The organism is Candidatus Blochmanniella pennsylvanica str. BPEN (assembly GCF_000011745.1).
GTDB classification, from domain to species: Bacteria; Pseudomonadota; Gammaproteobacteria; order Enterobacterales; family Enterobacteriaceae; genus Blochmanniella; species Blochmanniella pennsylvanica.
Window position 1 is genome coordinate 634,385 of the sequence record NC_007292.1, and the last position, 57,671, is coordinate 692,055.

The following is a 57,671-nucleotide window of genomic DNA, read 5'->3' on the forward strand; positions in this document are numbered from 1 at the left end:
AATAATGCTGGATCTGTAATTACATCCCAATATTGAGAAAGACTCATCTGAGATAATTGCATAACTAACGCACTTAAAGGTAATAATAGAATCAAACAAACAAACAATAAACTTCCGCCCAGTGCTATACCAAACCCAGGTAAGGTATGTTTAGATGAAGAAAATAACATCAACGATGTCCTATTGATAACAATTGATCTAATTCACCGCCACGTTTAAAGTGGGTATTCATAACAGTATTCCAATTACCAAATTGATCCTCTATTCTAAATAATTGACTCCCAGAAGATCCATTCGGATATATTTGAGCAATGTCAGTTGTATTGACGCGGTATCCAAACTTAGTAATAATCTTTTGTGCTGAAGGAAGGTATAGGTAATCTAAATAAGCTCGTGCTACATCTTTGGTTCCATTTCTAATGACGTTTTTATCTATCCAAGTCACTGGAAATTCTACCAAAACATTCGGAGTGGGTATAACAATTTCATAATTATTAAATCCATATTGACTTAAAACTAATTTTGCTTCAGATTCAAAATTAATTAGTACATCTCCTTGATTACGATCAACAAAAGTAGAGGTAGCAGCGCGTCCTCCAGTATCAAATACCTTTACATTTTTTAAAAATTTTTGCATCCAAATTCGAGTTTGCTCTATATCTCCGTCGCTATTTTTTAAAAAACAATTCCAAGCCGATAAATAAGTATAACGTCCATTACCAGATGTTTTAGGATTAGGAAATATTATTTTCAACCCTTCATTCGTTAAATCATACCAATTATAAATTCCTTTTGGATTGCCTCGTCTCACCAAAAAAGCCATAGTTGAAAAAAATGGCGAACTATGATGTGGAAATCGATCTTGCCAATTTTTAGGAATTAAGCGTCCGCGATCACACAAAATTTGTACATCTATCACCTGATTATATGTCACCACATCCGCGCGAAGTCCCTGTAATATAGCCATAGCTTGTCTGGTAGATCCTGCATGAGATTGACGAATAATTAATTCATCTTCAGGATGAAGATCTTTCCAATATTCGATAAAATCAGAATTAATCTTTAAAAATAATTCTCTAGACACATCATAAGAACTATTTAATAAAATAGTTCCATGTATTGGAACACAAAAAACACAGTACAATAATACTGTCACTTTAATTATTTTTAAAACAGTATGCATAATAATCATATATATCCGAATACAAACATACCTACTCAAAATAGAGATTTTCCTTCCAGTTGATAGAACACATTATATAATACATGCATCATTAAGACATAAACTGCACGCAAATTTGTACTTGCACACAAGTTTTGTAACCAATTATTAATTGAATGAAATTTAAATCAAGCATATTTGATTAATTTTTTCTATACTTCTCTCTGTAAAAATACTACCATATTCAATATTATTATTTATAATAAAATATAGTAATATTATCTTTTTTCTAAACTATATAAAAGATCTTATATAAAGACATAAAGATAATTTAGAAAATGATTTCTACATATAAATATAGATATTTTCGTTAAATCGACTTAAAACCTAAAATAATTCTCAATATGATCGTATCAATAACTAAAATTTAAAAAATTAAAACAAATAATTCTGTTGTAATAAATTATTTATGTAACAAATGATTATCTTTGTGTATTAAGATTTTCGACTAATTTTATACAATTTAAGCGATGCTTATTATGGTTAATACTACAATAAAATTTGTGATGTACTATAATTGTGATCTAAACAAAATAGCCCGTTGCAAAAGAAAAATAAAAAATAATTATTTTAAATAAATTCAAATATTATTTTTTATTATTAATTAATTATGTACTACACAACATATAATTGTATTATGAAAAGATCATACAATATAAAAAATTAAACCGCTTATATAATCTTACATTCCATGACACATGAGATAATAACACTCACTCTTTAGAATCATTGCTTATGATGTATCATATGTAATATGATAGTTAATTACGTACTGTAATGTACTTGTGTTGCGCTCTACAAAATAAAACCTCACGAACTTAACGTTTAAAACGTTTCCGCAATCATAATAATCTTTGCAACTATATAATAAAATTACAATCCACATTAAATTATGATAATAATCTTTACTATTTTAATACAATCACCTGACATACAGATATACGCACATTAATTAATAGAATATTGATAGATATACAATATTTACATATCTCACGTTGAGATATGTAAATACAACTTATATAATATAAATATTATATAAACATGTTTTAATAAAAATAAAACATATAATAAATAATATTTATGATCATAAACATATTTTACTTTATGAATTTAAAATGATTATAAATATCATTAACATTACCCAATTATAATACGTAATACGGAGTCAGTAGTGAATCCATCAAGTAGTTTAAGAAAAATTTCTGTAATTGTAGAGAATATCAAAAATATTGACACCATTCGGTATTACTATCCACATAATAATACTATTGCTAATCCGCTTCTTATTCTAAAACCATTTTTTTTTAGTTCTCATTGCAAATTAATTGAATATACAATAATTTATACTATAAAAAAATATGATGTTACATTTATTAGTACAATTAACACAATAAATGAGTTAAAAGCTCATATCGACACTAAAATTTTAGACAATATTCCAAGATATGTCTTCATAAAAATGGATATAATATCTTCTTCTAATAAATATTTTAAAATAAAAAAATACCACAGATTTATCGCAATTTATAAAAATCAAAAGACAGATCCAGTTTATTTTATTATCAAAATCACTATCAATTGGAAAATCATAAAAAAAACAACAGAATTTCAAAAAAACAATATCCAAATTAATTTAACATTTTTACTGTCTTTATATCAAAGATGCGCATGTACCAAATTAAATCTATGTTTTATTTATCCATTTATAAATCTTATTTGCAACTGGTATAGTCAATATGTACTATTCAATATTTATAATTATTCTAACATCATACAAAAAATAAATAAAAGTTATTTTAACCATAATAAATATTACGAAAAAAATATTTCTATCAATACTAATTTATGTACAGATAACCCAATAATGGTTACAGATGAATATGATTGCTTAATAAATGTTAAGAAATTACTCAAGAAACACAATCAATTAATCTTGCATACACAACCTATCAAATTTGGTGTATTTTCTTTTTTAAATAAAAAATTTAATAAACCTATTTCTGTGTATAAATTTAACTATTAAAAAATAACAAAATAAGTATGGAAAAATTCACTAAACATATTCGATAATTCTCTATAAGAGAGAAGAATTTATAATCATTTAATTAAAACATTCAATATTAGGAAAATACTTTATGTTATCAGAAAAAATATTAGCTAATGCTATACGTATATTAAGCATAGATGCTATACAAAAAGCCAATTCTGGACATCCCGGCTGTCCCATGGGCATGGCGGATATTGCTGAAGTATTGTGGAGAGATTACTTAAATCACAACCCAAACAATCCCAATTGGATTAATAGAGACCGATTTGTTTTATCTAATGGACATGGATCAATGCTGCTATATAGCATACTACATTTAACTGGATACAAAATATCTATAGAAGATCTAAAAAATTTTAGACAATTAAATTCAACAACACCCGGACATCCAGAATATGGGCATACGGATGGAATTGAGGTTACAACAGGTCCGTTAGGGCAGGGTCTTGCTAACGCTGTAGGATTTGCAATTGCTGAACGAACACTAGCAGCTCAATTTAATCGCGCACAGTTTAATATCATCAATCATTATACTTATGCATTTCTAGGAGATGGATGCATGATGGAAGGTATTTCTCATGAAGCTTGCGCGCTAGCTGGGACTATGAAATTAAATAAATTGATTATATTTTACGATAATAATGGTATTTCTATAGACGGAAATGTACAAGAATGGTTCACAGATGATACTGCTATGCGTTTTGAATCTTATGGATGGCATGTAGTACGTAATGTAAATGGACATAATAGAAATTCTGTTAAAGCTGCAATTGATCAAGCTCAATCCACATTAGATAAACCATCATTGTTAATATGTAATACTATTATTGCTTTCGGAGCTCCAAATAAAAGCGGAACACATAGCGCTCACGGCGCTCCATTAGGAGCAGAAGAAGTGGCTGCTACTCGAAAAGCGCTTAATTGGAATGAACCTCCATTCGTCATACCAAAAGCAATATATAAATCATGGAATGCCACGATACCGGGACAAAAAAAAGAAGATAATTGGCAACAACTTTTTCACAAATACCAAGTTACCTATCCTAATTTAGCAAAGGAATTAATAAGAAGAATACAACGAAAACTACCCGAAGATTGGCATAAAAAAACACAAAAATTTATTGAAAATTTACAAATGCATTCTCAAAATATTGCTACACGTCAAGCTTCTCAAATTACAATTGAATTTTTTTCCAAAGAATTACCAGAGCTTTTTGGTGGATCATCAGACTTAACACCCAGCAATTTGACAACTTGGTCTCAATCTTCTTCTATTATGAAAAATCCTGCCGGAAATTATATTCATTACGGTGTACGTGAATTCGGGATGACTGCTATTGCCAATGGAATTGCTAATTATGGAGCTTTTTTACCTTATACTGCTACATTTTTAACATTTGTTGAATACGCACGCAACGCGGTTCGCATGGCGGCATTAATGAATAGTCATCATATTATGATTTATACTCATGATTCTATTGGATTAGGAGAAGATGGTCCAACTCATCAACCTATAGAACAATTATCAAGTTTACGTATGACTCCCAATTTAATAGTATGGCGTCCCTGTGATCAAGTAGAAACAGCAATTGCCTGGAAATCAGCAATTGAACACCATGGGCCAACCGCATTGATTTTATCTAGACAAAATCTCATGCAGCAAGAACGCACATCAACACAAATTAATAACATTAATCGCGGAGGATATATTCTTAAAGATTGTCAAAATATCCCTGAATTAATTATAATTGCTACTGGGTCAGAAATAATATTAGCAATACAAGCATATTACCGATTAACTGATGAAGGCTATAAAATACGAGTCATCTCGTTACCTTCTACTAATATATTTGATCAGCAAGATAAATCATATCGTGAATACGTATTACCAAGCACAATAATTAATAGAATAGCTATCGAAGCTAGTAGCACTGACTATTGGTATAAGTATGTTGGAATATATGGTGAAATCATTGGTATGAAGACATTCGGAAAATCAGCTCCATCACATCAATTATTTAAATTTTTTGACTTTACTGTGGACTACGTGATCAATAAATCATATAAATTACTCAAAAAATCCTAAAACAACAGATCACCAAAAATGTTTAATTTTTATAAAAAACATCTATATACAACTATATCAATAAATATCGGTATAGTTGTATATCTGAATTTTACATTGATTATATATATGATTTATTCGTGTGAATTATTAAATTCAAAATAATTTTATCAGAACTATTACCACGGGAAAATATAAAATGAATTATTCAGCGCTAATAACATTAGCTCAAAAATTAATTCAGCAACCTTCGGTTAGCCCAAACCATCATAGTTGTCATGAAATAATTGCAAATTATTTAGAAAAACTAAATTTTAATGTAGAGTTAATGCGCTTTGATAACACCCTTAATCTTTGGGCATTTCATAGTTGTAAAAAACAACAAAAACACACCACATTATTGTTTATTGGGCATACTGATGTGGTCGATCCTGGAGATCCTCAATTCTGGGATTACCCTCCGTTCTCAGGATTAGTACATAATAATATGTTACATGGGCGAGGCGCAATTGATATGAAGGGGGCATTAGCAGCTATGTTAGTAGCCACTGCCAATTTTATCGACCAATATCCTAATTATCAAGGACGGATTGCATTTCTTATCACTTCTGACGAAGAAGGCAGTGGTATCAACGGAACCACAAAAGTTGTAGAATCTCTAATTGCACGTAATGAACATATAAACTATTGCATAGTCGGAGAACCATCCAGTCAAGATCAACTAGGTGATGTTATAAAAAATGGTAGACGTGGATCACTTACTGGACAACTGACAATACACGGATCTCAAGGACATGTAGCCTATCCTCAATTCTCTAAAAATCCAATACATTTAATCATTCCAGCACTGTCAGATTTGCTAAACATTACATGGGATCGAGAAAAAAGTATATTATTTCCTCCTACTGCTATACAAATTACTAATATTTATTCTAATCATAAGAACAACAATGTTACACCCCATACAGTTATATTAAATTTTAATGTACGCTTTAATGATAAATGTTCTATTGACAATATTAAAAGATACATAAATGACATATTCACACGTCATACTTTACCTTATAATATCAATTGGAAACTTTCTGCAGAGCCTTATTTTAGTAAACCTGGACAATTAACTAACGTTGCAATCAATGCAATTAAATATTACCAAAAATTTGAACCTCGATTAGAAACTACAGGAGGTACTTCTGATGGACGTTTTATAGCTAAAATGGGAACAGAAGTCATAGAATTAGGAGCGCGTAACCATATGATTCATAAAGTTAACGAATACATTGATCTAATTGATTTAAAATTACTTAGCTCTATATATAAAAAAATTATAGAAGATTTAATACTAATACAATAAATGCATAATGTATTATTATAACAGTTCTGAAACTAAGATACATGTTTATTATATGGGGAGTAATTGAATACTGAATAATAAACATGTAGTTATTATTTTTAATACATATATTGAAAATAATCTCAACAAAAAAAGTATTACTGATTGCTTATATTAAAATTAATCTTCAATATTAATTAAACATGATTCATGTGACATATCTGTAGAAAAAATTAACGGAGGACATATGTATAGTTGTTTACCTACTTTTTGAGCAATATTATTATCTTCTCTGGTAACATCAGGAATAACATAATCATCATATGATATAGGTAATACACCATCTAAATCTTCCGGTATATTTAATTTCACCAAAGATGCCGCATCTAAATATGATAAATCACCATTAAGCTTACAACGTTCTTCCTTGTATATTCCGAAAGAACAAGCTGATAGCAATATTATACACAAAATCTCTAAAAAAGTTAACATTATAACCCTTATATAAATAATTATTTATAATTAGACTGATTATAAAATAACCCTGAATCTATTAAAGCTTGCTTTAGAACATCACGATGTACCTCAGATAAAACAGTCATAGGTAAACGCAAAACATAATGCGATATTAATCCTAATTCTTTACAAGCCCATTTCACTGGTATAGGATTAGAATCAATAAATAGCGCTTGGTGCACAGGCATCAAGCGCTGATTAATGTGTTGTGCGGTTGAAAAATCATTTTCATTTGCTAACTTACATAACTCAGCCATTTCCTTTGCAGCAATATTTGCTGTAACGGAAATTACCCCAACTCCTCCAAGTTTCATAAAATCTAATGCACTTAAGTCATCTCCGCTCAACAAAATAAAATCTTCATGAACCAACTGTTTTAATTGATTTACTCTATTTAAGTTTCCTGTCGCCTCTTTAATACCAACTATATTTTTTATTTTTGCTAAGCGAGAAACAGTAATCGGTAACATATCGCAACCAGTACGTATTGGAACGTTATACAATATCTGAGGTAAGTCTGTGCTTTCTGAAATAGCCTTAAAATGTTGAAATAATCCTTCTTGATTGGGACGATTATAATAAGGGGTTACGCTTAAACAAGCTGCTATATCGCTATCATTAAATTTATTAGTTAATGCAACCGCCTCTGCCGTTGAATTAGCACCAGTACCTGCTATAACGGGCAATCTACCATCGCTAAACTCTAAGGTTCGCATAACCACATCAACATGCTCTTCATGTGTAAGCCCAGACATCTCTCCAGTTGTACCAACGGAAACAATAGCTGACGTACCACTGACTACATGATGATCAACAAGTTTTTTTAAACTTATTCGATCTACAGTGCCCTTTAAATCCATTGGGGTAATTAATGCTACTATACTTCCCATAAACATGAACTATTGTCTCCAATAAACGGAATCTTGTAAAATATTGTTATTCAATAAAAACATTCAAATAAAATGGCTAAAAATATCAAATAAAAATATTAACCGTTCTTCATATATAACAAACAATAAGGTTATTTTTAATAATATTAAAATATATATTATTAATAAACATGCTTATCTTTTACTACCGTTTAATATTTTAAATTAATTAAAAATTATTTTCATTATATTTTTAATTATTAAGTAAATTATTCTTCGTTAATAATATTTTAAAATATTATAATTTAAAATTTTTTAAAAATAATTTTAATCGCTTTCGTATATTAAAGCCTAATTTTTTCCATGAACATACATAAACATAAAATTTTTTTATTAAATAATTTATGTATTTCTATACAGAGATTAAAAATAATATTAAAATTTAATCGTGAATTATTTAGTGTATATATAACTATTGATTATTAATGGAGCATATAATGGCATTATTGCAGCCTGGAGACACAGCACCTCAATTTAATTTACCTGATCAAAATGGTGTTTTAGTTAGTATCGATTCTCATATAGGAAGGAAAAAAATTCTTATTTATTTCTATCCTAAAGCTATGACACCAGGATGTACTATACAGGCATGTAAATTAAGAGACAATATGGATACATTCAGAAAATTAGGTATAGAGGTAATTGGAATTAGTAACGATAAATCAGAAAAACTTTTCAAATTCTCTGAAAAAGAAATGTTAAACTTTACTTTACTTTATGATGAAAACTGCCAAATTTCCAAGAAATTTGGAGTGTGGGGAGAAAAAAATTTTATGGGAAAAACATATAACGGCATACATCGTGTTAGTTTCATCATCGACCAAACTGGTACTATCGAACAAGTATTTAAATCTTTTAAACCTATTGATCATGATCGGATCGTATTACGTTATCTACATGATACACATGTATCACATAGATAACAGCGCATGTATATATATGCATGTATCTTTATATTATTATTATTATTAATTTTCGATGAAAAATCCGTAATATAAGATCTGTATAGCAAATACACTTAAAATAATTAAAAAATCCTTAATTATAAGAGATCATATATTATTTAGTTCCAAATGTTTTATCACCTGCATCTCCAAATCCCGGTATAATGTAACCGTTTTTATTAATTTTTTGATCTATAGAGGCTAAGTATAATTCAATATCTGGATGCTTTTCTTCCAAAGCTTTAATTCCTTCTGGGGCCGCTACTATCGACAAAACCTTTATATTATTACATCCAAATTTCTTTAATAAATCAATAGTAGCAATTATTGATCCGCCAGTAGCTAACATAGGATCTAACACCATAGCCATACGTTCATTAATATTAGAAACTAATTTATGAAAATACGGAATCGGCTCAAAAGTAATTTCATTACGATAAATCCCTATTATACTAATACGTGCACTTGGAAGATGCTCCAATACACCATTCATCATGCCTAATCCAGCGCGTAAAATTGGTACCACTGTTATTTTTTTTCCCTTAATACGCGCAATTTTCACCAATCCACACCACCCTTTAATAGTTACTATTTCCACTTCTAAATCATCGGTAGCTACATAAGTTAATAGACTACCTAATTCTGAAGACAATTCTCTAAAACGTTTCGTGCTAATATCACAAATACGCATTAGCCCTAATTTGTGACGTACTAATGGATGTTTAATTTCAACTATTTTCATATCAATTTTGTTCTCCATGAAAGCAAATACTTAAACCTAAGCAATTATACTTTCAAATATCAATTTAAATAATATCCCATATTTAGATAATAAATATGGGATATTATTTAAATTGATATTTGAAGAATTTTATTGATGAAATAAAAATTCACTTTTAATATATTAAATCATTTACTCTCCTATATACAATGTAAGTCAAATACAAACAACGGAATTATATAACATAATCTATCTATATTATGATTTTAATTTTAATAAATATTATTTTAAGTTACAACTATTGCAAATAGTATCATCATATTGCGCTTAAAAATAAAATAAATATTCAAATACAGTGTGTTATGATGAAGATGTACTTATCTCCAAAGAAACTAATATAAAAAACATCTGCATCAAAAATTAGAAGTATTTTATTATAATATTTCATATTATATTAACAATAATTAAATTTCTATATATTCACACAAACACCGTGCAAGTCAAAATAAGTACGATAAATAATCAAACAAATTATTTAATAATTAATTTTTTAAATCCATAAAAAATCAATTTCCTCAAAAAAAAATAAATAACTTTTATTAATTTTTAATCTGATTTTTTTGAATAAAAAAACATTTTACAATGAAAATGCATTTCATAACGATACATACTTTAATAAATAATAATTTTAAGATTAAATAAAAACATATATTTCATAGAATATTTGTGATTTCTAGCGAGAAATGTTACAATGAGGGATTATCTTAATAATTTTCACATTATTTTTATGAAAAGAAAAAAAAAAATACGAGTTGCCAAATGGATATTATTAATCAGTTTTTCAATATTATTTGCTAGATTGATCTACGTTTCTATAAATGCCTGGAATTACCACAAAAACCGTAATAACAATATCGTTACTCCTTCTTCCTGCTATATATTTAAACAATAATCCGTGATTGTACTATATATACGCTAGACATAATTTTTTCAATCATTTTACATACGGAAATACACGCAGCCGTAATTTAATATTTAATTAAACAATTTTTACATTTCCTGTTCTGGTTCTGGTATCAAGCAACCGTTAAAATGAAAGAACACAAATATAAGTAGATGCGGAAGATCTACATCAAATATATAATTAATATATATCTATATCTATATAGTTTTTTAAAAAATTCATATGTTTATTTTTCATAACAAAATCGTTATTACGAGAAAATTTCAATGAACTACTATATTGTTCTTTATTGCAAATAGAGCCGTTGTCTCAAAATAAAATCAACAACGGATTGTACACCATGACCTGTTTTTAAATTAGTAAAAGACCACGGTAAACCTTTACGCATAAGATTTGTATCACGATTCATTATTTCCAAAGATGCTCCTACATATTCAGCTAAATCAATTTTGTTAATTATTAAAAAATCAGAACGTGTAATACCTGGTCCACCTTTTCGAGGTATTTTATCACCTGCAGCTACATCAATAACGTATAAATTTAAATCTGACAATTCTGGACTAAAAGTAGCACTCAAATTATCTCCACCACTTTCAATAAAAATGATATCCAAATTGTTAAACTTCGATATTAATTCTTCTACAGCTAATAAATTCATAGAAGCATCTTCACGAATAGCAGTATGTGGACATCCTCCAGTTTCTACTCCAACAATACGGTCAGCCGACAAAGCATTTGCATCGATCAAAATACGTTGATCTTCTTTAGTATAAATATCATTAGTCACCACCGCTAATTGATAGCTATCCTTCATTCTTTTACATAACACTTCAAGTAATGCGGTTTTACCTGATCCTACAGGACCTCCTACACCTATACGCAATGGTTTTCTATATTGATTTAATAACAAAACACATGTCCCCCAATTAAAAATTGATTATCCATATAATACATTTTATATACGTATATTTTATTAAAAATAAAATACTTTTAGGAACGAAATAATCGTGAATATTGTGTCTCATGACAGGAGGATGCTATAGATTGCAACAAAAAGCCATTGCCCAGTTCATGATCTGCTATCATATCAGATTTCTTCCAATCATTAGGAAGGCGTTCCATCAAGGATCTTAATAATCTCTGAGCAGTTATTTGCCCAAAAGGCACCAGTTTCAAACCTGCCATTGTAGCAGATTCCAACATATTATAGGCATATCCTAACGCTAAATTTTCTAAAGAAATACTCCACGTATACCCTAACCATGCTATTGATGCTAAGCCACTATGTTCTAAAGCTGATAACCAAGTGCCACCATCCGTAAATGGATACCATTGCAATATTATTCTCGACAACGCTTTCCCGCGTTGTCTCTCTTCTAATCTAAGCTCATGAGTGTCACGATAGGACAATATCCTTAATGCACATTGAAAAAAATTCATTTCATCTCTAATTTGAGCATAATAGTAGCAACGCTTAAGCATCGGCCATTCTAAATAAATTAATGGCCCATCAATCCATTGTTGTTGCCAAGAATAAAAAGTTTCTACAGAATTAACCCAATTATTTTCTACCGCCCACTCTAAACCTCGTGAATAAGCAAAACTCCCCACAGGAAAGTTAGAACTAACCAATTGCATTAAAGACAAGACTGAACTAATACCGTGATCAGCACACATAATTATAATAATATAAATAATATTTATAAAATATTAACATAAATATCATTGTAGTCTCAAATTATTATAAAAATAACAATCACAAAAAACTCTGTTTCTTTATTCAAAATAGTATTTATTTCATTATATCAAAAATTTCGTTAAAATATACCTAATAAATACCACAATACACTATTATTGTAAATCTTGTTGATAAGAATATATCAGTGTACATATAGCATTAAACTTCTACCTATATTATAAACATTCATCCTTGTAGTATATTTAGATTGCCAGTTGCCACCGCACAATATCATTAAAGATCGCTACACATTATAAATCACATATACAATTCTTCATTGCCATCGAATATGATAATACTAATCATTTTTGTTATTACCCCCCCACTCATACCAAAAAACAATTATTCAAAACATTTAATAAAAAAACAATATCCACTTTATATATATCACATGTGATTATATTTCACGTTAAAAAAGAAAATAACGTTGTGACATTGGTAATACAGATGCAGGCTCGCAAGTTAATAATTCTCCATTAGCACGTACTTGGTAAGTTTGAGAATCTACTTCAATAACTGGTTGCCAAGAATTATTAATCATATGCTTCTTTTGAATATTTCTGCAATGACGCACCTCACCAATCAAACTAACCAACTTTAAATAATCTGTTAATTCTGAATTATAAGCAACTTGAGATAGAAAAGTCATACGTGTAGCATGTTTTGCTTTACCACGTGCTCCGAACATTAACCGATAATGTACTGGTTGAGGAGTAGGTATAGAAGCATTAGGATCTCCCATAACAGAAGAGATAATCATACCGCCTTTAATTATTAACTCTGGTTTAACTCCAAAAAAAACAGGAGACCATAGTACTAAATCTGCCAATTTTCCTATTTCAACAGAACCAACTTCATGAGAAATTCCGTGAGTTATCGCTGGGTTAATTGTATATTTAGCAATGTACCGTTTTACGCGAACATTATCATCATATCTAGTAGCATCACCTAATAATGAACCTCTCTGTTGTTTCATCTTATGTGCTGTCTGCCAAGTACGTAAAATCACTTCTCCGACTCGTCCCATAGCTTGAGAATCAGAAGAAATCATAGATAAAGCTCCAAGATCATGTAATACATCTTCAGCTGCAATTGTCTCCCTCCTAATTCTAGACTCTGAAAATGCCATATCTTCAGGAAGATTAGGATTAAGATTATGACAAATCATCATCATATCTAAATGTTCATCTATTGTATTAACAGTATAAGGCATAGTAGGATTGGTAGATGATGGTAACACATTAGAAAATCCACACATACGTATAATATCTGGAGAATGTCCTCCACCTGCACCCTCAGTATGATAAGCATGCACTGTTCTACCTTTGATAGCAGATAAGGTATCCTCAACAAATCCTGATTCATTTAAAGTATCAGTATGCATAGAAACCTGAATATCAAAACGATCAGCCACATTTAAACAACAATCGATAGCAGCTGGTGTTGCACCCCAATCTTCATGCACCTTTAAACCAATCGCCCCTGCAATTATTTGCTCTTCTAAAGCATCAGGGAAAGAAGCACTACCTTTACCGGTAACCCCAATATTAATAGGCAAGGTATCTGCTACTTGTAGCATACGAGATATAAACCAAGGCCCTGGAGTACAGGTAGTTGCATTACTTCCTGTTGCCGGCCCAGTACCGCCTCCAATAAATGTAGTAATTCCGGAACACAATGCTTCTTCTACTTGCTGAGGACAAATAAAATGAACATGAGCGTCAATTCCTCCAGCTGTAACAATTTTACCTTCCGCTGCTATTATCTCTGTTCCAGGGCCAATAGATATCGTCACATTTGGCTGTACATCCGGATTTCCTGCTTTTCCAATACCTGATATACGACCATTATTAATACCAATATCTGCTTTTATTATTCCCCAGTAATCAAGAATTACTGCATTAGTCAATACTAAATCAACACAATCTTTACTACTCATTTGTCCTTGACCCATACCATCTCGTATAACTTTACCTCCCCCAAATTTTACTTCTTCCCCATACACAGTAAAATCTTTTTCTATTCTTATCCACAATTCAGTATCTGCTAATCGTACAGAATCACCAATAGTTGGTCCAAATAAAGAAGCATAATCATGCTTGGATAGTAACATAACTAATCTAACTTTCCCATAATGGCTTTACAAAACCCATAAATTTTACATGCACCTGCATATTTTACAAGTTCTACGGTCCTAAACTGTCCTGGTTCAAAACGTATTGCTGTTCCTGATGGAATATTTAAACGAAATCCGCGAGTGATAACTCGATTAAATTTTAAAGCACTATTAACCTCATAAAAATGAAAATGAGAACCAATCTGTATGGGCCTATCTCCAGTATTTATAATTGTTACTAATACTTGTTGTCTTCCAACATTCAATTCTATATTTCCATGAGAAATATAGAATTCACCTGGTATCATAATATTATTGGTATCCTCATTCATTCATTAAATTATTGGATCATGTACTGTTACTAATTTGGTTCCATCACTAAAAGTAGCTTCTACTTGTACATTAGTAATCATTTCAGGTACTCCTATCATAACATCATCTCTAGTCAATACATTTTTACCTACATCCATCAATTCCGCAACACTTTTCCCTTCACGAGCACCCTCCAAAATTACAGCGCTAATTAATGCTATTGCTTCTGGATAATTTAATTTTAACCCGCGATTTCGACGCTTTTCTGCTAACAATGCTGCTGTAAATAACAATAATTTATCTTTTTCCCGAGGTAATAACTTCATAGATTTTCCTGACTTATGTCAACCAAATACGCGGTAGCATAGCTTTTTTCCCTATTATAAAAGGACGTATAGTATACCAAATATGATGAAGCATTTTTTTTAAATACTGATTGTCATTACCTAATAATCGTACTACAAGAATCTCATCTAACAATGTAGCGCCTCCAACTTGAAAATGTTTAACTGATGTTATTAATTTACGTACCTTATATAATGTTTTTTCATCCGATGGAACAGCAAAAAGTAAAGCACTTATTCGGAACCCGCCTAATTTCATAACACAATTTAATTCATTAATCCGCAAACGTTCCTGTAATCCAATTGAATCAGATAAACAAATATTCAAATGTATATCTACTTCCTCCGGATAAGTAGAACTACCTAATGATAAATTTCCAAAACATAACATATCAAATGATATAACTCTTGATCCTTGTTCTATAATAAAAGTAGTATCTATTTTTGCTTTAGATTTAGGAAAAAAAATACTACTTTGAGGAACCCATTCTAAAGCAGTATTACGTTCTAATCTAAATATATGTTTCTGTTCTGAATACAGACCGTTACTACGATAAAATTTAGCAGCACCAGGTGTCGTTAACAATACCCGGCTGTCTGATTCTAATTTAACATCCAGTACTAATTTGTCCCCTCCCACTAATCCACCAGGAGGATGTAACAAATATACATGCGGAGTATTATCGTTTTCAGAGTAAAAAACTTTTTTCACGTAAAACGGACCAACATGCTTACATCTGGTCAACACACTGCGTCCACCACGCAAAGCAAAATTTAATCTTAACTCCCCTAACCAACCGTCAATAAAATTCTGAGATAATTCGTCACTCATTAAAATGAAAGATAAAATATTTTCAAAAATTAAAACAATACATCCATTACAAAAATTATTAAAACAATAATAACCACATTAACTTTTATAAAACACTATGAAATAATTATTACGCATATATATTTATTGTTATGTAGTTTATGATGTCATCTCCACAAGAGATGACATCATAAACTACATAAATACCAATCCTCATAACATATATACATATTTAATTTTATAGCATTGATCGCATACTCTTCTCATTGTATTATAAAATTTTTACTATTGATACACATTTAATGAGTAAAGTATGTACTTCCATAGTGGGAGTACATACTTTAAATTGTATGTCACATAAAACAATAAAAGTACACAAAAATATTTAACCTATATACTGTATAATACGTTTATTCCCATTCAATAGTAGCTGGAGGTTTTGAGGAAATATCATACACCACACGAGATACTTCCTCAACTTCATTGACGATACGATTAGATACCTTATTTAAAAAATCATAAGATAAATAAGCCCAATGTGCTGTCATAAAATCTATAGTTTCCACTGCACGAAGAGCAATTACCCACTTATACTTACGCTGATCACCCTGTATTCCTACTGAATGAGTTGGTAAAAATACTGCGAAGGCCTGACTAATTTTGGAATATAAATGTTCACGCTTAAGTTCTTCGATAAAAATAAAATCCACTCTACGTAAAATATCACAATATTCTTTTTTTACTTCACCTAATATTCTAATAGCCAATCCAGGTCCTGGAAACGGATGACGATAAGCTATATCATAAGGTATCCCTAAATCTAATCCAATACTGCGAACTTCATCTTTAAATAAATTTCTTATAGGCTCGAGTAATTGAATATCCGTAATTCCACAAAAACCACCTACATTATGATGCGATTTAATCACATTTTTAAAAGAAGATAAAGATACACCAGATTCAATAACATCTGAATATATAGTACCTTGAGCTAACCATTTTACAGCTACTAAATTACGAATCTGCTCTTCAAAAACTTCTGTAAAAACTCTACCAATTATTTTTCTTTTTTTTTCTGGATCATTAACTCCAATTAAAGCATTGAAAAATCGTTGTTCTTGCGACAAATAAATAATATCTAAATTACAATTTAGAGCACAAAAATTTTTAATTCGATCAAATTCATAATTTGATAATAACCCATTATCAATATAAATACAGATAAATTGATGACCAATTGCGCGTCGTAATAATAAAGCTGTAACAAGGGAATCAATCCCACCTGAAAACCCAAGCACTACTTTATCATTACCTACTTTTACACGAGTATCCATAACAATATCATCAATAATATTCGCTATTTTCCAAGAAGATTTACAGCGACAAATACACGTAATAAAACGTTCTAAAATACTTTTTCCTTTTTTAGTATGGGTAACTTCCGGGTGAAATTGAACACCATATAAATGACGATCTTCATTAGCCATCATAGCAACTTGTCGATACTTATTAACACCAATAACCGTAAAATCTTTGGGAACAGTAGTAACAACGTCCCCGTGACTCATCCATACATCAAGAGCAAAACGCCCCGTAACATCATCAACATAATCATAGATATCATTTATAAAAACGCTTTTAGAAAGAATTGTTACTTGAGTACAACCAAATTCACGCTGTGCAATAACACGTTCTACTCGTCCACCTAATTGAAACGACATAATTTGCATACCATAACAAATTCCAAATATAGGTATACCTAATTGAAACACAAATTCAGGAATATACGGAGAATCATTATCGATAACACTATAAGGACCTCCAGAAAGAATAATACCATTAGGATTAAATGCATATACTTGAGATTTACTGATGTTCCAAGAACAAGATTCAGAATATACTCCTAATTCTCGAATTCTTCTCAACAACAACTGAGTATATTGAGATCCAAAATCTATTACTAAAATACGATGATTGTTACATTTCACATTATAGCTTATTCTATTATTTATATTAATCGATCATTGATCAACCACATATTAATGATCAACAACGTTCGTGACACCACGCCGCACAAACTGCAAAAATAACGCAGTATAATACACACATAAACTTAACTAGTTATTAATAATCATCGTAACCGATAATTAGGCGATTCCTTTGTTATCATTACATCATGCACATGACTTTCCTGCATGCCCGAATAACTGACACGTACAAACCTAGCGTGCGTCCTCAAATCATTAATAGTAACGCAGCCTGTCAATCCCATACAAGAGCGCAATCCACCCATTAATTGATGTATAATCGTTTCTAATTTTCCTTTATAAGGAACACGTCCTTCTATCCCTTCCGGAACCAATTTATGAGTAATGACGGGATCCTGTTGTTGAAAATATCTATCAGCAGAGCCTTGAGACATAGCTCCTAAAGAACCCATACCTCTATAAGTTTTAAAAGATCTGCCCTGATAAAATTCTATATCTCCTGGTGATTCCTCTGTACCCGCTAATAACGAACCAATCATTACACAATGTGCACCAGCCGCTATTGCTTTAGCAATATCACCAGAAAAACGAATACCGCCATCCGCGATAACCGGGACATTCGTATTTTTTAAGGCTTCCGCTACATCAGAAATGGCTGTAATTTGCGGAATCCCTACACCAGTAACAATACGAGTTGTACAAATAGAACCAGGCCCAATACCAACTTTCACTGCGCTAGCACCAGATTTAACCAATTCTAATGCACCTTCTTTTGTAACAACATTGCCCCCTATAATTGATAAATTAGGATACATATTTCGAACTGTTGCAATACAATCTAATACTCTCTCTGAATGCCCATGAGAAGAATCAACAAGTAATACATCTAAACCAGCATCAACCAACCCTTCAACACGCTCTTTATAATCCTCTCCTACTCCAATAGCAGCTCCAACACATAACCTTCCATAATTATCTTTGCACGCATACGGTTTACGTTCTGCTTTTTCAAAATCCTTTGCAGTGATCATACCTTTAAGACGAAATGCAGCATCAATCAACAAAATTTTTTCTACTCTTTTATCATGCATTTTACTTAATACTACTTCTCTATTTTCCTTTTCCAACACTGTAATTAAACGTTCTTTAGGAGTCATAACAGAAAAAACAAAATTTGATAAATCACTGACAAACCGTACATCACGACTCGTAACAATTCCAACTAACTCATTTGTGTTCATCACAACTGGATAGCCAGCAAATCCATTGCGAGAGGTCAACCCCTTCACTTGCAATAGAGTCGTATCAGGAGTAACACATTGAGGATTCGTTACTATTCCGCTTTCATAACGTTTAACCCGACGTACCTCATTAATCTGGTGATCCAAAGACATATTTTTATGAATAAAACCCACTCCGCCTTCTTGCGCTAAAGCGATAGCTAGACTCGACTCAGTCACTGTATCCATCGCCGATGATACAACAGGAATGTTCAAAGAAACAGCACTAGTCAAAAAACTTTTTAAAACCGTCTCCGCAGGAAGCACCCTCGAACGAGACGGAACGATCAACACATCATCAAAAGTCAAAGCCTCTTTAACAAAAGTCAACATTACAATTATCAGTATACCCTATACTACAGTAACGACACTGCTACGACTGCAATTTCTTTTCATCACCATGTCCTCTAAAACCAAAATTTAAACAACGCATACCAAAAACACAGACACCAAAAAACAACCAAACTCAAAAACCAAATCCCGAACATCAATAGGCTAAATCTATAAGATCAAGGAAAAGCACACTATAGATTATAATTATCTTTCTATAACACCTAACGATGCTAATTTTATCATGAATTATATAATTAATCAAGTTTAGAATACAGGTTATAAAAATTAATCATTATAGAATTTTATTAAGATTATGTGTAAATTAATATGGTATTAATTGTAATTATATTGTATGCGTGATGTATCAACAATTAAGTTTTTATTAAAATAAAATTATTATTTTAATTACGTTATTTGTATTGAACGTTAAAAATATGATTTAATGCTGTTTTTAGTTATTTTTTTTGGTGTTTATTTTTTATTTCTTTATTGAGATATGATCTAATCATAAGGATTTTTGTGTGGTGTATAAATTGCATGTTATTAAAATTTTTTGTCTTAGTTATGATAACTAAATATGTTAAGTATACTATTATTTGAGTAAATATATGAGTAATGTTGCTGTTATAAATCAACAACATCGATTGATTAAAATTACATCTTCAGCAGATATAGTGCTGATTGGTGCTGGGATTATGAGCGCAACTTTTGGTATGTTCTTAACAATTCTTGAGCCGACTTGGAGAATTCATATATATGAGCGTCTTAGTCAGCCAGCACAGGAAAGCTCTAATGTATGGAATAACGCTGGTACAGGACATGCAGCATTTTGCGAGCTTAACTATACCCAGTATAATAATAAAAATTGTTCCGTTGATATTTCAAAGGCTATTGCTGTTAATGAAGCGTTTGAAATATCGCGGCAATTTTGGGCATATTTAGTAGAAATAAAAGTACTTAAATATCCTAGTTCTTTTATTAATAATGTACCACATATGAGTTTTGTATGGGGCGAAGAAAACGTTTGTTTTTTAAAAAAACGCTTTCAAGCATTGCTGAATAGTGTTTTGTTTAGTGGTATGGTATATTCGGAAGATTTACAGCAAATTCGTCAGTGGACTCCTCTTATTATTGATGGACGTAATGTATCGCAGAAAATAGCCGCTACTCGCATGGAGATGGGTACAGATGTTAATTTTGGAGCACTTACTCAGCAATTGTTGAATGAATTAAAAAAAAATGTAAATTTTAAAATGTATTTACAGCATGATGTTGTATCTGTACAAAATAATAACGACGCAACTTGGGATGTGCATGTAATTGATCGACGGTGTAAGCACAAAAAATGTATTCGTACAAATTATGTTTTTATAGGAGCCGGAGGAAGATCTCTTAATCTTTTGCAAACTTCTGGAATTCCAGAAGTTTATGGATATGCTGGATTTCCGGTAGGAGGTCAGTTTTTAGTCACAAAAAATCCGAAGATAGTTGAACAACATTTAGCTAAAGTGTATGGGAAAGCATCTGTTAACGCACCTCCAATGTCAGTACCTCATATAGATACTAGAATATTGAATGGCGAGAAGATTTTGCTGTTTGGCCCATTCGCAACTTTCAGTAGTAAATTTTTAAAATATGGATCATGGCTAGATTTATTTCATTCTTTAAATAAGCATAATGTTATTCCGATTTTGCAAGCTGGGATAGATAATTTTGATTTGATTAAGTATTTAATCAGTCAGTTAGTTATGTCAAACATGAACCGTATTGACGAGCTTAGAGAATACTATCCGACAGTTAATCCGTCAGATTGGACTTTAGTAACAGCAGGACAACGTGTTCAAATTATTAAAAGAAATAGCAACAGGAGAGGTATTTTACAATTTGGAACAGAGGTGGTTAATTCGGGTGATGGTACTTTATCGGCGCTTCTTGGTGCATCTCCTGGGGCATCTACTGTAGTTTCAATAATATTACAACTTTTAAATACAATGTTTAACAATAAAATTAATAGTGATGTATGGAAAAATAAACTGATAGATATGATCCCGTCATATACTAAGAATTTAAATGGGGATCTTATATTAGTAAATAAAATTAGACAATATACTTGTAATGCTTTGAAATTAAATTATATAGAAGCAATAGATCGTTAAAGCTCAATATAATATGTTCGTTGATTGTTTTCAATTCTGCGCAAATAAAAATTGCTTGTGTTGCGTCTGTATGTGTTGAATATGACATATTTTTATTTGTTAATAAATGGATTAATATTATCTTTAAATTGAATGTGTAATAAAACACCTGTGATGTTTAACATACGATAAAAATATTTTTTTAGATATCGTTTATAATCATCAGGTAATTTGCTGACGTGAGTGCCATGGATAATCAGAGTTAATGGTTCATTTTTTCCAATATGGATATATTTGGGTTTAATTCTTTTACCATGTAAAAATGGGGGAGGGTATTTAGTGATTGCAGCGTGCAATGTTCGGATTAAATATGCTGTATTGATGGTTTTTGTATAACGAGAACATAAATTTGTTGCTTTGATTGCTTGAAATAACGCTTTAATTCCATTCCCATACAATGCTGAAATAAAATGTATTTGAGTAAAATTAATAAAATTTATTTTTTCGTATAAGTTTTTTTTAGTTGTATTGCGCAAATCTGGGGATATCAAATCCCACTTGTTAATAACGATTATTAATGCTTTACCATAATTTAGGATAAATTGTAACAAATGTAAATCTTGGTCAGATATCCCCAGATTTGCGTCTCCTATGAATAGTAGGACGTGCGCGGTCTTAATGATTTGAAATGTTTTTAGAATGGAAATTTGCTCCGCTACATTATCTATTCTTTTATTTTTTTGTACGCCTGCTGTATCAATCAATATGTATTTTTGTTTGTCATACATTATAGGCATATGAATGCAATTTCGAGTAGTTCCTGGTGTACTACAGGTAATCATACGGGTTTCTCCTAAAATATGATTGACAAAAGTAGATTTACCGGAATTGGGGCGTCCTACAACAGCTACTGCGATAGCGGCATTTACTTTATTAAATGACGTATTAATGATGTGGTTTTGATAAATAGTATTATTTATATGACTTTCAGGTATTTTATTGTTGGAAAAAAATATATTTTTTGAAATTAATGAAGATATTTTTTCTAATAAATTATCAATTCCATGCCCATGAATCGCTGAAATAAAAATAATATTTTTTATACCAAAAGAACAATAATCCCATATCATGGTGTGTATATGATGCGGGATGTTATCAATTTTATTAATGACAACAAATATGTTTTTTTTTATTTTTTTTAAAAAATTAAAAATATCATTATTTATAGATGTTCCTACAGATTGTCTATCCATAACAAATAATAAAATGTCAGCTTCTTGCATTGCGAGAATTGTTTGATAGGTTACGTAACTTTGAATATTTTCTGTTTTTGTACTACAAAATTTATCAATACCCCCAGTATCAATAAGAATAGATTTAAATTGTTTGCATTGAAAATAACCATATTGTCGATCTCGTGTTAATCCTGGATAATTAGATATTAAAGCATCATGTGTATGTGTTAATTTATTGAATAAAGTAGATTTACCTACATTTTTTTGCCCAATTAGAGTGATGATAGGTAGCATTATTTAATTACCCATAAATAAGCGATTGTATAAATATACATAATATCAGTCTTAAATAACACAATAAAGCTATTTCTATTTTGAATAATTATTTAATGATTAAAGTATAATATAATCATTACAAATTCTAGCAATAGCTCTTATTAATTACCGAAAGATTAGATTTTATTTTTTTGAGTATGTATAAATAGATTAATGTTTAAATAATTTTGATCTGCATCGTCATAATTTTAATTTTATGTATATTCTTCAAACCTGATAAGATGCGCTAAATATTAGTGATACTATATTTTATAAAAAAATTCATATCATTTTTATGATCATTTATTATCAGTAGAATTACACGTAATATGTAGTATATGTTTTAATCTTTCGGAAACTGCATCATGTTTTAATATTTCTTGAGTTTTTGATTGTAAATTTTTTAGAATAATCGTTTTGTCAAGAGCATTTTTTTCGTTCATGATTAATACGATTTGTGGTTTATGTTTATTAGCACAATAAAATTGTTTTTTTATATCATCTCCTCCATGATGTACCATTAATCGCAGAGATGGTAATGTTGAACGAATATTTTCAGACAATAACATTGCATGTTTTCGAGAATTATCCCCTATACTAATGAAATATACATCAATATATATATTTTTATGTAAAATGCTAATATTATTAATTTCTTGTATTAATAATATCACACGTTCTAATCCTATGGAAAATCCTATCGCAGGTGCTGAATACCCTCCTAATTCTTGGACTAATTCATCATAACGGCCACCAGCACAAATAGTTTTTTTTACTCCTAAACTATCAGTAACCCATTCAAAAACTGTTTTGTTATAATAATCTAAACCGCGTACTAAGTACGGATTAACCCTGTACGGCACTCCTAAGAGATTTAATAATTGACATAATTCGGAAAAATGAACACGTGAATCATCATCTAAATAATCGCTTAATATAGGCGCATTAAGTAGTAATTCCTTAGTTTTAGTATTTTTAGTATCTAAGATACGCAATGGATTAGAGTATAAACGACGTAGAGCATTGCTGTCCAAATTGCTTAAATTTTTTTCTAAAAAAGTTATTAATTTTTTACGATAATTTATTCTAGATGATAAAGAGCCAATTGAATTTAGTTCTAACGATAAATGATGATTAATTCCTAATTTTTTCCAACAACGAGCAGTAATTAAAATTAACTCAGCATCTATGTCGGGTCCGATTTGACCAAAAGCTTCAGCACTAAATTGATGAAATTGCCTATAACGTCCTTTTTGGGGACGTTCATAGCGAAACATCGGACCGAGATACCACAGACGTTGTTCTTGGTGATAAAACAGCCCATGCTTAATACCCGCGCGAACGCATCCAGATGTTCCTTCTGGACGTAACGTTAAATTATTACCGTTGCGATCAGTAAAATTATACATTTCTTTTTCTATTACATCTGTCACTTCTCCGATTGAGCGTTTGAATAAATTTGTGTCTTCAATAATAGGAAATCTAATCTCCTTGTATCCGTAACTGTCTAATATAGTTATAAGTATATTTTCTATGTATTGCCATAGAATCGTATCTTTCGGCAAATAATCATGCATACCGCGGACAGATTGGATATTTTTATCATATTTAAGCATTTGTAATCTTCAATTATTTATTATATGTGGTAGGGGTAATGTTGTGGTTATTTGGGTCTAATAATTTAGATTTAGCTCGAATACGACGTTCTAATTCTTCAATTATTGATATGTTATCGCAGCGTTTTTTTTGCCGTATACCATCTTCATATATACCACTTTTATTACGTGCACCGGCAACACCAATGGTTGATTTTAATGCTTCTCCTGGTCCGTTAACTACACATCCAATAATAGATACATCCATAGGCGTTGTAATATCACTTACTTTTTCTTCTAACGCATTAACTACATTGATTACGTTAAATTCTTGTCGAGCACATCCCGGACAAGCTATAAAATTAATACCATGAGCGCGAATTCTCAAAGCTCTTAAAATGTCAAATGCCACCTTAACTTCTTCTATAGGATCTGTAGCTAATGATATACGTATTGTATCCCCGATGCCTTCGTTTAATAAGAAACCTACAGCCATTGCAGATTTTACTGTCCCATTACGCAAAGCTCCAGCTTCAGTAAGACCTATATGTAATGGTTGATCTATTTTTGATGCCAATGCGCGGTAGGCTTGTATTGTTATTAGCACATCAGAAGATTTAACGCTAACTTTAAATTGATGAAAGTTTAATTTATCTAAAATATCTACATGTCTCATTGCTGATTCTAATAATACATTTTCTGTTGGATTTCCGTCATACTTTTTTTGTAAATCACGCTCAAGAGATCCAGAATTTACACCAATACGAATAGATATATTTTTATCTTGAGCACAATGCACTACAGATCGAATACGTTTATTATTCCCGATATTACCGGGATTGATACGTAGGCAATCTGCTCCGTATTCAGCTACTTTTAATGCAATACGGTAATCAAAATGAATATCTGCTACTAATGGAGTATTAATTACTTGTTGTTTAATTATTTTGAAAGCTTCAGCTGCATCCATAGTAGGTATCGATATTCGGACAATATCTACTCCTGCTTTTTTTAGGGCGTTAATTTGAGTAACTGTTTCTAAAATATCTGTAGTACGAGTATTTACCATGGATTGTACCGCAATTGGAGCGCCATCTCCAATAGGAACATTGCCAATATAAATACGTGTAGATTTTCGACGAACAATGTTCGTAACATTATTCATATAATCTCCCATATTTTTATGTTTTTACACAATAAATATATTTTTTGAATTTATTGATTATATCAATTAAGAGATTTAATTATATTTATAATAGGAATCGTAATTTTTATAATTTTATGATACATAGCAATATGCGTAATTGTCATATTACATTTATGACCCTTTTTTAAAAAATTCCGTCTTATTAATCTTATAATAATATTAAATACAATGATATCGTTTATAACGAGTTATATTGTAAATTTATACGGTTAATTACTTCTCCTGTTAATTGTCCACAGGCAGCATTAATGTCCGCTCCTCTTATTTTACGTATGATGGTTACTATATTATATTTCAACAAAACTTTAAGAAATGCACGCATACGAATCTGTGAGCTACATGCATATCGTATATTCGGAATTGGGTTCCATGGGATCAAGTTAATTTTACACGGAATACCTTGAAGTTGTTTTGCTAATTGATGGGCGTGCAGGACATCGTCATTAATATTTTTTAACAATACATACTCTATTGTTATTCTACCGTGATTAGATTTAGTGTCCATCGAATACCTACGCGCTGCTTCTAATACGCTATTAATATTGTACTTTTTATTAATTGGCATAATCTTATTTCTAATGATATCATTTGGAGCATGTAGAGATATAGCTAATGGGATGTCAATCATATTTTTTAATTTTTCTATACCTGGTACGATCCCAGCAGTTGAGAGCGTAATATGTCGTTTCGATAACTTAAAACCAAAGTCATCTAATATAATTCTGATCGCCGATACAACGTTAACAATATTTAATAATGGCTCTCCCATACCCATAAACACTATATTAGTAATAGGAAATCTATTATTTTTTATTTTTATTTTTTTATTAAGATTGATAAGTTGCGCTGCTCTCCAAACTTGACCAATTATCTCCGATACATTCAGATTTCTGTTAAATCCCTGTTGCGCTGTTCCACAAAAACTACATCCTAAAGGGCATCCAATTTGTGATGAAACACACAAAGTGGTTCTCTTATTTTCAGGAATATAAACTGTTTCGATTTGTTGTTCATCAATTTTCATAGCCCATTTAATTGTTCCATCTGAAGATAGTTGTTCTTTTATAATGATTGGCGCACGGATTTCCGCTATTTGTTTCAATCTCTCTTTTAGAGACTTACTTATATTTGTCATGTAATTAAAATCATCACAATAATAATGATATATCCATCTCATTATTTGATGAGAACGAAAAGGTTTTTCACCTAATTTATCAAAAAAAATTAATAATTCTTCTTTGTTCATGTTAAGTAAATTAACCTTTTTTGCATACATAAAGATATACTTCTCAAGATCCAATTTTACGAAAGTTGATCAACAGTAATGCTCTATGAGCATTCGCTCAATAGAAATTGACTATATTACCGATATTCTTTTTGACTTAAATTGATCTGTATTTTGGCATTAACACTATTTTTTTGATAAACTAATTCACTAATCAAAAATCATTTTTTTGTGTAGCTAAAATGATTACTTTTATAAAAGATAATGTATCTGCATGTTTTTATGTATCAAAGAAATAGGAAATTTCACGTATAGCAGATTTTTTAGAATCCGATCCATGGATGGCATTTTTAGTATAATTATAACCATAATCAGATCTAATGGTGCCTGCTAACGCATTCGCTGGATCAGTGGCTCCCATAATTTCTCTATTGCGTTGTATCGAATTATTACCTTCCAGTATTTGTACAAATACTGGTCCAGAAATCATAAAATTTACTAAACTGTCAAAAAAATATTTTTTTTGATGTTCAAAATAAAACTCGGAAGCTTGTATATATGTTAATTGCAATATTTTAGCTCCCACAATAATAAGACCAGCAGTCTCGAATCTACTAATTATAGATCCGATTATGTTTTTAGCAACAGCATCTGGTTTTATGATTGACAGCGTATTTTCTTTGCAAACCATAAAAACTCCTATTAATCATTTATTAATATTATTGTATAGAAAATAAATATAAAAACAATAATTATTGTAGATAATATTGTTTATATTATTTAATATTTTTTAAAACCTATAACGATTTAAAAACTACAAATTGAACTCAGAATAAACACAAAACAGACAAGTAGAAATATCCATATTTGTATTTCATTATGAAATAAAATATTTTTGTCGATCTTAATTACATGATCAGGGTGTTGATGAGTAATAAAATCCTTGCTGTTTACAAATAACATCAATGCAATATCTTAAATACTTAATATTAAAACAAATACGTAAAAATGGTTACATATAAATTAATTATGGGGAAAACTTAATAGTAAAAATATTACAAAAACAAGAGATGAAACCTAATCTATAAAAAATATTCTTTTTAATGATTATTTTTTATTTATCTTGAGAATAATATTAGTAAAATTTCTTAGATTTTTTTATAGATATATTGATTATCGTCATAAACTTCATATATGAAAAACAAATTAATTTATTTTTTATTGTAAAATTATAATAAATATATCATAGCATTTAATTTCATAACAGTAGCAGCTATATGATGGATAGCGTACTCTATTTCTTCTTCAGTTGTGAAACGCCCTAAAGAAAATCTGATTGAATTATATGCTAGTTCATTATTTCTTCCTAAAGCCTGCAGTACATGGGATGGATTTAAAGTGCCAGAGGTACAAGCAGACCCAGAAGATAATGCAAAATCTTTTAATGCTATAATTAATGTTTCACCGTCAATATTATTAAAACTAATATTCAACAATGTGCCTATACTATACTCTAAATCGCCATTAATTAATATTCCTTCAATTTGTTGTAATCCTTGCCATAGACGATCTCTCATTTTTTTTAAATAAATCATTTCTGTCGTCATTGTTTCTCTAGCCAAACGATACGCTTCAGCCATACCAACAATTTGATGGACTGGTAATGTACCAGAACGCATACCGTGTTCATGTCCTCCTCCATGCATTTGAGCTGTAATATGGAGTTTTGGATGCCTATGTTGTCGTATGTACAAACCACCGATACCTTTTGGGCCATATAGTTTATGGCCGTTGAAAGACATTAAATCCACCGGTAAATCAGATAAATCAATATGTAATTTACCAACGCTTTGAGTTGCGTCTACATGAAATATTATGTCATGTAGACGACATAATTTACCAAATTTTTTGATGTCTTGGATTACACCGATTTCATTATTTACATGCATAATAGATAATAAAATTGTATCATCACGTAGTGCGTTACTAATTTGTTCGAAAGTGATTAAACCATTGGGCTGTGGAGTTATACGGGTAATTTCAAATCCTTTGTTCTCAAGATATTGACAAGTATCTAAAACTGATTTGTGTTCCGTCATGCTGGTAACAATATGTTTTCCTTTTTTGTGATAAGATTGAGCTATTCCTTTAATAGCTAAATTTACTGATTCAGTAGCTCCTGAAGTAAAAATGATTTCACGTGATTCAGCACCTATCAACTGAGCGATTTGTTTACGAGCTATATCTACCGCTTCCTCTGCTTTCCAGCCATAATAATGAGAACGAGAAGACGGGTTACCAAATATGCCGTCTAGGGTAAAATATGGTATCATTTTTTCTACTACTCTAGGGTCTACGGGAGTAGTAGCAGCATAGTCAAAATATATTGGTAACTTCATCTAACATACTCCAAAAATAAAAAACTTATTTTGATGTATAAAATATAAAAATTATAAAATCAGCTCATTTATATAATATATTAAATTGAATGCTCTAAAATATATTTATTCTTAGTCTTGATTTGTATTTTACGTCAAAAAATTCATTTTATATGATATTATTATTTGTTACTATATAAAATATTGAAACCTATTTTATATTTTTATCTCCATAAGCGTTTAATTGAAGTTATATAAATATATACTAACGATATATCATGTTTATGATAATTGCTGTGGGCAATGTATATTGAATCAAATAGTAAGACGTTATTTCAATTGTGTACAATACTTTTTATATGTAATGTTGTAATAAAAATTACACCATAACAAATGATTGTTAGTATTAATATTATTTGTAGTAATAAAAATTAACTATTTATACAAAATAATATTTTTAGTGAAAATAATGCGGTTTTGTTTTTAATAAATATATTAAATAATGGTAGATTGTTATGTTGTGTATAACTGTTTATCAACATGCCTATACAAAATACTTTGTTTTAATTAATTTTAAAGAATTCAATCTTTCATTATAATTCAATTTATTATTTTCATAGAAATAATAAATCTATGAATGGATCTATATATCGGATATATATTTGTAATGAAAATGAATGTTTTATTTATAACATAAGTTTGAAGATATCTTTAATAATTACGTATGTTAAGAACACATGTATTACGTGTTGAGTGGAGCTATAATACAATATCTGTGTTGTTTAAAAAATATAATTTTGTAATATGTGGCGGGTTTTGATATGTTCTATTTTTCATTTAATGAAAATTACTGGATGAATGCTTTATGCATCCGATGCTTAACATTGCTATTCAAGCTATAAGAAGAGCGGGGAACTTTGTCGTTAAACAATATGAATTGTTTGACAAAAATAGTGTACAGTCAAATCATATAAGTAATCTTATTTCTAAAATCAATAAAGAATCATATTACATTATTACGGCAATTATTCAAAAATTTTATCCACTACATACTGTTGTTAATACGTGGAATACCCGCGATGTTAATGATGTAAATTTTAAAGAAAGCGTTTTCTGGATAATTGGAGCTATAGATAATGATGTTAATTTTATTAAGCAATTTCCTTTTTTTGCTTTATCTATTTCCGTATTTATTAAAGGACATATCGAAATAGGAGTAATATATGATCCTATACACAATGAGTTATTTAGTGCTTGTCGTGGAAAAGGAGCTCATCTTAATGGTTATCGGATTCGTGTAGGTACCGCTAAAAATTTGCATAGGGCTATTATTGCTATATCTTGTTCTTATGAACAACAACATATGACTATTAATCTACTAAGTAAGTTTACTAATAAATGCGCATATTTTCGTTATACTGGATCAACTATTTTAGATTTAGCCTATGTCGCGGTTGGACGCGTAGATGGGTGTGTTTCTATTTTTTTTAAAAAAATTAACTACACCAATAAATTGGCTAGTGGTTTTTTAATAATTCGTGAATCGGGAGGTTTAATTATAGATTTTACCGGAACCGATAATTATTTATTGTCTGGAAACATAATTGCAGGTAATGTGAAAATAATCCGGACTATTTTATCAATTATACAAATTATTTGAATATCTGCCTCAATAAGATATTAATAAATTCCTATATTTTGAAAGAACAACTTGTATTTTTATATTCTAGATATAATTTATATAGTGATGTTACTTTAATAACTTTTGTTATATATGGGATACTGAGAACATATACGTAAAACTTTATTTTTTATGGAAAAAATAATTTCGTTGTTATCGATATGATTTAATATGTCACAGATCCAATGAGATAGTTTTCGTACATCGTTTTCATTAAAATTACGTCTAGTTATTGCTGGCGTACCAATACGTATACCAGAGGTAATAAAAGGACTTCTAAAATCATTTGGTATGCTATTTTTATTAACAATGATATTAGCTCGCTCTAAAGCTGTGCTGGCATCTTTCCCAGTGATATTTTTATCTCTTAAATCTAATAAAAAAAGATGATTATGAGTCATTCCAGAGATAATCTTAAATTCGCGTAATGCAAACTCCTTAACCATTATCTTAGCATTTTGAACAATTTTTTGTTGATATACCTTAAAAGATGGATCCATTGCTTCTTTTAAAGCAATTGCTTTGGCTGCGATAACATGCATCAAAGGACCTCCTTGAGAACCAGGGAAAACCGAAGCATCTAATTTTTTGTACAATGCATCATTACCTCCACTAGCTAAAATTAAACCACCTCTGGGCCCCGCTAATGTTTTATGAGTAGTAGCAGTCACTACATGTGCGTGTGGTAGTGGATTTGGATATATACCCGCCGCAACTAATCCCGTGATATGAGCCATGTCAATAAATAGATATGCTTGAACAGCATCTGCAATCTGACGCAGATTAGACCAATTTATAATACCAGAATATGCAGAAAACCCCCCTACGATCATTTTCGGTCGATGTTTTACAGCTAAATGATGTACTTTTTCATAATTAATACAACCATTTTCGTCAACTCCATAAAATACAGCGTTATATAATTTTCCTGAAAAGTTTACTTGTGAGCCATGCGTTAAATGTCCTCCATGATTTAGATGCATACTTAAAATTGTATCGCCAGGGTGCAATAAAGCATTATAAACAGAAAAATTAGCTTGTGATCCAGAATGTGGTTGTATATTTGCATAGTCTGCAGAAAATAATTCTTTTGCACGATTAATGCCTAATTGTTCAATCATGTCGACATATTCGCATCCACCATAATAACGTTTACCTGGATAACCTTCAGCGTATTTATTAGTAAGTTGAGAGCCTTGTGCTTTCATAACTTGAGTGCTAACATAATTTTCAGATGCTATTAATTCAATATGTTCCTCTTGTCTAATAGTTTCTTGTTGTATTATTTTCCACAATTCAATATCATAACTCGTACATATGGACATGTATAACCTCTTATCTTGTCTAAATAAAAAATACATTGTATGCGTAAAAATACATCAGTCTATTTTAATTGAAATGAAGCAAGAATTACTTTTAATAACAATCTTATTAATGATAATAAAATATAAAAATATAAATATGGCTATATTATATTCATTTTAAAAGAATTAACACTTACTTTTTAAGTAAGATATGCCCTATATCTTTTTGTCACGATATTCTCACATAGGTTTTTATTTGAAATTTAAATAGATATAAGGTTGTTTTAGATGATCAATTTTATTGATATTTTCTGATGATATCAGGTTTTACGTTGACGTTTAAAAAATTTATTCAATTGATAAGCACATTCTTTTTCTAATACCCCAGTTGTTAAAAACACATGATGATTATTCATTGGATGACGGAGTGTATTTTTTAGCCATGATCTTTGTTCAGTTTTACTGTTTTTAGCGCCACAAACTAATCGATAAACACGAGCATGAATTATTGCGCCAATGCACATCATACATGGTTCTAGAGTAACATAAAGAGTAGTACCTAATAATCGATAATTGCCCAAAACCTTCCCCCCTGTACGTAACGCTACAATTTCTGCATGAGCACTTGGATCATGGCATATAATAGAAGAATTCCAACCGTAACTTATAAGTTTACCATTTTGAATTAAAACAGCTCCTACTGATATTTCTCCAATAATTTCAGCATGGGCAGCTAATGCAATAGCATGACGCATCCATATCGTATCTACATTTTCTATTTCGTACATTCAGCTTGTAATAAAAATATTACAATGCACAATTAATAAAATAATTCTAAAACGCATATTGAGATACTCATTCTGTATTACAATAAAACATCAAAATAATTTTTTTTTAATTATAAGATCATTAATATTTATATCTTATTTTTTATCGTTCCAATATAACAAACGCACATGCATACGAATTCGTATCAGATAAAGTAATATGCATTTTTTTTAATGATAATTTATTAGCTAATAGAGCTGTACACGAGAATAAATGTAACATTGGTTTTCCTAGTTTATCGTTAAATATTTCAATTTGATTAAATGTCACTCCTTGGTTTATTCCAGTTCCAAATGCTTTAGATACCGCTTCTTTTGCAGCGAAACGTTTTGCTAAAAAATGCACAGGATGCTTTTTATTTTTATATATTTTCCATTCCGATTTACTAAGTATACGCGTAGCTAACTTATCTCCACTATGTGTTATTATTTTTTTTATTTTCCTAATATCAACGATATCTATTCCGATTCCGTGAATCACTATTAACCTCTTCTTGAGTCTTGTATCAATTTCTTCATATCTTGAATAGCTTTAGGTAATCCACAAAATATTGATCGGCTAATTATAGCATGTCCTATATTTAATTCTTGTATTCCTGGTAACATCGCAATAGGTCGTACGTTATAATAATTAAGACCATGTCCAGCATTAACTTTTAAACCCTTATTGACAGCGTATTGCACACTTTTTTTGATACGTTTATATTCTAAATTTTGAGTTGTTGCATCTGTAGCATGAGAATACATTCCGGTATGTAGTTCTATATAAGGCGCACCTATATTATAGGCAACACTAATTTGTTGTTCATTAGGATCAATAAACAATGAAACTCTAATTCCAGCTTCAGTAAGTTTAAATATTATATCTTGTAATTTATTTGCTTTATTAATTATATCTAAGCCACCTTCAGTTGTAAGTTCTTGACGCCTTTCCGGTACTAAGCAACAACAATGTGGTTTTAACGTACATGCGATATTAATCATTTCATCTGTTGCTGCTATTTCTAAGTTCATAGATGTTTGTATGGTTTTACATAACATTTCGACATCTCGATCTGTAATGTGACGACGGTCTTCTCTTAAATGTATAGTAATGCTATCTGCTCCTGATTGTTCTGCAATGAATGCAGCATATATAGGATCAGGATACGTAGTATTTCTTGCGTTACGTAATGTTGCGATATGATCAATATTTACACCTAATAATAAATTTGACATTATATGTATGCCTTAAATATAGTTACTTGATAGTCATCGACTATAAATATAAATTATATATATTTCTTTTTAAATGTATTTTTTGTTGTTTCTATTTAATTTAAATTACATTATGTCGTACTGTTGATATATTAAAATGTAATTTTGATAACAAACAGTTATTTCTGGGTCAAAATTACAATTTTTACACATAATTCTTTAATGGTTGAATGGACTGCGTGAAGATCTACAAATTTCATTTTATAAGAATATACTATTACACGATGTAGATTTTTATTTACATAAATATTATTAATATTAAAGTTCCATATAATACTGAAAATGTTGATATTGTCATCTTCAAAGTTATTTGTGTCGGTTCAAATAATATGAACATAGCATTATTGAAATTACAACAAAATAAAAATATCTCTATAAAATAGACCGATTAAAGAACATATATTTATATATGTGTGATAAATGATTAGATTTAATAAGTCCTTTGAGATGATTTTTTCATTTGTGAAGTTGTGCTTTAAAATAATAAACATACCCTTTAACAAAGGTATGTTTATTTATTGAATAAACTTAATAACATGAGTTAATTTTGTTTAAGATCCTAATAATATATTAAGCAATTTACGGTCTATGACCGCGTCATTAAATCATATGTTTTGGTTATGTTCTAGTGCCTCTAAAACTTTTGCTGCTGCATTTTGTTCAGCTCTACGCCGACTAGAACCGCATCCAATAATCGGTTGTGTTAATTCACTAACTTGACAATTTATCGTAAATATTTGATTGTGCGCCTCTCCAATTATTTGATTAATCCAATATACAGGTAACGGCAAACGACGGCGTTGCATATATTCTTGCAGACGAGTTTTTGGATCTTTTTGTGTATCATAAGAAGCATAAGGATCCATATGATCTATACGAATTTTATACCAATTAATAATTAATATTTCAATAGTTTGAATATTACTATCTAAAAATATACCGCCTATCAACGCTTCTATTGTATTGGCCAAAATGGATTCACGTTGATATCCCCCGCTTTTTAGTTCTCCTTGTCCTAATTGTAGATAATCTCCTAAATTAAATTCTCGTGCTAGTGTTGCCAATGTATTTTCGCGTACCAAATTTGCACGCATTCTACTCATACCTCCTTCACTAATATGAGGAAACCTATGATATAACAAATTAGCTATTACATAGTTTAATATGGCGTCGCCCAAAAATTCTAGTCTTTCATTGTGTTGATTGCTAGAGCTTCTATGAGTTAGCGCTTGTAATAATAAGTCATATCGATTAAAAATATAACCAAGTTTTTCTTGCAATGCATTAACTAACATAATATTTATGTATTATATATTCTTCCAATGTTCATGGAGAAAATTTTTTGTAATCAATTTTAACCAGATTGATTACAACAAATGTAATAAAATAATTTTAAACTATGATTAGAGAATATGAATATCTTATTGTATATTACCAATTCTATGGAATTGGATACTAATTGGCCATATTCCTTCTTGTTGTTTCTTTATATTCATCCAAATTATTATTGCTTTTCCTATTATATTGCGTTCAGGAACAAATCCCCAATAACGACTATCTGCGCTGTTATCCCTGTTATCTCCCATTACAAAATACTCACCTGCGGGCACTAGCCACTCAGATATTAAGTGTTTTGTATGTTGATCATACATTTTTATTAAGTTTTGATCACCAGGCGGTATCATTGTTAAGATATTGTGTTCTATTCCATTGAACGATTCTGTAGTTTGAATGAGTCGAATTCCATGAGGACATTTTTGATGCGGTCCTATTTGAATAAAGGAAGAATTAACCCTTCCGTCTACGTCATTATCAAATACTTGAATAAAATTACTAGGAACAACATTGCTATAAACAATGGGTAATGGTTGTATACATGCAATATTATTAACATGATTCACATATATTATTAATTGTTTAGTAATAATGTTATAGATTACTTTGTCTCCTGGCTCTCCAATTACTCGTTTAATATAATTTAGTTCAGGATTTTTAGGATACTTAAACACTATTATATCTCCACGTTTTGGATGTCCAGTATTAATTAATGTTTTTTGAGTAATAGGATTTTTAATACCATATATAAATTTTTTTACTAAAATAAAATCTCCTATTAACAAAGTAGGCATCATGGATCCAGAAGGTATTCGGAATGGTTCAAAAACAAATGATCGTATTATAAATACTAATAATAATATCGGAAAAATTGAGGATATAAATTCAGAAATTATTGAACAATATGAGATTATCAATGAATAAGCATTTTTTGATTGTTGATAAGTCTTGGTTGATTGTTGAAGGAATATTTTTTTATGTTGATCGCGATCATACATTAATGTATATAATTTTTTTATACTCCAGAAAATACCTGATATTCCTGTAATAATTGCTAAGATCAAAGAAAATGCGTTAATCATACAAATAAAATCCTTTAGTTATTTTTTATTGTTATTGACATCAAAGACAGCTAGAAATACAGTATGGGGTAAATTAACATTGCCTATTTGTTTCATACGTTTTTTTCCTTCTTTTTGATTATATAGTAATTTTTTCTTTCGAGTTATATCGCCTCCATGACATTTTGCTAAAACATTTTTCCGTAGTTGTTTTACAATGCCACGTGATATTATTCGCTTACCAATAGTTGCTTGAATCACAATATCGAATTGTTGTCTTGGGATTAATTTTTGTAATTTATTAACCAATAGGCGACCATGATATATAGATTGTTCTTGATGCGTAATTACCGTTAATGCATCAATACGTTTTTTATTAATTAATATTTCTATGCATACTATGTTCGATCTCTGAAAACGACTGAATTTATATTCAAATGAAGCATACCCATGAGATGCTGATTTTATTTGATCAAAAAAATTCAATATTATTTCAGACATAGGCAATTCGTAAGTTAATGTAACTTGAGTACTGTGATATATTATGTCAATTTGAGTACCTCTTTTTTTAATGCATAAAGAAATAATTTCTCCAAGATATTTTTTTGGAAGCAATATGTTACATAAAACAACAGGTTCACGTATTTCTTTAATTTTAGTTAAAGAAAGCAATTTTGATGGACTATCTACATAGATTATTCTATTGTCAATGGTTAATATTTCATATACTACCATTGGAGCTGTAACAAGTAAATCAAGTGAATATTCACGTCTTAGTCTTTCCTGGATTATATCCAAATGTAACAATCCAAGAAACCCACAACGAAATCCTAAACCTAAAAATTCTGATCTTTCTGGTTCATAAAATAGAGAAGAATCATTTAAACTAAGTTTGTATAAAGCATCACGAAAGATTTTTTGATTTTTAGAGCCTATAGGAAATAATCCCGCATAAACATAAGGTTGAAGTTTTTTAAAACCATGACATGCTTTTTTTGCGGGATGAGTTGACAGAGTAAATGTATCTCCTACAGGGGTTTTTATGATATTTTTGTTGGCACAGACTAACCAACCTACTTCTCCGCAATCTAATATTTCTCGTTTTACTTGTTTTGGAGTAAAGATACCTATTTGATCAACAGTATATTTTTGCCCTGTGTTCATGGATTTCAATACATCACCTTTATATAATTTGCCATTTTTGATACATATTAACGATACAACACCTAAATATTGATTAAACCAGGAATCTATAATTAGTGCTTGCAGAGGAGCGCATGGATCTCCTTGAGGATGAGGAATATCATGAATTAGACACTCTAGTAATTCTGGTATGCCATAACCAGTTTTAGCTGAACATTGTATTGCATTATTTACGTCAATACCGATGATGTTTTTAATTTCTTGAGATGCTCGATTAGGGTCTGCTGTTGATAAATCAATTTTATTTAATGCCACAATAATTTTTAAATTCATTTCTTTAGCAATTCGATAATTGGCCACAGTTTGCGCTTCTACTCCTTGAGTAACGTCTACTATTAATAAGGCACCTTCACATGCTGCTAAAGATCGAGAAACTTCATAAGAAAAATCAACATGGCCAGGAGTATCAATAAGATTCAATTGATAAGGCTGGCCACTTTTAGACTTATAATTGAGTGTCACATTTTGTGATTTTATAGTAATACCACGTTCTCGTTCTAACTCCATGGAATCTAATACTTGGGATGTCATTTCACGTTCGTTTAATCCACCGCAAGTTTGAATCAACCGATCAGATAAAGTTGATTTTCCGTGATCAATATGCGCAATAATAGAAAAATTACGTATGTATTTTATCATGATAAATATTAGTTAAATGCAAAAAACAAATATAATTAGTGTAAAAATAGTGATTAATTAGTGTATAATAAAATATTATAGATACATATGAAAATGATTGTATAAGAATATTTACGATATTTTGAAAAATTATTCGAAAATATATGCAGTTAACTATTCGGATATTAGATATATTTCATTGTTAGACTATATGATAAATTGTGGTAACAAATTTATTGTAATTTTCGATATTAACTGTTTATTATAATTTTTAGTGCTAAGATTAAAAAATTACAAATAAATTATATGTGTTTAAATACATAATTTTTTTGGTAATCAATAAAAAACATCAATGATAAGTGAAAATTTTATTTGTACGATTACATAATAATACGGAAATAAACCGTGCCTCAAAAATTAAATTGGCGGTTTTTGTTATCAAAAGAAAAAACATTGCCGTACTTTCAGAATATATTGTTTGCCATAGAGGAACGTAAAAAAAAAGGTATTACGATTTATCCTAAAAAAAAAGATGTTTTTAACGCGTTTCGTTTTACTAGTTTTGAATCTATAAAAGTTGTTATTATAGGCCAAGATCCTTATCATGGACCAAATCAAGCCCATGGATTTGCCTTTTCTGTATTGCCTGGTGTTTTGCCTCCTCCTTCTTTAAAAAATATTTATAAAGAGCTTGCATCTGATATGCCCGATTTTGTAATACCAGAACACGGTTGTTTAGAGAGTTGGGCGCAAGAAGGGGTGTTATTGCTTAATAGTATTTTAACTGTTGAGGAAGGAAGAAGTTGTTCTCATGCTGATATTGGATGGGAACGATTTACAGACAAAATAATATCTATACTGAACACACATAAGGAAAAAATTATATTTTTACTATGGGGAAAATATGCTCAAAACAAAGGCAACATCATTAACCATAAAAAACATTATATTTTCACTGCGTCACATCCTTCACCTATATCAGCTCAACGTGGATTTTTAGGATGTCATCATTTTTCTAAGGTTAATATATTATTAGCGCAACAAAATAAACAGATTATTAATTGGCAACCTAAAATAATTGACTCAAAACTAATATAAATTAAAAATATGTTATGAAGGATGATTTCTTTCATGTAAATTTATTTATTTTATATCTTGTACTCTTGAATATCATTGTTGATTTATTGTGATAAATCAACAATGATAAATTAATAATTTATAATATATTTAAAAAATCTGTATATTTAATAAATTCAATTATTGAATTAAAATTTAATAATTGAATAAACAATAATTATATTGTTTATGGAAAATGTTATGTGAAGTATGATCATATTAATTGGATAAAAAACACAACACGTTATTATTTCATGAAAGAGTACATGAAACTTTGTAAATATATAATGAGTACTGTTTTTTATTTATAACATTTTAAAAAACATAGTAGTTCGTCATTTAGATTGTGATACTGTTACCATAGCGGGTCGAATTAATCTTCCATTTAAAATGTATCCTTTTTGAATCATTGTTAATACTTGATTTGGTTTATGGTCTTCAGATTCTATTATAGATATTGCTTGATGTATTTCGGGATTAAATGGCACGTTAATTTCATATATAGATTTTAATCCAAACTTGTGCACAGTGTCTAAAAACGATTTTAATGTTAATTCAATGCCTTCTATTATAGCAGATAATAAAGTATTAGAATTATCTGAAATACTCATGGTACGTTCTAAATTATCAATGACTGGTAATAATTCAAAGATAAATCGTTCTAATCCAAATTTATGGATTTTTTCTATTTCTTGAGTGTTACGCCGACGGATGTTTTCTATTTCAGCTGTAAGACGTAATACCGTATTACGTTCATGTTCTTGAAGTTGTGCTAATTGTATCTTTAATTTAATGATTTGATCATTTTTAGGATCAATAACATTATCTACTGTCGAAACAGATTCTAATAGTTCCTCTTTTTCTATTTTTTCATTCTGTAATGTACTTTCATCAATATTGTTTTTTACATTATTATCTATCATGAATTTTCTCCTCCGTTTCCTGATTATATGTTTTATAATTCAGTTATTATAAGGATGAATAACAGGTATTCAAGACATCATTTATTATGAATAAAAGTTATAACAAAAACAGAAAGGATTCAATAATAATATGACTTCTTCTATTTTTCGTACTATTGGTATTATCGGATATTCTCGTCATCCGAAAGCTGTGCATACATATGATATTTTATATCATTGGTTATATAGTAAAGGGATTACAGTAATTATCGAACATCATGCTGCTAGTTTATTAAATGTACAAAAAGCAGTTGTAGGTGATTTAAATGATATAGGAAATTACGCAGACTTAGCTATAGTTATAGGTGGAGATGGCAATATGTTAAGAGCCGCGAATATTTTAGCACAACACGATATTAAAGTTATTGGGATCAATCGTGGAACTCTTGGTTTTCTTACTGATTTAGACCCTAATTCAGCACTAGTGGAGTTATCTGATGTTTTATCAGGTCATTTTATTAACGAAAAACGTTTTTTATTAGATGTAACAGTACAACGCTATAACAAACTGATCAGATTAGGTAGTGCTATTAATGAAGTTATTTTACATACAAACACAATTAGAGATATGATTGAATTTGAGTTATATATTGATGATAATTTTATTTTTTCACAGAGATCTGATGGTTTAATTATTTCCACTCCAACTGGATCAACCGCATATGCTTTATCTGCTGGAGGACCTATTCTTAGTCCTACAGTAGATGCTATTTTATTAGTACCAATATGCCCTCATACTTTGTCATCTCGGCCAGTTGTGATTAATAGTAAAAGTATAATTTGTCTGAAATTTTCTAAAGTAACATCTGAATTGAAAATAGGTTATGATAACCAAACTCCTGTTTTGGTATGCAAAGAAGAGGAGATCTTTATTAAACGTAGTAATCATTATCTTGATTTGATTCATCCTAATAATTATAACTATTTTAAGACGCTAAATATTAAGCTTGGTTGGTCACAAAATATTGCTGAAACGAAAAAATAATATTGTATTGATAATTACAACAAAAAAGATAATAGTTGTAATTAAACAATAATATATTTTACATTGTATTTGAAAAGTAGATTAAGCAGAAAATTATGTATTTGAAAGTATTTTTTAAAACCTTACATACCAGTATTTTTATTATAACGCTGGTATGTAACGTAAGTTGTACTATGCCGCAATATATGCCGATATCCTTTGATATTAAGCAAGGCAATCGTTTAAATGAATATGATATTAAAAAGATTCGTCTTGGCATGACAAAACTAGAAATATCTTCTAATATCGGAGATCCGACGTTAGAAGGGTTTTTAAACCCAAACACATGGTATTATATTTTTTATTATCGTAGAGGTAATAGAATATTAGAGCATCAAATTTTAACATTAAAATTTGATGCTCATGATATTTTGGTAACTATAAACAAAGAGTAATAATACCCTTACGTGTTTTTGTTTTTGTGTTATAATATGCGATACGTTCCGTATATTACATGAGCCCTGGAAATGAAGGCTGTAATTATGTTTTTATATTTATTTTTAAAAATATGATTAAAAATTTTTTCGATAAATATTGATTTAAATTCGTAATGAGAAGAATATTCAATTCTACTGACAGTAGAAGTAATAGGAATAAATTCCCAATATCCATAAAATGATTTAAATGGTCCTTTTACTAAAAGGATTGAGATACTTTTGTTGTTTATAAAAAAATTGTGAGTAATCAATGACCTAACAATTCCGTTAGAAACTATATTCATTTCAGCAATTAATTCGTTATTATTTTTTTCTAAAATTTTACTTACATTGCATCCAGGAAGAAATTTAGTGTAAGAGTTAATATCATTTACTAAATTAAACATTTGCTCTACACTATACGGTACTGAAATAAAATATTTAATGTAAGCCATATCAATCCTGTTTTGAATGGGTTTAAATATTACATACATATTAATATAATGGTTTTTAGTAATAAAAAATAATATTTTTAAAAAAAAATTATTATGAATCAGTTAATTTTAAAGAAAATTACACAAAATAAACATGCATATCATGAATATTTTATTGAAAAAAAAATTGAATCTGGAATTTCATTGTTAGGATGGGAAGTAAAATCTGCTCGTTCTAATATGGTAACTATTAATAATAGTTACGTATCTTTTTATAATAAGGAAGCGTATATTTGTAATTCTATATTTCAATCAAATGTAACTCAATTTTATAATGAAACTCACAATTCCGTTCGTGTGCGTAAATTGTTATTAAAAAAAAATGAATTATTATTTTTAATGGAAAAAGTTAATCAAAAAGGTTACACTGCAATTATTTTAGATTTGTATTGGAAAAATTCTTGGATTAAAGTGAATATTGGCCTTGCTAAAGGTAAAAAAAAATACGACAAAAGAAATATAATACATATGCATAAATGGAAGAAAGAAAAAATACGTATTTTAAAGTATATGAAATAAAAATTATTTGTATATACAGTATCCCGATGATATAATTGTTTTCGATGTTAGAATGGGGCTGATTTTGGATTCGACGGAGTATCTTGTTATTTAAAGTGCATGCCGAGGTGAGGCAGGCCTCGTAAAAAGCCTCAAAAGATAAATGCAAATAATACTACATATAGAGAATCTGTTGCTTTAGCAGCTTAAATCAGACTAATATTCTGAAGGTTCCCTCTCGTTTCAATATTTACTCTTAGATATTAAAAAATAAATAGAGAGGCCATATAAATAAGAGTGCGCGTAAATGCTTGCTTTTGGCTTAACGTTAAGTATAAAAAGCTAGTTGGTTAGTGATTGGTCTTGATATATCTACGCCAATTAAATGTAATTCAAGACCTAAGCATGTAGGTTACTAAAAATAAAAAGAATTCTGGACGCGGGTTCGAACCCCGCCAGCTCCACCAGGATTTAAAGATCAAATAAAATAGAAAAAAATTAAGTGATGAAGGATGACGAAATGTACAGGGGTTTTTATATTTTGGAATGGTTTGGAGTTTTGGTTACAGCTTATTTATTCGATCAATAAAATTTTATTGATCGTCACTCAAAAATTTCTCTAATGAAATCATGTTTATTTCTCGTTTGTTCTTTCATGAAAAAAATAAATTTTTTCATGAAAGAATTTTATTTAATACAAGAATATCTATTGCGTGTAATTAAAAAGTTTTAAAGAATGAAGAATAAAATCTTATGGATTATTTATATTTATTTATTGCTATTCTTTCCGAGGTTATTGCTACTTCTTACTTAAAAGCATCTGAAGGATTTAGTAAATTATATCCTGTTATTGTAGTAATAATTGGTTATACATTCTCTTTTATGTTGTTATCTTTAGTGTTGCAAACAATACCGATGGGTATTGCATATTCCTGTTGGGCTGGACTTGGTATTGTGTTTATTACTGCAGCGGGATATATATTTTATGATCAAAAATTAGATAGTTTAGCTGTTATTGGTATTGCTTTCATTATTATTGGTGTTGTATTAATTAATATATTTTCCAATACGATAAAACACTAATTTTTTAAAAAAGTAATTTACTAATTTATTGTGTTTTTGAAGATATGTATGAGATACTTTTTAAGTATATTTATTATGTATAATATATTTTATTATAAATAGGGCATTTAACTCGTTTATTGTTCATAACAATATATTATATACTTCATATATAGTTTTATTATATACTTCATATATAGTTTTTTATTGCAATTTACTACAGTTTACGATTATTTTATAATTGATTTACTTGAAAAAATATTATGGTGTACTTTATCATTAAAGCTATCATCTAAATGATATATGTATTTAATGTGTATATTGTTAATAATAAAATATTAGTATCATTCGTAATGATTCGGTTTTTATAAAAAGATAAAAAAGATTTTAAAAAATTTTAGACATTATGGTATTCATTGTCTTTCTATGTACATATAGAATTCGAGTTGGTTTATTGAATTATTCGTATTATGTATGATTATTATATTTTATAATGTGTCTTCAAATTAAGATAAGCTATTTTTATTTATTATGATAAAAAAAATAAAATATAACGAATTGAATAAGTATGATGATCATCAAAGATTTCTTAGAGAATTGCCTAAAATTATTCAAAGAGTAGATTATTTTAAAATTCTATTCAGCCCTAAAGAATTTAGAATTGCATTGTTGCACGCTATTTCTAGGGCAAGCAATCATATTTGTTTGGTTACATTGTATCTAGATGATGATCTAGGTGGTAAAAAAATTATCGATGCTTTACTTCATGTTAAAAAACTTCGTCCTCAAATTAAAATTAGAATTTTGGTAGATTGGCATCGTGCGCGAAGAGTTCGTATTGGTTCTTCTAAAAAATATACGAATATTGATTGGTATACAGATATTATAAAACAGTACCCTAACACTGAGATTGCAATATATGGAATACCAATCCATGTGAATGAAGCTTTAGGAGTCCTTCATTTAAAAGGATTTATTATCGACGATCAGATATTGTATAGCGGTGCAAATTTAAATGGTGAGTATTTACATGTAAATACTAAATATAGATATGATCGATATCATATAATACGTAATCCGCAATTATCTGATATTATGTTGAATTATATTGATCAAGAATTGTTATCTGCAAAAGTAACTAATAATTTAGGATACGGAAATTCTTTAAAAAAACTAAACAACAGCAAGAATAATATTCGTTTGTTGCGTCGTAATTTACGGAGAGTTTGTTATCGTTATCAGGGTAATGCTACATTTCATGAATTAGCAATTTCTCCATTAGTTGGGTTGGGTAAAAACAGCGCTCTTAATAAAACTATTTATCATTTAATTTATTCAGCAAGAAATAAAGTTGTATTGTGTACACCTTATTTTAATATGCCTACTGTGTTAATACGTGCTTTGATTTCTTTATTACATCAAGGAATAAATATAGAAATTATTGTGGGAGATAAAATTGCTAATGATTTCTATGTTCCTGCACATCATCCGTTTACACTAATTAGTATTTTGCCATATTTATATGAATTAAATTTACGTTATTTTTTAAAAAAATTGCAAAAATATGTTGATGATAAACGATTATTAGTTCGGATGTGGAAAGAAGGCAATAATGGGTATCATGTTAAGGGTATTTGGGTAGATGATGAATGGCAGTTGATTACTGGAAATAATTTAAACCCTAGATCTATAAGATTTGATTTAGAAAATGCTTTACTTGTTCATGACCCATGTAAATTGTTGTTTCATCAAAAAAATAAAGAACTAAACATGATTCGTATGCATACGAATCATGTAACGCATTATACATCATTGCAACATGTATCTGATTATCCTACAAAGATAGGACAATTTCTTTATAGAATACATAAGATGAGATTTGACCGATTAATTAATCGTATTTTATAAAAATTAAATGTAATTTTCATGTACATTCTATTTTCACTATTCTTTATTATAATCGTCAATTGTTTAAAAATTTCAGGATTGCGAAGTTAAGCTCTCACGGGCCATTAGTATCGGTTAGCTCAACGCCTCACAGCGCTTACACACCCGACCTATCAACGTCATCGTCTTTAACGTCCCTTCAGGAGGATTTTAACCCTCAGGGAAGACTCATCTTGAGGCAAGTTTCCCGCTTAGATGCTTTCAGCGGTTATCTTTTCCGCACATAGCTACCGGGCAATGCCATTGGCATGACAACCCGAACACCAGTGGTGCGTCCACTCCGGTCCTCTCGTACTAGGAGCAGCCCCTCTCAATCTTCCAACGCCCACGGCAGATAGGGACCGAACTGTCTCACGACGTTCTAAACCCAGCTCGCGTACCACTTTAAATGGCGAACAGCCATACCCTTGGGACCTACTGCAGCCCCAGGATGTGATGAGCCGACATCGAGGTGCCAAACACCGCCGTCGATATGAACTCTTGGGCGGTATTAGCCTGTTATCCCCGGAGTACCTTTTATCCGTTGAGCGATGGCCTTTCCATACAGAACCACCGGATCACTAAGACCTGCTTTCGCATCTGCTCGAATCGTCACTCTCGCAGTTAAGCTAGCTTATGCCTTTGCACTAACCTCACGATGTCCAACCGTGATTAGCTAACCTTTGTGCTCCTCCGTTACTCTTTGGGAGGAGACCGCCCCAGTCAAACTACCTACCAGACACTGTCCTTGATCCGGATAACGGATCTAAGTTAGAATATCAAATGTTAAAGGGTGGTATTTCAAGGATGGCTCCATAAGAACTAGCGCCCTTAATTCATAGCCTCCCACCTATCCTACACATCAATATTTAATATTCAGTATCAAGCTATAGTAAAGGTTCACGGGGTCTTTCCGTCTTGCCGCGGGTACGCCGCATCTTCACGGCGAATTCAATTTCACTGAGTCTCGGGTGGAGACAGTCTGGCCATCATTACGCCATTCGTGCAGGTCGGAACTTACCCGACAAGGAATTTCGCTACCTTAGGACCGTTATAGTTACGGCCGCCGTTTACCGAGGCTTCGATCAAGAGCTTTTCTTCTTTAATAAAAGAAGATAACCCTCTCAATTAACCTTCCGGCACCGGGCAGGCGTCACACCGTATACGTCCACTTTCGTGTTTGCACAGTGCTGTGTTTTTAATAAACAGTTGCAGCCAGCTGTTATCTTCGACTGGTTTCAGCTCCAGAAGCAATATCGTTCATTCACTTACATCCCAGCGTGCCTTCTCCCGAAGTTACGGCACTATTTTGCCTAGTTCCTTCACCCGAGTTCTCTCAAGCGCCTGAGTATTCTCTACCTAACCACCTGTGTCGGTTTATGGTACGATTAGACATAACCTGGAGCTTAGAGGTTTTTCCTGGAAGCATAGCATTAATTCCTTCGTCATATTAATGACTCGTTATCACGCCTCAGCGTTAAAAAGATTAGATTTTCTGAATCTTTCAGCTTACACGCTTAAACCGAGACCACCGATCCTCGGCAAACCTAGCTTTCTTCGTCACCCCATCGCAGTTATATCTAGTACAGGAATATTAACCTGTTTTCCATCGGCTACGCCTGTTGGCCTCACCTTAGGGATCGACTCACCCTGCCCCGATTAACGTTGGACAGGAAACCTTAGTTTTTCGGCGAGCGGGTTTTTCACCCGCTTTATCGTTACTTATGTCAGCATTCGCACTTCTGATACCTCCAGCATGCTTTACAACACACCTTCTCAGGCTTACAGAACGCTCCCCTACCCAATATAGTTTTATGCTCAATAATTAATAAATTATAAATTTAAAAACATTTAAGTACAAAATTCTATTGCCGCAGCTTCGGTGCATGATTTAGCCCCGTTACATCTTCCGCGCAAGCCGACTCGACCAGTGAGCTATTACGCTTTCTTTAAATGATGGCTGCTTCTAAGCCAACATCCTGGCTGTCTAAGCCTTCTCACATCGTTTCCCACTTAATCATGACTTAAGGACCTTATCTGGCGATCTGGGTTGTTTCCCTCTCCACGACGAATGTTAGCACCCGCCGTGTGTCTCCCGTAATAACATGCTTTAGTATTCGTAGTTTGCATCGAGTTGGTAGTCTGGGATGGACCCCTATTCGAAACAGTGCTCTACCCCTAAAGATGAATTTACGAGGCGCTACCTAAATAGCTTTCGGGGAGAACCAGCTATCTCCCGGTTTGATTGGCCTTTCACCCCTAACCACAAATCATCCGCTAATTTTTCAACATTAGTCGGTTCGGTCCTCCAGTTAGTGTTACCTAACCTTCAACCTGTTCATAGTTAGATCACCGGGTTTCGGGTCTATATCCTGCAACTTATCGCCCAGTTAAGACTCGGTTTCCCTACGGCTCCCTTATTTAGTTAACCTTGCTACAGAATATAAGTCGCTGACCCATTATACAAAAGGTACGCAGTCACACAAACAAACAACATTTGCGCTCCTACTGCTTGTACGTACACGGTTTCAGGTTCTATTTCACTCCCCTCGCCGGGGTTCTTTTCGCCTTTCCCTCACGGTACTGGTTCACTATCGGTCAGTCAAGAGTATTTAGCCTTGGAGGATGGTCCCCCCATCTTCAGACAAGATATCACGTGTCCCGTCCTACTCATTGAGTCGTAGTAATTAATATATTTTCAGATACGAGGCTATCACTCTATATTGCTAATTTTTCCAAATTATTCTCTTAATATATTAATGATACTATGCAACTCTGGGCTGTTCCCCGTTCGCTCGCCACTACTAAGGGAATCTCAAATTGATTTCTTTTCCTCAGAGTACTAAGATGTTTCAGTTCCTCTGGTTTGCTTTATTCAGCTATTAATTTACTGAATAATAATGCACAATTTAAATTGCATTGGGTTTCCCCATTCGGAAATCACCGGTTAAAACGCTTCAAATCAGCTTACCGATGCTTTTCGCAGATCAGCACGTCCTTCATCGCCTTTGACTGCCAAGGCATCCACCGTGTACGCTTAAATTACTTAACTTCGCAATCCTGAAATTTCTATAAATCTTGTTAAGACATTACACATACTTAGGATATAGATACTTTAATTATACTTTTAGAGTATTATTAGCATAATATGCATATGTATATAATTTTTTATAATGCAATAATCATAAAAATTATTATTGCATCCGACTTTTCAAATGAACAAAAAATCATATAACCTATATTTACAAATAATCGTAAATAGTAATTAATATTTACACTAATATTTTTAATTTTAAGCTTTCCCTGATTGTTAAAGAACAAAAATACTAAATTTTTTATTTATAAAAACCTGCTTATCATAATAAAGACCTATTAATGTCCCCTAGGGGCTTCGAACCCCTGTTGCCGCCGTGAAAGGGCAGTGTCCTAGACCTCTAGACGAAGGGGACTGAGTTCTAGCAACAATAAAAATTTAATCTCAGTATTTTATAAATATTTCAATTACCATAAAATAATTCTAGATAATTGGTGTGGGCGCTTTTGCTCATATTATTTTGATAAAGTAAGGAGGTGATCCAACCGCAGGTTCCCCTACGGTTACCTTGTTACGACTTCACCCCAGTCATGAATCACAAAGTGGTAAGCGCCCTCCTTAAGGTTAAGCTACTTACTTCTTTTGCAACCCACTTCCATGGTGTGACGGGCGGTGTGTACAAGGCCCGGGAACGTATTCACCGTGACATTCTGATCCACGATTACTAGCGATTCCGACTTCATGGAGTCGAGTTGCAGACTCCAATCCGGACTAAGACGTACTTTGTGAGGTTTGCTTGCTCTCACGAGTTTGCTTCTCTTTGTATACGCCATTGTAGCACGTTTGTAGCCCTACTCATAAGGGCCATGATGACTTGACGTCATCCTCACCTTCCTCCGGTTTATCACCGGCAGTCTCCTTTGAGTTCCCGACTTGACTCGTTGGCAACAAAGGATAAGGGTTGCGCTCGTTGCGGGACTTAACCCAACATTTCACAACACGAGCTGACGACAGCCATGCAGCACCTGTCTCAAAGTTCCCGAAGGCACTCTTATATTTCTATAAGATTCTTTGGATGTCAAGAGTAGGTAAGGTTCTTCGTGTTGCATCGAATTAAACCACATGCTCCACCGCTTGTGCGGGCCCCCGTCAATTCATTTGAGTTTTAACCTTGCGGTCGTACTCCCCAGGCGGTCGATTTAACGCGTTAGCTCCGAAAGTCACAGATCAAAGTCTACAACCTTCAAATCGACATCGTTTACGGCATGGACTACCAGGGTATCTAATCCTGTTTGCTCCCCACGCTTTCGTACCTGAGTGTCAGTTTTCGTCCAGGGGGCCGCCTTCGCCACTGGTATTCCTCCAGATCTCTACGCATTTCACCGCTACACCTGGAATTCTACCCCCCTCTACGAAACTCTAGCTTGCCAGTTTCAAATGCAGTTCCTAAGTTGAGCTCAGGGATTTCACATCTGACTTAACAAACCACCTACGTACTCTTTACGCCCAGTAATTCCGATTAACGCTCGCACCCTCCGTATTACCGCGGCTGCTGGCACGGAGTTAGCCGGTGCTTCTTATATGGGTAACGTCAATTAATATTGATATTAGCAATATTAAGTTCTTCCCCATTGAAAGTGCTTTACAACCCGAAGGCCTTCTTCACACACACGGTATAGCTGCATCAGGGTTTCCCCCATTGTGCAATATTCCCCACTGCTGCCTCCCGTAGGAGTCTGGACCGTGTCTCAGTTCCAGTGTGGCTGATCATCCTCTCAGACCAGCTAAGGATCGCGGCCTAGGTAGGCCATTACCCTACCTACTAGCTAATCCTATCTGGGTTCATCCGGTGGCATAAGGCTTTTTTATTAATTAATAAAAAAGGCCCCTACTTTGGTCTCAACGACTTCATGCGGTATTAGCTATCGTTTCCAATAGTTGTCCCCCTCCATCGGGCAGATCCCCAGACTTTACTCACCCGTTCGCCGCTTGCCAGCAGAGCTACATAAATTGCAACTCTCTGTTGCCGCTCGACTTGCATGTGTTAAGCTTACCGTCAGCGTTCAATCTGAGCCATGATCAAACTCTTCAATTTAAAAATTAATTTCCATTTATAAAACAATTTCGTTAATTTTAATCAGTAACTATTAATTAATTAACTTTTTATGTTTTAAAACGGATAATACTATATCTTATATTTGCTCAAGTGCCCACACCAATTATCTAAAAATCAAATTGTTAAAGAACTATATTTCTAATTATACATATTTCATGCTATTTTAAAAATAAAACAAACATATCATTATCATTGATTTTAACTGATGTCAATAGTATTCAATATTATTTTATGATTTGATAGTTTTTGTTTAAAATATTTAAACTACATTTTTATAATTATAAAAATTATTTAAATCATTTTATGTCTTAGGGAATGATATATAATAATAATACTATAGGTATGTTACTATTGTGTAATCTTTATTAAGATATATTGATACCGTAGTTTAATTATTGTTGTGAGGATATTATGATACAATCATCATTGTTAATTCGTCGTGTATTAATTAGTGTATTTGATAAATCCAATATTTTAGAATTTGCTCAGTCATTAATTCAACGGGGTATTCAATTATTATCTACTGGGGGTACGGCTCGAATATTATCTGATGCTGGATTGCCAGTAATCAAGATTTCTGAGTATACTAAATTACCTGAAATTATGGACGGGCGCGTTAAAACTTTACACTATAAAGTGTATGCCGGAATTCTTGGTAGACGAGGATTAGATGACGCTATCATGCGTCAATATAATATTCCGCCAATTGATATGGTAGTAGTTAATTTTTATTCATTTAATTCTTTGCTTGCAAAAAATAAAAAATATTCTCAAGAAGAAATGTTAGATCGTATTGATATCAGTGGCCCAAGTATGGTGAGGGCAGCAGCAAAAAATTATAAAAACGTAGCTATTGTAGTCAATAACGATAGTTATAAAAAAATTTTAGATGAAATCAATCTTTATGATGGATTACTCAGTTTAGACACTCGTTTTCATTTGGCGGTAAAAGCATTTAAATATGTTACTGAATATGATAATACAATTTCTGATTATTTTAATCATCAAGTACAAAGTAACTATCATACGTCCATGACTAATGATCATCATTGTGATCAATCCTTTTCTTATTTTCCTAAAAATTTAACTTTTATGAATCTTAAATTTATAAAAAAACAAGATATACGTTACGGAGAAAACCCACATCAACGCGCAGCATTTTATATGGATATATCTAAGAAACACACAGGATCTATTTCTGATGCTCAGCAATTACAAGGAAAACCATTATCTTACAATAATATAGTAGACATGGATACGGCGTTAGAATGCGCGAAAATGTTCGATGAACCAACTTGTGTGATTGTTAAACATACCAATCCATGTGGTGTAGCAACATCTGATACTATTTGCACTGCGTATGCTAAAGCTTATCAAGCAGATCCGATTTCTGCGTTCGGAGGAATTATTGCTTTTAATAGATCTTTAGATAAAAAAACAGCTCAAGCTATTATTAGTCAACAATTTGTCGAAGCAATCGTCGCTCCAAATATTAATCGAGATTGTATTAGTATTGTATCTAATAAAAAACATGTACGAATATTGAGGTGTGGAATGTGGACCCCACGAACATCAGATATAGATTTCAAACGAATTAATGGAGGATTATTAATACAAGATTATGATGTAATGACAAATTTAGAAGATTTAGAGATAGTTACTATTCGGAAACCAACAAAAGAAGAAATGAAAGATGCATTATTCTGTTGGAAAGTGGTTAAATTTGTTAAATCTAATGCCATTGTTTGTGGTAAAAATTGTCAAACTATCGGAATTGGAACCGGCCAAATGAATCGAGTGTATGCGGCAAAAATAGCTACTTCCTTCCAAGAACGTGAACGTCAGGGCACATTGAATACTAAAGGATCAGTGATGGCTTCTGATGCTTTTTTTCCTTTTTCTGATATAGTACATATTGCATCTGAAATAGGTATTAAATGTATTATCCAACCAGGAGGATCTATTCGAGACCAAGAAATTATTAAAACTGCGGATCGGCACGGTATTGCGATGATTTTCACACATATTCGTCATTTTAGACATTAATTGTTTAAAAAATTATTGTATTTTTCTTGAGAACATACGAGAGTCTTAGACATTTTTTTTTGATAACAAAAGTGATTGTGTATCAAAAAATAATAGATTTTTTTACCATTTAAAAATTGCAGATAATAATTTTTTTTAAAACATATTGAATAGGATTCATGTTATCAATAAAAATTGAGAAAAGGGCTAACTTTTTATATAAAAAAATATAAACATGTGTAATCAACAATGTTGATTTGATTAGGTTGTTTATAAACAAGTGTTTATATATATAATATATAGCATTCTTTATAAGAAAAGTTATGGGGCAGTATAATCGTCAATTGTTCATTTGACATCGAATAAAAAGCTTATCGTTAAAATAATAAAAATTGCACACCTATATTTAGTTGATAAACTAATCCAACTATGTATGTAAAAATAACAATATAAATTAAATAATATCAACTCAAATAATATTATTATTTATTCCTATAACATAATTTTACAATATAGCTCTTACCCTTATTTGTTATAATATTTTTGAAATTTTATTTATTTAGGAGAAGTTGCGTTTAATAGTTCAGTTAAATTCGCCGATGCTTCATCTGCTGTAATTTGGGAAGAAATATTTGTTATTACAGATTTTTCTGTTTCTTTTTTATTACTGAAATGACGATGATGTACGCGCTCCTGATGATAAGAGTAGCCAGTTCCAGCAGGGATCAATCTACCAACAATGACGTTTTCTTTAAGACCACGTAGTTCATCTCGCTTTCCAGCCACAGATGATTCTGTCAATACACGTGTTGTTTCTTGAAAAGATGCCGCAGAAATAAATGATTCTGTTGCTAATGAAGCTTTAGTGATGCCTAATAAATTACGTATAAAGCTGATCTTTACTTTTCCTTCATTTTCTAATTTTCGATTAGCAATTTTAATACGTGAGTATTCTACCTGTTCACCTACTAAAAAATCAGAACTGCCTGATCGAATCACAGTGGCTTTACGCAACATTTGACGCACAATAACTTCTATATGTTTATCGTTGATTTTTACTCCTTGTAATCGATAAACATCTTGCACTTCATTTACAATGTAACGAGTTACAGCGTGAACTCCACGTAATCTCAGAATATCGTGTGGAGATTCCGGTCCATCAGAAATGATATCTCCACGATCTACGTATTCACCTTCAAAAACATTAAGATGACGCCATTTGGGAATCATTTCTTCATATACATCACCGTCTTCAATAGGAGATATCATTAAACGACGTTTTCCTTTGGTTTCTTTTCCAAAAGAAATGGTCCCGCTAATTTCTGCTAAAATTGCCGATTCTTTTGGACGACGTGCTTCAAAGAGGTCAGCAACGCGCGGTAGGCCGCCGGTAATATCTTTAGTACCACTACTTTCATGTGGTAATCTTGCTAATATATCTCCACAAATAATTCTGGATCCATCAACTAATTGAACTACACTTCTACCAGGCAGAAAATATTGAACAGGCACATCTGTACCTGGGATAAAGATATCGTAACCATTAATATCTACTATTTTTAATGTAGGTCTTAAATCTTTAGCGCTACTCACACGTTCAGAGGTATCTAATACTACAATAGAGGTTAGTCCCGTTAATTCATCCGTTTGTTTAACAATACTCTGGCCATCTATCAAATCAATAAATTGGATAAATCCACTTACTTCAGCAATCACTGGCATAGTATGTGGATCCCAATAAGCTACTATTTCTCCATGTATGACTTTTTCTTCATTTTTTTTAGTTATTACAGCTCCATACGGTACTTTATAGCTTTCTTTGGTACGAGAAAATTGATCAATAATTTTAAGCTCGGTGTTACGTGAGATGACTACTAATTTTCCTTCTCCATTTATTACGGATTTGATGTTTTTTAAACAGACAGTACCCGTGTTTTTAATTTGAATGCTCGATTCTAAAGCAGATCGGGAGGCGGCCCCCCCAATATGAAAGGTCCGCATAGTTAATTGAGTGCCTGGCTCACCGATAGATTGAGCAGCAATGACGCCAATTGCTTCTCCTTTATTTACAATTTGACCTCGAGCTAAATCTCGACCATAACATTTTGAACAAACGCCAAAATCAGTATCACAAGTCACAACAGACCGCACTTTGACAGTATCAATGGAATGTTCATCTAAAACATCACACCAATACTCGTCTAATAAAGTATTGCGTACAATCAATACTTTACTATCTGTATCCGCATTGGATTCTAGAATGTCTTCTGCTAAAACTCGACCCAATACACGCTCTCGTAGCGGTTCTTTTACATCTCCTCCTTCAATAACAGGACTCATTACAATGCCAGAAAATGTATCACAATCGTCTTGAGTGATTACTAAGTCTTGAGCAACATCTACTAAACGACGAGTTAAATAACCAGAATTAGCTGTTTTTAAAGCAGTATCAGCTAATCCTTTACGTGCTCCATGCGTAGAAATAAAATACTGTAATACATTTAATCCTTCTCGAAAATTTGCAGTGATAGGTGTTTCAATAATTGATCCATCCGGTTTTGCCATTAAACCACGCATTCCGGCAAGTTGACGAATTTGTGCCGCTGATCCGCGAGCCCCAGAATCTGCCATCATAAAAATATTATTAAATGAAGCTTGATTTTCTAGTTGTCCATTACGATTCATCACAGTCTCAGTAGCTAAATTATCCATCATTGCTTGTGCAACACGTTCATTAGCCGCAGCCCAAATATCAATAACCTTGTTATAACGTTCTCCTGCTGTCACCAATCCAGTTTGAAATTGTTCTTGTATTTCTACCACTTCAGATTCCGCTTCATCGATTATATCCGCTTTTTTCGAAGGAATCATCATGTCATCAATACCAACAGAAGCTCCAGAACGAGCAGCATATGCAAACCCAGTATACATAATTTGATCAGCTAAGATAACAGTAGCTTTCATGCCTAGCAAACGATAACAATTATTTAACATTGTGGATATAGCTTTCTTGCCTAATACTTGATTGACCAATATAAATGGTAATCCTTTAGGAACAATCATCCACAATATAGAGCGTCCTATTGTACTATTGACAAGATTTGTTTTTTTTGACCATTCTCCGTTTTTATCATATTCATATTCGGTAATACGTATCTTAATACGAGCATGTAGATCAGCTAAGCCTAAACGATAAAGACATTCTGCTTCTTTTGGGCCAGTTAATACCATTCCTTCACCTTTAGCATTTGAACGTTCACGAGTCATATAATACAAACCTAACACTACGTCCTGTGATGGAACAATAATAGGTTCTCCATTAGCAGGAGATAAAATATTATTAGTAGACATCATTAAAGCTCTAGCTTCTAATTGAGCTTCTAGTGTTAATGGAACGTGTACTGCCATTTGATCACCGTCAAAATCCGCGTTATAGGCAGCACAGACTAATGGATGTAATTGAATAGCTTTTCCTTCTATTAATACTGGTTCAAAAGCTTGAATTCCTAACCTATGTAATGTAGGAGCACGATTTAACATTACTGGATGCTCTCGAATTACGTTATCGAGAATATCCCATACTACAGCTTCTTCTCGATCTACCATTTTTTTAGCCGCTTTAATAGTACTAGCAAAACCTTGCAATTCTAATTTTCCATAAATAAATGGCTTAAATAATTCTAAAGCCATTTTTTTTGGTAATCCACATTGATGTAATTTTAAGTAGGGTCCAACAGTGATTACTGAGCGACCGGAATAATCAACACGTTTCCCTAAAAGATTCTGACGAAATCTACCTTGTTTGCCTTTAATCATGTCAGCTAAAGATTTCAAAGGACGTTTGTTAGAACCAGTAATGGCACGTCCTCTACGTCCGTTATCTAGCAATGCATCTACTGCTTCTTGTAACATTCTTTTTTCATTACGTACTATGATTTCTGGAGCAGCTAAATCTAATA

Annotated in this window: 42 protein-coding genes, 1 tRNA gene, 2 rRNA genes and 1 other RNA gene (2 of these 46 running past the window's edge); 14 read left to right on the forward strand and 32 right to left on the reverse strand. The window is 31.2% G+C overall.

What is annotated here, in order from left to right; translation table 11 throughout:
* A protein-coding gene (gene cysT, locus BPEN_RS02620; protein WP_011283051.1) for a sulfate/thiosulfate ABC transporter permease CysT crosses the window boundary here: on the reverse strand, positions 1-170 show its 5' portion. It extends 664 nt beyond the left edge of the window; 170 of the gene's 834 nt are visible here — the first part of the coding sequence; its start codon is at positions 168-170; its stop codon lies beyond the left edge, outside the window.
* Positions 170-1,192: a thiosulfate ABC transporter substrate-binding protein CysP gene (cysP, locus tag BPEN_RS02625; RefSeq protein ID WP_011283052.1), complete on the reverse strand. Its 1,023-nt coding sequence runs from the start codon at positions 1,190-1,192 to the stop codon at positions 170-172. The genes cysT and cysP overlap by 1 nt, the downstream gene beginning before the upstream one ends.
* Positions 1,193-2,393: 1,201 nt before the next feature.
* Here cysP and BPEN_RS02630 point away from each other — a divergent pair.
* The 3 genes from BPEN_RS02630 to dapE all read left to right on the forward strand — a co-directional run bounded on the left by BPEN_RS02630 (position 2,394) and on the right by dapE (position 6,688).
* Entirely contained in the window at positions 2,394-3,245 is an 852-nt protein-coding gene (locus BPEN_RS02630; RefSeq protein ID WP_011283053.1) for a transaldolase family protein, read from the forward strand.
* A gap of 112 nt (positions 3,246-3,357) precedes the next feature.
* Positions 3,358-5,355: a transketolase gene (gene tkt / locus BPEN_RS02635; protein WP_011283054.1), complete on the forward strand. Its 1,998-nt coding sequence runs from the start codon at positions 3,358-3,360 to the stop codon at positions 5,353-5,355.
* A 178-nt stretch (positions 5,356-5,533) separates the two neighbouring features.
* A complete protein-coding gene (dapE, locus tag BPEN_RS02640) occupies positions 5,534-6,688 on the forward strand; it encodes a succinyl-diaminopimelate desuccinylase (protein ID WP_011283055.1) in 1,155 nt (384 codons plus the stop codon).
* 159 nt (positions 6,689-6,847) lie between these two features.
* On the opposite strand, the gene BPEN_RS02645 is transcribed toward dapE, so the two are convergent.
* Together BPEN_RS02645 and dapA are read right to left on the reverse strand one after the other, a co-directional pair.
* On the reverse strand, positions 6,848-7,159 hold the full coding sequence (locus tag BPEN_RS02645; RefSeq protein WP_011283056.1) for an outer membrane protein assembly factor BamC: 312 nt from the start codon (positions 7,157-7,159) through the stop codon (positions 6,848-6,850).
* Between the two features lie 20 nt (positions 7,160-7,179).
* Positions 7,180-8,079: a 4-hydroxy-tetrahydrodipicolinate synthase gene (gene dapA, locus BPEN_RS02650; RefSeq protein ID WP_011283057.1), complete on the reverse strand. Its 900-nt coding sequence runs from the start codon at positions 8,077-8,079 to the stop codon at positions 7,180-7,182.
* A 470-nt stretch (positions 8,080-8,549) separates the two neighbouring features.
* On the opposite strand from dapA, the gene bcp reads away from it, so the two are divergent.
* Positions 8,550-9,035, forward strand: coding sequence for a thioredoxin-dependent thiol peroxidase (gene bcp, locus BPEN_RS02655; protein WP_011283058.1), 486 nt, complete (start codon positions 8,550-8,552; stop codon positions 9,033-9,035).
* Between the two features lie 136 nt (positions 9,036-9,171).
* Here bcp and upp read toward each other — a convergent pair whose 3' ends face one another.
* The 9 genes from upp to guaB form a co-directional block, all read right to left on the reverse strand.
* Positions 9,172-9,798 (reverse strand): uracil phosphoribosyltransferase, encoded by a 627-nt coding sequence (gene upp / locus BPEN_RS02660; protein WP_011283059.1) that lies wholly within the window; start codon positions 9,796-9,798, stop codon positions 9,172-9,174.
* Positions 9,799-11,027: 1,229 nt separating this feature from the next.
* On the reverse strand, positions 11,028-11,651 hold the full coding sequence (ureG, locus tag BPEN_RS02665; protein WP_011283061.1) for an urease accessory protein UreG: 624 nt from the start codon (positions 11,649-11,651) through the stop codon (positions 11,028-11,030).
* An 80-nt stretch (positions 11,652-11,731) separates the two neighbouring features.
* Entirely contained in the window at positions 11,732-12,418 is a 687-nt protein-coding gene (locus BPEN_RS02670) for an urease accessory protein UreF (protein WP_011283062.1), read from the reverse strand.
* A gap of 470 nt (positions 12,419-12,888) precedes the next feature.
* Positions 12,889-14,592, reverse strand: a complete 1,704-nt coding sequence (ureC, locus tag BPEN_RS02675; protein ID WP_011283063.1) for an urease subunit alpha — start codon at positions 14,590-14,592, stop codon at positions 12,889-12,891.
* A gap of 2 nt (positions 14,593-14,594) precedes the next feature.
* Positions 14,595-14,903 (reverse strand): urease subunit beta, encoded by a 309-nt coding sequence (locus BPEN_RS02680; RefSeq protein ID WP_011283064.1) that lies wholly within the window; start codon positions 14,901-14,903, stop codon positions 14,595-14,597.
* A gap of 27 nt (positions 14,904-14,930) precedes the next feature.
* A complete protein-coding gene (locus tag BPEN_RS02685) occupies positions 14,931-15,233 on the reverse strand; it encodes an urease subunit gamma (RefSeq protein WP_011283065.1) in 303 nt (100 codons plus the stop codon).
* A 13-nt stretch (positions 15,234-15,246) separates the two neighbouring features.
* Positions 15,247-16,083 (reverse strand): urease accessory protein UreD, encoded by an 837-nt coding sequence (locus BPEN_RS02690; protein WP_011283066.1) that lies wholly within the window; start codon positions 16,081-16,083, stop codon positions 15,247-15,249.
* A 389-nt stretch (positions 16,084-16,472) separates the two neighbouring features.
* A complete protein-coding gene (guaA, locus tag BPEN_RS02695) occupies positions 16,473-18,050 on the reverse strand; it encodes a glutamine-hydrolyzing GMP synthase (protein WP_011283067.1) in 1,578 nt (525 codons plus the stop codon).
* Between the two features lie 143 nt (positions 18,051-18,193).
* Entirely contained in the window at positions 18,194-19,663 is a 1,470-nt protein-coding gene (gene guaB / locus BPEN_RS02700) for an IMP dehydrogenase (protein WP_011283068.1), read from the reverse strand.
* A gap of 608 nt (positions 19,664-20,271) precedes the next feature.
* On the opposite strand from guaB, the gene mqo reads away from it, so the two are divergent.
* Positions 20,272-21,819 (forward strand): malate dehydrogenase (quinone), encoded by a 1,548-nt coding sequence (gene mqo / locus BPEN_RS02705; protein ID WP_011283069.1) that lies wholly within the window; start codon positions 20,272-20,274, stop codon positions 21,817-21,819.
* Positions 21,820-21,911: 92 nt separating this feature from the next.
* On the opposite strand, the gene der is transcribed toward mqo, so the two are convergent.
* The 6 genes from der to BPEN_RS02735 all read right to left on the reverse strand — a co-directional run bounded on the left by der (position 21,912) and on the right by BPEN_RS02735 (position 29,774).
* Entirely contained in the window at positions 21,912-23,327 is a 1,416-nt protein-coding gene (der, locus tag BPEN_RS02710) for a ribosome biogenesis GTPase Der (protein ID WP_011283070.1), read from the reverse strand.
* Between the two features lie 320 nt (positions 23,328-23,647).
* On the reverse strand, positions 23,648-24,964 hold the full coding sequence (gene hisS, locus BPEN_RS02715) for a histidine--tRNA ligase (RefSeq protein WP_011283071.1): 1,317 nt from the start codon (positions 24,962-24,964) through the stop codon (positions 23,648-23,650).
* A 13-nt stretch (positions 24,965-24,977) separates the two neighbouring features.
* A complete protein-coding gene (ispG, locus tag BPEN_RS02720) occupies positions 24,978-26,108 on the reverse strand; it encodes a flavodoxin-dependent (E)-4-hydroxy-3-methylbut-2-enyl-diphosphate synthase (RefSeq protein WP_011283072.1) in 1,131 nt (376 codons plus the stop codon).
* 220 nt (positions 26,109-26,328) lie between these two features.
* Positions 26,329-27,450 carry a bifunctional tRNA (adenosine(37)-C2)-methyltransferase TrmG/ribosomal RNA large subunit methyltransferase RlmN gene (locus BPEN_RS02725; protein WP_011283073.1) on the reverse strand — a complete coding sequence of 374 codons (1,122 nt, stop codon included), beginning with the start codon at positions 27,448-27,450 and terminating at the stop codon, positions 26,329-26,331.
* Between the two features lie 205 nt (positions 27,451-27,655).
* Positions 27,656-28,066, reverse strand: a complete 411-nt coding sequence (gene ndk, locus BPEN_RS02730) for a nucleoside-diphosphate kinase (protein WP_011283074.1) — start codon at positions 28,064-28,066, stop codon at positions 27,656-27,658.
* Positions 28,067-28,604: 538 nt separating this feature from the next.
* Entirely contained in the window at positions 28,605-29,774 is a 1,170-nt protein-coding gene (locus BPEN_RS02735) for an IscS subfamily cysteine desulfurase (RefSeq protein ID WP_011283075.1), read from the reverse strand.
* Positions 29,775-30,618: 844 nt separating this feature from the next.
* On the opposite strand from BPEN_RS02735, the gene BPEN_RS02740 reads away from it, so the two are divergent.
* The gene (locus BPEN_RS02740) at positions 30,619-31,413 is read left to right on the forward strand and encodes an inositol monophosphatase family protein (protein ID WP_011283076.1); all 795 of its coding nucleotides are present in this window, start codon (positions 30,619-30,621) and stop codon (positions 31,411-31,413) included.
* 95 nt (positions 31,414-31,508) lie between these two features.
* On the opposite strand, the gene glyA is transcribed toward BPEN_RS02740, so the two are convergent.
* From glyA to lepA, 7 genes are all read right to left on the reverse strand, one after another.
* Positions 31,509-32,759: a serine hydroxymethyltransferase gene (gene glyA, locus BPEN_RS02745; RefSeq protein WP_011283077.1), complete on the reverse strand. Its 1,251-nt coding sequence runs from the start codon at positions 32,757-32,759 to the stop codon at positions 31,509-31,511.
* A gap of 299 nt (positions 32,760-33,058) precedes the next feature.
* Positions 33,059-33,526: a tRNA adenosine(34) deaminase TadA gene (gene tadA / locus BPEN_RS02750; RefSeq protein WP_011283078.1), complete on the reverse strand. Its 468-nt coding sequence runs from the start codon at positions 33,524-33,526 to the stop codon at positions 33,059-33,061.
* A gap of 142 nt (positions 33,527-33,668) precedes the next feature.
* Positions 33,669-34,049, reverse strand: a complete 381-nt coding sequence (gene acpS / locus BPEN_RS02755) for a holo-ACP synthase (protein ID WP_041567541.1) — start codon at positions 34,047-34,049, stop codon at positions 33,669-33,671.
* Positions 34,049-34,783 (reverse strand): pyridoxine 5'-phosphate synthase, encoded by a 735-nt coding sequence (pdxJ, locus tag BPEN_RS02760; protein ID WP_011283080.1) that lies wholly within the window; start codon positions 34,781-34,783, stop codon positions 34,049-34,051. Before pdxJ ends, acpS begins: the two co-directional genes overlap by 1 nt.
* Before the next feature lie 644 nt (positions 34,784-35,427).
* The gene (rnc, locus tag BPEN_RS02765; protein WP_041567542.1) at positions 35,428-36,126 is read right to left on the reverse strand and encodes a ribonuclease III; all 699 of its coding nucleotides are present in this window, start codon (positions 36,124-36,126) and stop codon (positions 35,428-35,430) included.
* A gap of 117 nt (positions 36,127-36,243) precedes the next feature.
* Complete coding sequence (lepB, locus tag BPEN_RS02770) at positions 36,244-37,239, reverse strand: signal peptidase I (RefSeq protein WP_011283082.1); 996 nt, start codon at positions 37,237-37,239, stop codon at positions 36,244-36,246.
* A gap of 18 nt (positions 37,240-37,257) precedes the next feature.
* The gene (lepA, locus tag BPEN_RS02775; protein ID WP_011283083.1) at positions 37,258-39,060 is read right to left on the reverse strand and encodes a translation elongation factor 4; all 1,803 of its coding nucleotides are present in this window, start codon (positions 39,058-39,060) and stop codon (positions 37,258-37,260) included.
* 384 nt (positions 39,061-39,444) lie between these two features.
* Between lepA and ung the strand changes: the two genes are divergently transcribed.
* Positions 39,445-40,137, forward strand: coding sequence for a uracil-DNA glycosylase (ung, locus tag BPEN_RS02780; RefSeq protein WP_011283084.1), 693 nt, complete (start codon positions 39,445-39,447; stop codon positions 40,135-40,137).
* Positions 40,138-40,490: 353 nt separating this feature from the next.
* On the opposite strand, the gene grpE is transcribed toward ung, so the two are convergent.
* On the reverse strand, positions 40,491-41,078 hold the full coding sequence (gene grpE, locus BPEN_RS02785) for a nucleotide exchange factor GrpE (protein ID WP_011283085.1): 588 nt from the start codon (positions 41,076-41,078) through the stop codon (positions 40,491-40,493).
* A 130-nt stretch (positions 41,079-41,208) separates the two neighbouring features.
* Between grpE and nadK the strand changes: the two genes are divergently transcribed.
* Together nadK and BPEN_RS02795 are read left to right on the forward strand one after the other, a co-directional pair.
* A complete protein-coding gene (gene nadK, locus BPEN_RS02790) occupies positions 41,209-42,102 on the forward strand; it encodes an NAD(+) kinase (protein ID WP_011283086.1) in 894 nt (297 codons plus the stop codon).
* Positions 42,103-42,287: 185 nt separating this feature from the next.
* Positions 42,288-42,536: an outer membrane protein assembly factor BamE gene (locus BPEN_RS02795; RefSeq protein ID WP_236608096.1), complete on the forward strand. Its 249-nt coding sequence runs from the start codon at positions 42,288-42,290 to the stop codon at positions 42,534-42,536.
* Between the two features lie 29 nt (positions 42,537-42,565).
* On the opposite strand, the gene BPEN_RS02800 is transcribed toward BPEN_RS02795, so the two are convergent.
* Positions 42,566-43,012, reverse strand: a complete 447-nt coding sequence (locus BPEN_RS02800) for a type II toxin-antitoxin system RatA family toxin (RefSeq protein WP_041567543.1) — start codon at positions 43,010-43,012, stop codon at positions 42,566-42,568.
* A gap of 93 nt (positions 43,013-43,105) precedes the next feature.
* Between BPEN_RS02800 and smpB the strand changes: the two genes are divergently transcribed.
* The 4 genes from smpB (at position 43,106) to pssA (ending at position 46,519) form a co-directional block, all read left to right on the forward strand.
* A complete protein-coding gene (gene smpB / locus BPEN_RS02805; protein ID WP_011283089.1) occupies positions 43,106-43,570 on the forward strand; it encodes an SsrA-binding protein SmpB in 465 nt (154 codons plus the stop codon).
* A gap of 54 nt (positions 43,571-43,624) precedes the next feature.
* Positions 43,625-44,016, forward strand: a transfer-messenger RNA (tmRNA) gene (gene ssrA / locus BPEN_RS03310).
* Positions 44,017-44,302: 286 nt separating this feature from the next.
* Positions 44,303-44,632, forward strand: coding sequence for a DMT family transporter (locus tag BPEN_RS02810; RefSeq protein ID WP_011283090.1), 330 nt, complete (start codon positions 44,303-44,305; stop codon positions 44,630-44,632).
* 510 nt (positions 44,633-45,142) lie between these two features.
* Positions 45,143-46,519 carry a CDP-diacylglycerol--serine O-phosphatidyltransferase gene (gene pssA / locus BPEN_RS02815; protein WP_011283091.1) on the forward strand — a complete coding sequence of 459 codons (1,377 nt, stop codon included), beginning with the start codon at positions 45,143-45,145 and terminating at the stop codon, positions 46,517-46,519.
* Between the two features lie 82 nt (positions 46,520-46,601).
* Here the strand turns inward: pssA and BPEN_RS02820 are convergent.
* The 3 genes from BPEN_RS02820 to BPEN_RS02830 all read right to left on the reverse strand — a co-directional run bounded on the left by BPEN_RS02820 (position 46,602) and on the right by BPEN_RS02830 (position 51,666).
* A 23S ribosomal RNA gene (locus tag BPEN_RS02820) occupies positions 46,602-49,589 on the reverse strand.
* Between the two features lie 324 nt (positions 49,590-49,913).
* Positions 49,914-49,986 (reverse strand) — tRNA-Glu (locus BPEN_RS02825).
* A gap of 114 nt (positions 49,987-50,100) precedes the next feature.
* A 16S ribosomal RNA gene (locus tag BPEN_RS02830) occupies positions 50,101-51,666 on the reverse strand.
* The 16S and 23S rRNA genes sit together here with 1 tRNA gene alongside, the layout of an rRNA operon.
* Before the next feature lie 435 nt (positions 51,667-52,101).
* Here BPEN_RS02830 and purH point away from each other — a divergent pair.
* Positions 52,102-53,733, forward strand: a complete 1,632-nt coding sequence (gene purH, locus BPEN_RS02835; protein WP_420021773.1) for a bifunctional phosphoribosylaminoimidazolecarboxamide formyltransferase/IMP cyclohydrolase — start codon at positions 52,102-52,104, stop codon at positions 53,731-53,733.
* A gap of 534 nt (positions 53,734-54,267) precedes the next feature.
* Here the strand turns inward: purH and rpoC are convergent.
* A protein-coding gene (gene rpoC / locus BPEN_RS02840; RefSeq protein ID WP_011283093.1) for a DNA-directed RNA polymerase subunit beta' crosses the window boundary here: on the reverse strand, positions 54,268-57,671 show its 3' portion. 847 nt of this gene lie beyond the right edge of the window; only the last 3,404 of its 4,251 coding nucleotides appear in the window; its start codon lies beyond the right edge, outside the window — the gene reads right to left on this strand; its stop codon occupies positions 54,268-54,270.

Bases quoted from the DNA above. Each gene is read 5' to 3' on its own strand.
- cysP (WP_011283052.1), bottom strand. From the start codon at position 1,192: ATGATTATTATGCATACTGTTTTAAAAATAATTAAAGTGACAGTATTA.
- tkt (WP_011283054.1), top strand. From the start codon at position 3,358: ATGTTATCAGAAAAAATATTAGCTAATGCTATACGTATATTAAGCATA.
- dapE (WP_011283055.1), top strand. From the start codon at position 5,534: ATGAATTATTCAGCGCTAATAACATTAGCTCAAAAATTAATTCAGCAA.
- BPEN_RS02645 (WP_011283056.1), bottom strand. From the start codon at position 7,159: ATGTTAACTTTTTTAGAGATTTTGTGTATAATATTGCTATCAGCTTGT.
- dapA (WP_011283057.1), bottom strand. From the start codon at position 8,079: ATGTTTATGGGAAGTATAGTAGCATTAATTACCCCAATGGATTTAAAG.
- bcp (WP_011283058.1), top strand. From the start codon at position 8,550: ATGGCATTATTGCAGCCTGGAGACACAGCACCTCAATTTAATTTACCT.
- upp (WP_011283059.1), bottom strand. From the start codon at position 9,798: ATGAAAATAGTTGAAATTAAACATCCATTAGTACGTCACAAATTAGGG.
- BPEN_RS02670 (WP_011283062.1), bottom strand. From the start codon at position 12,418: ATGTGTGCTGATCACGGTATTAGTTCAGTCTTGTCTTTAATGCAATTG.
- ureC (WP_011283063.1), bottom strand. From the start codon at position 14,592: ATGTTACTATCCAAGCATGATTATGCTTCTTTATTTGGACCAACTATT.
- BPEN_RS02680 (WP_011283064.1), bottom strand. From the start codon at position 14,903: ATGATACCAGGTGAATTCTATATTTCTCATGGAAATATAGAATTGAAT.
- BPEN_RS02685 (WP_011283065.1), bottom strand. From the start codon at position 15,233: ATGAAGTTATTACCTCGGGAAAAAGATAAATTATTGTTATTTACAGCA.
- BPEN_RS02690 (WP_011283066.1), bottom strand. From the start codon at position 16,083: ATGAGTGACGAATTATCTCAGAATTTTATTGACGGTTGGTTAGGGGAG.
- guaB (WP_011283068.1), bottom strand. From the start codon at position 19,663: ATGTTGACTTTTGTTAAAGAGGCTTTGACTTTTGATGATGTGTTGATC.
- mqo (WP_011283069.1), top strand. From the start codon at position 20,272: ATGAGTAATGTTGCTGTTATAAATCAACAACATCGATTGATTAAAATT.
- der (WP_011283070.1), bottom strand. From the start codon at position 23,327: ATGCTACCTATCATCACTCTAATTGGGCAAAAAAATGTAGGTAAATCT.
- hisS (WP_011283071.1), bottom strand. From the start codon at position 24,964: ATGCTTAAATATGATAAAAATATCCAATCTGTCCGCGGTATGCATGAT.
- ispG (WP_011283072.1), bottom strand. From the start codon at position 26,108: ATGAATAATGTTACGAACATTGTTCGTCGAAAATCTACACGTATTTAT.
- ndk (WP_011283074.1), bottom strand. From the start codon at position 28,066: ATGGTTTGCAAAGAAAATACGCTGTCAATCATAAAACCAGATGCTGTT.
- BPEN_RS02735 (WP_011283075.1), bottom strand. From the start codon at position 29,774: ATGAAGTTACCAATATATTTTGACTATGCTGCTACTACTCCCGTAGAC.
- BPEN_RS02740 (WP_011283076.1), top strand. From the start codon at position 30,619: ATGCATCCGATGCTTAACATTGCTATTCAAGCTATAAGAAGAGCGGGG.
- glyA (WP_011283077.1), bottom strand. From the start codon at position 32,759: ATGTCCATATGTACGAGTTATGATATTGAATTGTGGAAAATAATACAA.
- tadA (WP_011283078.1), bottom strand. From the start codon at position 33,526: ATGTACGAAATAGAAAATGTAGATACGATATGGATGCGTCATGCTATT.
- pdxJ (WP_011283080.1), bottom strand. From the start codon at position 34,783: ATGTCAAATTTATTATTAGGTGTAAATATTGATCATATCGCAACATTA.
- lepB (WP_011283082.1), bottom strand. From the start codon at position 37,239: ATGATTAACGCATTTTCTTTGATCTTAGCAATTATTACAGGAATATCA.
- lepA (WP_011283083.1), bottom strand. From the start codon at position 39,060: ATGATAAAATACATACGTAATTTTTCTATTATTGCGCATATTGATCAC.
- grpE (WP_011283085.1), bottom strand. From the start codon at position 41,078: ATGATAGATAATAATGTAAAAAACAATATTGATGAAAGTACATTACAG.
- nadK (WP_011283086.1), top strand. From the start codon at position 41,209: ATGACTTCTTCTATTTTTCGTACTATTGGTATTATCGGATATTCTCGT.
- BPEN_RS02795 (WP_236608096.1), top strand. From the start codon at position 42,288: ATGCCGATATCCTTTGATATTAAGCAAGGCAATCGTTTAAATGAATAT.
- BPEN_RS02800 (WP_041567543.1), bottom strand. From the start codon at position 43,012: ATGGCTTACATTAAATATTTTATTTCAGTACCGTATAGTGTAGAGCAA.
- smpB (WP_011283089.1), top strand. From the start codon at position 43,106: ATGAATCAGTTAATTTTAAAGAAAATTACACAAAATAAACATGCATAT.
- BPEN_RS02810 (WP_011283090.1), top strand. From the start codon at position 44,303: ATGGATTATTTATATTTATTTATTGCTATTCTTTCCGAGGTTATTGCT.
- pssA (WP_011283091.1), top strand. From the start codon at position 45,143: ATGATAAAAAAAATAAAATATAACGAATTGAATAAGTATGATGATCAT.